The following is a 54,725-nucleotide window of genomic DNA, read 5'->3' as shown; positions in this document are numbered from 1 at the left end:
GAACTGCTCGTGTGGGGCGTCGTTCGATACAGCGTGCGGTGCCACGAGCATGCCTGACCGCGCCATCGCCCTGATCGACTGCAACTCGTTCTATGCCAGCTGTGAGCGTGTCTTCAGGCCAGACCTGGCCCGCACCCCCATCGTGGTCCTGTCGAACAACGACGGCTGCGTCATCGCCCGGAGCGCCGACGCCAAGCCCCACGTCGCCATGGGCGAGCCCTATTTCAAGATCCGCCACAAGCTGCAGAAGCTCGGCATCCTCGCCTTTAGCTCCAACTACGCCCTCTATGGCGACATGAGCGCCCGTGTCATGACCCTCCTCGAGGAGATGGCGCCGGCGGTCGAGGTCTACAGCATCGACGAATGCTTTGCCGACCTCACCGGCATCCCCGGTGACCTGGTGCGCGTCGGCCGCGAGATGCGCGCCCGGGTACTGCGCTGCACCGGCATCCCTGTCGGCGTGGGCATCGGCACCTCCAAGACCCTCGCCAAGCTCGCCAACCACGGCGCCAAGAAGTGGCAGGCCCAAACCGGCGGCGTGCTTGACGTGCGCGACCCCGCCCGGCGCGATCGCCTGCTCAAAGCATGCAAGGTCAGTGACGTCTGGGGCATCGGCCGCAAGATGACCGAACACCTCAACGCCCAGGGCATCCAGACGGCCTGGGACCTCGCCCAGGCCGACGCCTGGACGCTGCGCAAACAGTTCAACGTCGTCATCGAGAAGACCGCGCGCGAGCTGCGCGGCATCGCCTGCCTTGAGCTCGAGGAGGCCGCACCGCCCAAACAGGAAATCTGCTGCTCACGCATGTTCGGCAAGCGCTTGCACGAGCTGCCGCCGATCCGCGAAGCCGTGGCCACCTACGCTGCCCGCGCCTGCGAAAAACTCCGTACCCAGGGCTCTTACTGCAAGCGCGTTCAGGTCAGCATCCGCACCGGCATGTTCAACCCCGACGAACCCAAGTTCGCCAAGGGTGTCAGCGTCGAACTGCCGTACCCCACCGACGACACCCGCTTGATCACCAAGGCCGCGACCGACGGCCTGGAACTAGTCTTCCGGGCCGGTTTCGCCTTCAGCAAGGCTGAGGTGCTCCTCCTCGATCTTCGCCAGCCCGGCGAATTCACCGGTGACCTGTTTGCCCCAGCCCAGCCCGAGCGCTCCAAGGCCATGGCCGTAATGGACCAGATCAATGCGAAATGGGGCAGGGGGACAGTCCGGCCGGGTGGGGTGCCTGTGGAGCCGGACTGGGGGATGCGGCGGGAGCTGATGAGTCAGAGCTACACGACGAACTTGGAGCAGCTGTGGAGAATTCTATAGGAATAATGAAATTATTCAGTTTCCTCTGAAAGCGATTCCCATATGGTATTAAGTAGTGCTTCATAAGAGGGGTCTTGGGGGACCAGCCTATATTTTAAGGCATCTCCCTTTTGTAGTTCATAGGTGTCCGCGCCGCCCAGCTTAAGACATTGAGTGGTGAACTCCACAGCACGCTCTGCATTGCCCAATAGGTGATAAGCGTAGCCGATATTTCCAAGTACGATTGGTCGGTAGTCGTTGTCAGCGATGGCTTGGGTAAGAGTTTCTATTGCAAGCTCTAAATAACTTATGCGCTTGGTCGCATCGTTCCAGTTCTTCTTGGAAAGAAGGATGTAGCAGTAGGCTCGCGTGTTTCGAATTCTTGAAAATTCTAACTGGTTATTTTTGAGTTCGGAGTCCTTGAACTCTTTTTCAACATGTTCGCAAATGGAAAGTGCTTCTTTGAATTCATGGTTATTGCTGAGAATAGATGCTTTTGCCCCAAAAATAGTTGGCACATGTTTTGCGATATTTACTTCGTTGCTAGACTCATATTTAGCAATGGTTTTATTTAATAGCTCAATAGCTTCGGGGACTTGGTTCTGCTCGGATAAGCGAACGGACTTGTTGATGGATGATATCAGAAGATATTCGCGAATATTGCTATTGGGCGAGTCCTTAAAGCGATCATGAATTTCATCGTAAATCGCAATTTCCGATTTGTGGCGCTTCAGATTGCCATAGCAAACAGCCAGCGCAAACATCATCTTGACTAGGTTTTCATCGTTAGGCGATGCTGAATAGCTTTCTAAGCTGACGGCTTTCCTGAGATTGGTAAGCGCAGAGTCGAAGCTGTTCTGTGACAGCAAGGAGAGGCCTCGAGCAAAGTGCTCGTCAGAGGTGAAGTTGGATTCTGGCTTAAATTCCAGTTCTTCACTGATCTTTCTGACTTTGTCGATATTTTTATTGCTGCTTGATCCAGTGTTGTTTGAGATGCCTTGAAACATTATCGTAGACGGCGAATCGGTAGAGCGCGCGGCTGTATTTGCATGTGTTGGAGGGCGCGTTGTGAGAAGAATTTCGTCTGCGGCCTTGAAGAATTCATCTTTGCGTTGGTGTATCTCTTGAATGGCTTCTTGAGAAGCAATTTTAAGATTTGCTACTTCGCTGCGTAAGTGACTTGCCTCTTCATGTAGCGACTGAATTCGTGTGGTTAAAGTCTCTCCGTGCTCATGAAACCAGCGCTCAGCAGCTTCTTTAGCCTCGCTGGTGGCTTTGTTTTTTACGCTTATATAAGTAACAAAGGCGACCAGTATAGTAAGTACCGTTATGCCAAGTCCAACAAGCGTCGAAAGGTTAGATATAGATCCCATGTAGTTGGCTTGCTGGGCGGTGTTCAGGCCAATGTCAGAAAGGCGCTTGTCCTGCATGGATAATTGATTAGAAGTTATCGCCTCGAATATAGTGTGCCTTTCAGACAAGGAGCTTATCTGGCTCTTAATTCGCTGGACATCGCTCTCTGCTTTGATCAGTCTGGTCTGTAGTTCCTTTTGCTGTTCGGCGATTTCCAGAGTGGGTTCGTTTGGAGCTGAAGAGATTGAAGAGGGTCTCGTCAGTTCAGTTGAGACACAGGAAAAAGCCAGAGCAAACAAAATGCCGCCAATTATTGCTCTATACATCGGACGACCCAGTTGAATGTAAAGTGTGGTGATTTTCATGGCAATGGCAGAAGATAGCAAGTGGCTGCTATCTTTCCGCTAGCCAATAAATATCGTTCTTTTTTCAACTCTGAGCGGTGATCCGCTCAGATTGTTGAATCGAAGGCTTCGGCATCTGCATCCGTAAGCTTTCGCGATATTGCTCGGCCGGCGCCTCGCGTGTCACCTCAACCGCAGCGTCGTAGTTTTCCCGAATGACCATCTCTATCTCTGTAATGTCCGCTCGGAAAAACTCCTTGCGTCCGTTGACCTTGTTCAAGCGTCCTGCAGCAAACCGTTCATGGAGCTTCGCTTCTAGGGCGGGGGCGTTTTCCGAGAAGACCATCGCATGCACGTCGAACCAGAACGGCACAGATGCGTCGCCTAATTCATCAACGCGGTCCATTGGCTCGAGTCGGCGCGTCATACCAATTTTGTAGACGCCTTCGCCGAAGGCGCCGACGTTGGAGATGACGTATACATAGCCGGCCTTGGCGTTCTGCTCGCGGTAGTCGATGAGCTTTTCTTCGCTCTCCAGGGCCGCATGGCCGGCCTCGACTTCGGCCAGTTTGGCCAGGAGAGGCGTGCGCTCTTCTTCGGAAGCTGCCAGTGCGAGGCGGGCCTGGAGGTCACGCAGAGCGGCTGCGAAGTGTTTGCGCTCCTTGGCAATCTTTTCCCGTGCGGCGCGAATTTCCTGCTCGAGCTTTTGCTGTTCGCGTAGTTCCTCGCGAGCACGCTTGGCTTCTTCCTTCTCTTCCTGCTTCTTGATCTGGAACTCGTGGGCCAGGTGGAGCTCATCGATCTTGAGGGCCAGGTATCGCCGGTCAATTTCGACATCCATCAGTTTGCCAAGTCGGTTGCACGCGTCGAAGGACTTGAGGATCCGCTTTTCGCCCAGCTCGACGTTGTCGAACTTGACGTTATCCACGCAGAAATCCGCCTCGTTGTTGAATGATCGGATGACCAGCTTGATCATGTCATTCACCAGCTTTCGTCCTTGCTGGACGCTGCCGTTGACAGTCCAGCTCATGTTTCCAGAGGCGGCGTCTCCTGATTTGATCAGCGATTTTTGGCGTTCTCGAGTGCTCTCAAGCCGCGACTTGTACTCTTGGCTGGAGTTGAGTTTGAACTTGGGGACGTAAAGGGCAAAGCTTTCCAGGAGGATCGTCTCTTCCCAGACAAGGATTTCTCCTTGCAGCACCTTGGAGCGCTGCGCGATGGCTGCTAGCTCCTGTCCCGCGGCGTAGACATCTTGCCGAATGGCCGCCAGCTTCAACTTCTCTTGCTCGATCAGGTGCTGTACTTCCAGGAGCTCCATGGCCCCGACCTTCCTGTTGAGCGCCTGCAGCTCGACGTAGCTCGCCTGAAGCTCCGTAAGCTTCCTGTCCAGATCATCCGCACGTTGTTTATGTGCCGGTCCGTTCCAATAGTCGCTGAAAGACATGGGTTCCCTCCGCATAGTAATCCCGAAGCTGCTCAGGCTGAGCGAGCTCCATTCTGGGGCATTTATAGCGCAATGCCAGCAGGAAAGGTGCGCGCTCAGATTTCTACGGCAAGAATCGGAAAAGACAACAGGGCAGTGGCCGGCTAGGACCTGGTAGTAGCGAATCAGGGAAGGGCGGACCGCCTGCCGGCAGCGACGGGTGTCGATCTCGTAAGGCCAGCCGCAGAAATCTCGGCTGATTGGCGCTGCCAGAAGAGGAAGGTGTTCGTATGACACGAACGGTTCTCCGTACGGTGGAAAAGTGAACGGCTCCCCGTTACCTTCCTTATCGCATCGTGACGCGCCACCGATGGCCAGGGAAGGATATGTCGTTTAATTCGCATAGGCGGAAGCTGCTGGATGAAACTCAACCGCTCTCGCACCGCGCTTCTCACGCGCGCTCATGTGCCCTTCTGGTGTCCCGAAAGCTGGGGATAAAGCGGGATGCGCTCATCGAACTGGTGCAAAGCAAAACCGGTGTAAATCTGCATGCGCCCCAATCAACCGGTGAGTTGCTGATTGCCCTGGATGAGCTAGAGACTATGCGCCTGGCTCGGTAGAGCTCAGAGGTATTCCTAGGGCTACAATCGGCCAGAAGCAGACATTGCCCTGAGCGGCACTCGGGGGTTCAAGATCCCATTCGCCTATCTTTTTCTGCCGTCTCAGAGCAAGAGCTTTACCTTCGTACCGGCCAAATCAGGGCGATTCCATTGACATCGCAATAAAGTCATAGACGTAAAGGATTAACCACACGCCGAGTTGAATGCCTTAGAATTTTTCCAGGGCATGACTTCCGATTTGATCATGCTCCTTACGTGCAGAAGGAGTTGCCTTGGAGCTGCGGTCAACCGGCAAGAGCCGAAAGAACCACGAGGTGCCACAGCAGGGCCAACGCTGGAACACCCCACCCATTGTTCGCCAGGTGGCGCTGGTTGTTGTGGTTATCTGGCTAGCGTTTGTAGCCATCACGGGCTGGTGGGTATCTCAGCGCCGTACAGCGGAGGATCTCGACAACTTAGCGGCTAGCGCGGCATACGAGGCCCAGATTACGGCGCGAGTTGTGGACCGCCTGTTCACCGAGATGACCAGCGTGGCGAATATGGTGGCCCGTCAAAACGAGGTGATCCAGCTCGCGAGGCGCTATCACTACGACCCGCCCGGCTTTGCGGCCCTTACACGGGAGGAGCGTGCTTCAACACTGACGAAGGACCCATTGGTTCGAAAGGTCGGGGACTTCATGGATCGACTGTCCCGCGATCTGCACTACGCCCGCATCTACATGAACAACCTGTCAGACGATACGGTCACCGCCAGCAACTGGGCCGAGTCATTCAGCATCGTTGGCCAGATCTATTCGGGGCGTGCCTATCTCATCGATGCATTGCGTAATGGCAGATCTGAGATGTTCGGCATCGCCCGGCTGAACAAGACCCCCTCCTACTTTGTAGCCAGCCGCATCGATGATGCCGAGGGTCTGCCGCTGGGCTCTGTAACGGTCAAATTCGATGCGCTGGATGTGGCGCTGTATCTCACGGGACGTCACATTGCGCTGGTCGTGAATCGTCAGGGGCGCGTAACGACAGCATCCAGCGAATCCTTCATGCTCCGTAACGTCGGAGCACTGCTCCCTCCCGCAGTGCGCAGACCTCAAGAAAACGACGAGGAATTGGGCGAGGCCTTGGATATTCGCGCAATTGGCACCACGGATAGGGATGGACTGTGGTCAATTGACGGTCACCCCTATCTGATCCGCCGCCACCCGTTAAGCAACGCGCAATATCAGTTGCTGACACTTGCAAGCCTCGACCACCAGGAACCGATGCGCGTACAAACCTATTGGATTAGTGCCGGTGTTGGACTGCTCGGATTGATCTTGATCCTGCTCTCCAGCCGCGTGGCCGGCCAGGTGCTGTCGCGCCGTCAGGAAGAACGCTACGCCGCAAACTATGACGCGCTGACGGGTTTGAAAAATCGCCGTGCGATCCTGGCCGACTTGGATAAATACTTCGCGTTGGCGAAACGCAGGCGGCAAGGGGTGCTGGTTGCTTTCATCGATCTCGATGGTTTCAAGATGATCAACGACACCTACGGACATGAGGTCGGGGACTTGTTCCTGAAAGATTGCAGTCGGCGTCTGCTGGGAGGTATGCGGGCAAGCGATGAGCTAGGGCGCTGGGGCGGTGATGAGTTTGTCGTTATCGGATTGACCGAGTCTACTCATCCGAGCGACATGGAAGCAGCTACTGCAGCGATGCGCCAACGGTTAGTGCCGCTCCTGGTTGGTAGCTACGTCTTTGACGAGTGCTGTTTTGAATATTCAGGTGCAAGCTTTGGTATCGCGAGCGTAGATCCCTCTGTGACGTCACTGCAGGCAGCGCTCAAAGTGGCGGATCAGCTGATGTATGCTGACAAGGCTGCGCGGCGCGGGCTGCGGAAGCTTGATAAGAGCCGCGCTTCAGGCCCCGACGACTGCGAGAAAACCGATACGTTGGCCTGATCTGATCGATCAGACCGAATGGCCTACGCCCTGAGTGCATTGCACAGGCCATTCGGTTGTCTACGTGGTTACCACATCACGCGAACCCCGACCTTGGCGCCCACCGAGTGGCTGTCGCCGAAATCCTGCAGGCTGGTGCGACCCAGCAGCTCGCCGAACAGCGTGGAGCGGCCGTCATCCCAGTTCAGCGACCCACCTAAGCCCAGGCCACCCCAGAGCGCTTGCTCTTCGCTCTTCACGTGCAGGTCATCCACGTCCGCCGAGGTGCCGTTGGCGAAGTCGTAGTAGAGGTTGGTGATGCCGTAGACGTGCGCCCGACTGGTTTTGCCGTTGCTGGCGATCCATTGGGTTTCGCGGTCCAGGGAAACGCCCAGGCGAGATACCACGCTGTCTCCGTTGTCGTCTGAGACCTTGGCGCCGTAGTCGTCGGCGAATGAGTCGAAGCGCACTTGCGACCAGCTCAGCTGGGCCTGTGGGGTAACGGACCAGAAATCGTTCAGTGCTACACGACGTCCGACCTCGATGCTGGCGGCTGCACCGTTGCCACGGTTGCCGCTCTCCAGCTTCTTGCCCAGCTGCGAGGAACGCAGGTCGCTGTCGTACCAGCTCAGATTCGCCTGGCCATCGACATAGGTGCCGTCGTTGCCGTACCAGGTGGCCGCACCACCGAAGCCGTAGCCGGTCACATCGATGGAGCCGTCACCATACAACGACGACACACTGGAGTTCGCGGTGCCGTAATGCACGGTCGGGCCGACGACCAGGGTGCCGGCGTCGCTTTCGTAGACCGGTGCATCGAACCCGGCCTCGAACTTCCACAGGTGTACGTCATAGTCGGCGTTACTGGTGCTGGAGGACGGATCGATCTGCGAATCCGAGCCCTCCGCTCTCACCCACGCGCCACGGCCGATTGCCGGGCGGCCGTCCTTCGCCTCGCTCTGCAACTCGGCGTCCGGCTGCCAGTAGCGATTACCGACGCGCTGTTGCAGCGTGCCCAGTTCGTTCACGCGCTGCAGCACACTGGCGTAGCTTTCATACAGAGGCACGGAAGGTGCCAGCAGCGGGCCCGACGGCGTCGTGACCGGCGGGGTTACAGGCGGCGTAACGGGTGGTGTAACCGGCGGATCTACTGGGGGCGTAACGACAGGGTTATCCAGCGAGGAGCGCAGGTACCAGTTGCCGTCGTTGGTAGCGCTCGTGCTGCCCTGGTACAGGCGATAGGCGTACGCACCCGCCACGACCGCCGGCTGCCCCTGATAGGTGTAATTGCCGACCAGTGAAAACACGCCGTTGGAGGCGCCCCCAACCTCGATGATCTGGATGCCTTCCACCGTCTGAGCGCCTGCGCCGCCTACGTTCGTCACCAGCACGGGTGTGGTGCCTGATGTTGAGCCGGTGATGACAAGGCGGTCGGTGGGCGAGTCATCGCCTGCCAGTTGGGTCCGAATCTCGATAGAACCACCCGCGGCGGCGTATTCACCGGCAATTGTCAGCGTGCCCAGGGTGCCGGGGTGGCCGGGAGCAATGATCCCGCTATTGGTCGTGGTGCCGACCTGCCCGATGCCGGTCAGGCGAGCCCCAGAGAGGACGCCCATGGTGCCCCCCAGGATGCCATCCACCTGCAACGTTCCGGCCTGCACCTGAGCGTCGCCCGTGAAGTTCGTGCTGTCGCCGGTCAGGGTCAGTGTGCCTGCTCCCAGCTTATTGAAAGTCGAATTGCCGCTGAATGCGGTAGCAATGCCAATGTCATGGGTGTTGCTATCAAACCAGGCGCCTTCACTGCCAACGGTCAGTGCCGAGATGTTTTTCAGGAAATCGGCTTCGTCCTTGTTCGCACGCAGAATGCCGCCGTCCAGATCAAGCGTCACAGTACCGGGCCCCGCTTCCACAGCCGCCGTTTCGATAACGCCCCGCCCGCTCGCATCTCCCTTTAAGTGGACGGTCCCAACCCCAGTTGCGGCGGTGCCGATTCGCACCTCGTCACCCGTCTGCACCAGCCCGCCTTTCTCGACGGTAACCGTTCCGGCGCCCTCCACTCCGACCTGAATGTCGTCGGTGGCGCTCAACCGCGACACGTCGCCAGTGGTGCTCGATACAGTGACGCTGCCATCGGCGCCTGGCAGGTATCCGACATAGACCGTGGCGGCGCCGCCACCGGTTTGCTCGGTTGCGACCGTGCCGCCGTCCAGCACTTCAAGGACGCCCGATCCCTCGAACCCCACGTAGATGTTGTTGAGGGGGGTCCAGCTCGAGCCAGCGCCAGTGACAGTGACCTGACCCAGCCCGCCCGGCGCCGACCCAAGCAGAGCTTGCTCGCTGCGCACCTCGCCACCAGCACTGATGGTGAGGGTGCCGGATCCATACACGCCGATCTGGAAGGTAGGCAATGGACCCGGACCGGCGCTGGCATCCCAGAGCGAGTTTGGCCCTGAAACACTGACGGTCCCGTCCACACCAACGTCAAACCCCAGGTAAACCGTACCGACGCTGCGTACCGTGCCACCGTCAGTGATAGTGAGCTCACCCGTGCCGCCATAGCCGATGTAGGTCTCGCCATTGTTGGTCCAGCGCGAAGCAGCGCCGCTGCCGTCAGTGCCCTGGACGGTGACGCTTCCCTGGGCAAGGTTGCCCACAAAAGCCGAGTCGTTTTCCACGCTCGCGCCGGCATCGATCAGCAGACTGCCGTCGGATAAGTCCCCCACAATCAGATCGCTGCCGACGACCCAGCTAGTAGCCAGCGGGGGCGGCAACGGACTGACATCGCCTGTGGCGCTTACCGATTGGCCCAGGGCCGGCCGAGCACTGCCCAGGCACCAGATCGAGGCGGCGATTGCAAATGACAGGGTGAGAGGGTGGTAACGAGCGCACGCAGTGTTATTGCACTTCAAGGCACAGAATCCTTGTGTTGTTTGTAGTTGTTGTCCTGACTTCTGCAGCGGGCTCCACGATCAGCTGCAGAATCCAGATTAGACAATATCGCTTAGTTGCTTTTTCTCTGCATACCCATTCAGGCCATGCGTAGTCCGGGCGTACAGGAGAGTGGCAGCGAGGCAGGGCAGCTCCCCGACGGCCGTCACAACAGTCATGCTGCCAATATTGGGTATCGGCAGGATTCTTCTTTAGCCCAACATTGTTCGCAGAACGTGGATAAAGCATCCATGATCAGCGGGCTGATCAATGAACCGGGCTTTCCTATCCTGAGTGCTCCCCCACACAGTCAGGAACACCTCAATGGCCGATAACAGCATTCAAGACAAGGTGGTCATCATCGCCGGTGGCGCCAAGAACCTCGGCGGGCTGATTGCCCGCGACCTCGCTGGTCATGGGGCGCGTGCGGTGGCCATTCACTACAACAGCGATGACAGCAAGGCCGCTGCCGACGAGACCCTGCAAGCGATTCGTGCGAGCGGTGCGCAGGCTGTGGCGTTTCAGGCAGATCTCAGCGGGGCGGCGGCTGTCGAGAAGTTGTTCAACGACGTAGTGGCCGCCGTCGGCAGACCTGACATCGCCATCAATACGGTTGGGAAGGTTCTGAAAAAGCCTTTCACGGAAATCACGGAGGCTGAGTACGACGAGATGGCCGCAGTCAATTCCAAGTCAGCGTTCTTCTTCCTTCGCGAGGCCGGCCGTCACCTCAACGACAACGGCAAAATCTGCACCTTGGTGACTTCTCTGCTTGGAGCCTTCACTCCGTTCTACGCCGCATATGCAGGGACTAAAGCACCCGTGGAGCACTTCACTCGCGCCGCAGCGAAGGAATTCGGCGCCCGCGGCATTTCGGTCACCGCTGTCGGCCCGGGGCCGATGGATACACCGTTTTTCTATCCCGCCGAAGGGGCTGATGCCGTGGCCTATCATCAGAGCGCCGCAGCCCTGTCTCCCTTCTCCAAGACCGGCCTGACAGACATCCAGGATGTGGTGCCGTTTATTCGCCACCTGGTCAGTGACGGTTGGTGGATCACCGGACAAACCCTGCTGATAAACGGCGGTTACACCACAAAGTGACGTTTCCGGGGCACCCTCGGGTGCCCCGTCCTGAATCGCCAACGCAAGACAAGGTTGCCCACCGCCCTCATGGAGAGGACATGAGCTTCTGGAGTCACAGTCAACGCTACCGACTACCTCACTCTCCCTGCCTGGCAAGCGGCCCCGGATTTTCTGGAGGAGAAGCCTTTGACCCTTGCGTTCGACCTGAACTTTCTCTCACACCAGGGATTACACCCCGCGCCTGGGGCCAAACTCTCAAACTCCATCGAATCCATTCTGGCCGAGCCACACCACAGGCCACTAACTGGATGATGGGGGTTCACTGGTTGCTCCTCCTGCACTCCTATACTCGGCCGTAGCACCACCGAAGATGAATGCGCATTCCTCGACATGGTTTCTCAGAATGCGCGGCAAGGAACAAAGCATGGACAGGCTTGAGCAATACCGTATTTTCGTGCGTGTCGCCGAGATGGAAAGCTTTATCAAGGCAGCGAACGCCTTGGCGTTGCCGCGTGCATCGGTCTCTGCGGCGGTACAGCGGCTGGAGAATAATCTGGGAACCCGTCTCCTGAACCGTACCACCCGTAGCGTACAACTCACCGCCGATGGCGCCCAACTGTTCGAGCGCGCCCAGGCACTACTGGCCAGCGCTGATTCCATTGACTTTCTGTTCAGGGAGCAGAAGCAACAAGTTAGCGGCCGCCTGCACGTCGACCTGCCCAGTCGTATCGTTCGGCGCCTGGTTGCTCCAGCGTTACCACAACTGCTCGAGCTGTATCCCAATCTTCAACTTCTGCTCGGCTCCAGCGACCGAGCTATCGATCTAGTGCGCGAAGGTGTCGATTGCGTGCTGAGAATCGGCCCGCTGGTCGACAGCAACCTGGTCGCGCGTCCGCTGGGCAACATCGAGCTGATCAACTGTGCCAGCCCTGTCTACCTGAACCGCCAAGGTACGCCTCAACAGCTCGAGGACCTCGTCCAAGGGCACTGGATGATCGGCTACGGCTCACCGCTCAAGGGGCAAGAACAACCCTGGGAGTTCGTTGATAACGGCGGTCAAATACAAAGCCTGATGCTGCCTAGCCGGGTAATCGTCAACAATGCGGAGAGCTATATCGCCTGCTGTCAGGCTGGGCTGGGGCTAATCCAGATCCCGCGCTTCGACGTCCAGGACTTGCTCCGGGCAGGAGAGCTGTGCGAGGTACTGCCAAACCTGCGCGCCGCACCACTCCCAGCGAACCTCCTCTACCCGCACCGACTGCAGCGTTCCGGTGTACTGTCGTTGTTCGCCAACTGGCTAGAGGCTCTGTTTGCCCCTTGCCTGGTGAAGTAAAGGTGGCAGATGCACTTTTGGGTCGGCGTGTTGTAGTCACAGACTGAGCGCTTCTGAGAAGGTGAAGAGGACAAATTTTTGGATCGTTTCCGCTTTGTATTACAGGTCTGAGGTCTCATTGATCTGGGCAGTGGCACTCCTATTCAGAGTCTCCTCAAACAGTCTGATCATTCCCAGTCCGACCTCTGACTCACAAGCGTCCGCTATGGGGCCAGGCTGTGTGAAAACGCTTTCGAGAATGAACGCTGCTCAGAAAACGAGCAAATTTCGCGCTTCCTCGCGAATTCCTGCCGGGCCAACTGAGAAAATTTCCGCAGATTTCACGTAGCGACGTGCACCTCAAAATTAAGCGTACGTTTTCACACAGCCTGAGTCGAAAGCAGCCCCAGGCGAGGCTGCTCGTCTTGATCAGGAGCTGGCCTGGACCACTCGCTTAGCGATTGCCTGGAGGATGCCGCCGATGGTTTCGGGTGGGATGCGGGTGATCTTGCTATCTATATAGGAAGCCAGTTCGTCGACGTGGACGTAGATGCCTTTGCGCTCCAGTTCGTTCAGCACCATGCGACCATCCGGTTGGAAGCTCAGGATGAAGCGGGCGGTTGCAAGCTGTTCCTTTATATAGATGTTGCGGTCGAAGGCATCGAGCTCGGCCGGCTTGGGTTGCCAGTGGGCGGCCAGGACCTGGTAGCACTCGCGCTTGTAGCGGATGAGGGCAGGGCGGATCTCCTGCCGGCAGCGGCGGGTATCGATGCCGAAGAGCCAGCCGTTCAGGTATTCGATCGGTAGGCAGACGAGTTCGCGGTTCTTCTCGTCCTGGGCAACCGTTCGTATGACACGAACGCAGGTCGATAACACGTCGTCGCGTTTGATCCTTTCGAACTGACCATGCCAGGTCAGACCTATTCCCTCGCACACAGGCCGCATTGCGACGAGATGCTGGCCGTCATCAGTAGTGATGGAAATAAGGGGTTGACCGTGGAAGTTGATGGTGAAGAGCTGGTTGCTCATCGGAAACGCTCCTTTGCGAGTGTTTTGAACACCAGCCGGAGCGTTTCTACGCGCGCCGGCATGGCGACCGGGGAGGGTAGAAACCCGTGCAAAGTCGGGCGGGCAGATTTCCCCTTTCGGGTCTTGTATAGCTGCCCCCTCCCGGCCATAGGTCATGACACGGGCGCAAAAAAACCGCAGAGCTTTCGGGTGCGGTCTGCCGCTTTGCATCGGAGGTTTCTACGCCTCCACCCCTAGGGGTAAGCGAACGGTATCCCGCGGTCCCAGGGGCCGTAAACCCCTCAAAATCGTTTCCGTTTCACAATTCTACCCCTTATGGCTCTAGGCCTGTAGGGCGTCGTCAAACTTGCGTTTCGGAAACGATTGTGGCCTAATGCATTGATTCAGTTGGTTTTTGTGGTCGGATTGCAAATCCGTGAACGCCGGTTCGATTCCGACCTCAGCCTCCAATAGAAAAGCCCTGTAAATCGAAGATTTACAGGGCTTTTTCTTTAATAGCCCGCTGCAGGGATTGCGAGTTTCAGCAACTTGCGCAGGGGGAGTGGGGCTGTATATAGTCCAGCCCTTTCCGGGCTTGCACCTGGAAACACTGCAACGCGCGCTGCCGCCCGGATGGCGAAATCGGTAGACGCAGGAGACTTAAAATCTCTCGCCCTTTGGGCGTGCCGGTTCGAGTCCGGCTCCGGGCACCATCTTCGTCTTTCCCGATTCGTTGCAGATCGCATTTCCGAATCGAGGCGAGCACGTCAAAAAGTAGAAACCCGGCCAAGGCCGGGTTTTTTTATTTCTCGCCTATTCAGGCTCCGATATTGGCTATCGAGCGCAACTTCGCGCCAGCCTTTACGATGCGGCGCTGACGCAGCGGCCCGGCGCTCTCGTAGAAGTTCTGCAGCGGGACCTCTTCCTTGAAGTGGTCGGCATCGCGCTCCTGTAGCGGACCGTACTCAGTCGCGAGATCGCGGCGAATGCGGCTAACCAGGCTGGTCAGCAGCTCTTCATTGCGTTGCTCTTCCTGACGCACCACACGACAGGCGATGTGTTCGCCCGCATCTTTGCTCAGTGTCATGATCAGATTGCCGTCCGGTCGAGCCGTGAAGCTCACTTCGAAATCGGAGAAGACCTGGCAAAGGTATTGGGTGGCAGGCAGACGGTCGATTGGCATGGTGTCGTCCTCGGCAATGAATGGGAGATCCTTCTTCTTTCATTGCAGGGTGCATACCAATCTGGATTAAATAAAAAATAATTTAAAATCAAATACTTAGATTTTCATCCCGCCTCGCTTCTCGTGCATCTTGCATAGCGGGGTGCTAATGCCGTGGCATTTTGCACGGCTGGTGGTTTCAATGCGGGATTGGGTGGTGCCGCGAGGAATCGGCTTTCGCTTTGTGCTTGGGCTTCTGCAAGCGAGCCCGACGCATCGGTACGCGAAGGATGGCCCACAGCGTAACCACTGCCAGCAGGACCCAGCCGAAAATCATGAGCGTGACGAACGTGCCTGGATTCATATCGATATCCTCACCCCTCCCTAAGGGTAGTCCACCGTCATCGGTGCGCTGTCCTTTCGGTTGATCGGCATTTCTTCCTGGAGGTTCCATTCAATGGCTTGTCGAATCGACGGCTATCTGTTATCTGTATGGATATACAGTATTCGGAGAAGGTTCATGCAGCAAGCCATTCTGGAAGTCCGAGATGTCGTGCAGCCTGGCGGAGTCACCCGCGCTGCGTCTTTCCATACCTACATAGTCCGTGCATGTGGCGAAGGCATGACGCAGGCGGGTATTCACGACTGCGATCTGTTGTTGGTCGACCGCTCCGAGCTGGCGGCTCCCGGTCAGATTGTGGTGGCCGCACTGAACGGTGAGGCGCTTATCCGTCGCCTGGCTATTGTGGACGGTTCGTTCGCTCTGCAGGCAGCTAGCGATCTATATCCGACGCTGAAAGTCGAGGAGGGCGATGAGCTCTCAATATGGGGAGTGGTGCGCCAGCGGCTTTCCGGAAGCGACGTTGCGCAGGGCGCTAGAGCGTAGAGTTGGGCGAGTTGGAGCAGGATGCTGACCATTTGCCAGTAACTTCGAGAACTAAATCGGGGCAGTGATGGTCAGATGCGGGTGCCACTAGTTTCGCAAGTCTCCACAAGAGTCGTGCAGCTTGCAATCCGGGGCATTGTAAGGCGGGCGCAGCCTGATTAGACTGCGCGCAACTCGCACCCCTGTCCCTCTCGAAGGACTCCCATGATCAAGAAATGTCTGTTCCCGGCCGCCGGCTACGGTACCCGCTTCCTCCCGGCCACCAAGGCCATGCCCAAGGAAATGCTGCCGGTGGTGAACAAGCCGCTGATCCAGTACGCCGTTGAAGAGGCACTGGAAGCCGGTCTCGGTGAAATCGGTATCGTCACTGGCCGCGGCAAGCGCTCCCTCGAAGACCACTTCGACATCAGCTACGAGCTGGAGCACCAGATTCGCAACACCGACAAGGAAAAGTACCTGGTCGGTATTCGTCGCCTGATCGACGAATGCACCTTCTCCTACACCCGTCAGGTCGAGATGAAAGGCCTGGGTCACGCTATCCTGACCGGCCGCCCGCTGATCGGTGACGAACCCTTCGCCGTTGTGCTGGCGGACGACCTGTGCCTGAACCTAGAAGGCGACAGCGTCCTCAAGCAGATGGTCAAGCTGTACAACCAGTTCCGCTGCTCCATCGTGGCGATCCAGGAAGTGCCGCCGGAAGAGACCAACAAGTACGGCGTGATCGCCGGCGAGATGATCCGCGACGATATCTATCGCGTGAACACCATGGTCGAGAAGCCGAAACCCGAAGACGCCCCGTCGAACCTGGCGATCATCGGTCGCTATATCCTGACTCCGGATATCTTCGACCTGATCGAGCAGACCGAGCCGGGCAAGGGCGGTGAAATTCAGATCACTGACGCCCTGATGAAGCAGGCCCAGGACGGCTGTGTGCTGGCCTACAAGTTCAAGGGCAAGCGTTTCGATTGCGGTAGCGCTGAGGGTTACATCGAGGCGACCAACTTCTGCTATGAACACCTCTACAAGACTGGCAAGGCCTGGTAATTTCAGACCTTACCTCTCTTCGATAAAGCCACCTGCGGGTGGCTTTTTCTTTTTCCGGCCTACATCGAGCTCGGAATCGGTATCGCTTCCGAGCCTGGCCCGAGCGGCTGGCCGTAGCTGAACTCGACGTAGTTGCCGGCTGGGTCGCTTAGGCCGCAGTAATAGCCTACGGGGTAGGGCTCTTCCCTTGGTGCCCAGACCAGGCAGCCGGCAATGTCGGCATCCTTGGCGATGCGGTCGACCTCATCTCGGGTGTCTACGGCGAAGCCGAAGTGGCTGTAATCATCGCTTGCCAGATGGCGTTGCTGCCCGCCGGGCATGACGACGAAAATGAAGCTGTGCTCCTTGCCCGGTTCCGCCATCCAGACGATGCGCGAGCCCTTGCCGTCGCGCTCGTGGATCACGCGCATGCCGCAGAATCGCTCGTAGAACGCAACGCAGGCTTCCAGGTCGGGCACGTGCAGGGCCAGGTGGGTCAGGGTCGGGCGCATGGCGATACCTCCTTCGGGACCGGCAGTTGGCAGGATAGGTTAGGCGCCATGAGGTATGCTGCCCGACATATCCAAGCGGAGAACCATGATGTCTTTCGATTTTGACCTGTTCGTCATCGGTGCGGGTTCCGGCGGTGTGCGCGCCGCGCGCTTCGCTGCAGGCTATGGCGCCAAGGTGGCTGTGGCGGAAAGCCGCTACCTGGGCGGTACCTGCGTCAATGTCGGTTGCGTACCGAAGAAACTGCTGGTGTACGGGGCGCACTTCCATGAGGACTTCGAGCAGGCAGCCGGATTCGGCTGGACCTTGGGCGAAGCGAGCTTCGACTGGAAGACCCTGATTGCCAACAAAAATCGCGAAATCCATCGGCTCAATGGCATCTACCGCAACCTGCTGGTGAACAGTGGCGTGTCCCTGTTGGAAGGCCATGCAACGCTGCGGGACGCGCACACCGTGGAAGTCGACGGGCAACGCTTCAGCGCCAAGCACATCCTCATTGCTACCGGCGGCTGGCCGCAGGTTCCGGACATTCCCGGCAAGGAACACGCTATCACCTCAAACGAAGCCTTCTTCCTAGAGTCGCTGCCGAGACGGGTGGTGGTGGTCGGCGGAGGTTACATTGCGGTGGAGTTTGCCGGCATCTTCCATGGTCTGGGCGCACAAACCTCGCTGCTGTACCGCAATGAGCTGTTCCTGCGTGGCTTTGACCGCAGCGTGCGTGAGCACCTGCGCGATGAGCTGACCAGGAAGGGGCTGGACCTGCAATTCAATAGCGATATAGCGCGCATCGACAAGCAGGCAGACGGCACCCTGGCCGCTACCCTCAAGGATGGTCGTGTGCTGGAGGCGGATTGTGTGTTCTACGCCACTGGCCGCCGACCGCACCTGGACAACCTGGGCCTGGAGAGCGTCTCCGTGGAGTTGGACGACCGCGGCTACGTGAAAGTGGATGAGGCTTATGGCACGAGCGAGCCGTCGATCCACGCCATCGGCGATGTGATCGGCCGCGTGCAACTGACCCCTGTGGCGCTGGCCGAGGGCATGGCGCTGGCGCGCAAGCTGTTCCGTCCGGAGGAGTATCGTCCGGTGGACTACAAACTGATCCCCACCGCGGTATTCAGCCTGCCGAACATTGGTACCGTTGGCCTCACTGAAGACGAAGCGCGCAGCGCCGGGCACAAGGTGAAAGTCTTCGAGAGCCGCTTCCGGCCGATGAAGCTGACGCTCACTGAAAGCCAGGAGCGGACTCTGATGAAGTTGATCGTCGATGCCGATAGCGACAAGGTGCTGGGATGCCATATGGTGGGCCCGGATGCCGGGGAGATGCTCCAGGGCATCGCCGTTGCGCTGAAGGCCGGGGCGACCAAGCGGGTGTTCGATGAAACCATCGGCATCCACCCGACGGCTGCCGAGGAATTCGTCACCATGCGCACGCCAGTCGGCGCCTGACGGCGAGGCAGCAATAAAAAAGCCGGTGCAGATGCACCGGCTTTTTTATGGGCGTCAGGTCGTCAGCTACTGCGTTCCAGCGAGGCGTGGCTGTCTTCCTGGCGCTGCGCGTAGCGCTGGGCGAGCACGGCGCAGACCATCAGCTGGATCTGGTGGAACAGCATCAGCGGCAGCAGGATCACACCGACCGTGCTGCTGGCGAACAGCACCGAGGCCATGGGCACGCCGGTGGCCAGGCTCTTCTTCGAGCCGCAGAAGACGATGGTGATGCGGTCTTCCAGGGAGAAGCCCAGGTAGCGGCCGAGAAGGTTGGTGGCGATCAGCGCCAGGGCCAGCAGTACGCAGCAGGCAACGACCAGGCCGGCCAGGGCGGGCAGCGGGATCTGGTGCCAGAGGCCCTGGATTACAGCGGCGCTGAAGGCGGTGTAGACCACCAGCAGGATCGAGCCCTGGTCGACGTATTTCAGCACCGGCTTGTTGCGCTCCACCCAGGCGCCGATCCAAGTGCGCAGCAGTTGGCCCGCTACGAAGGGCACCAGCAGTTGCAGGGTGATCTTGCCGATGGCGTCGAGGGTCGATATGCCGGTGTCGCCGTGGGCGCCGATCAACAGTTGCACCAGCAGTGGCGTCAGGAACACACCCATCAGGCTGGAGGCTGAGGCGCTGCAGATCGCGGCGGGCACGTTGCCGCGCGCCAGCGAGGTGAAGGCAATCGACGACTGCACGGTGGCGGGCAGGGCACAGAGGTAGAGCATGCCCAGGTACAGGTCGGAGGTCACCAGCGGCGACAGCGCCGGTTTGAGCGCCATGCCGAGGATCGGGAAGAGAATAAAGGTGCAGGCGAACACCAGTAGGTGCAGGCGCCAGTGGGTGGCGCCAGCGATGATCGCCTGGCGCGACAGCTTCGCACCGTGTAGGAAGAACAGCAGCGCGATGCCCAGGTTGGTGATCCAGCCGAAGATCACGGCAGCGGTGCCTTCGCAGGGCAGCAGGCTGGCAACGGTCACGGTGGCGATCAGCGCCAGGGTGAAGTTGTCGGGGAGCAGGCGTGGGCGAGCCATGGGCACATCTCTCATCGTTGTTGTGTGTGAAAGACCGCTAGGGTCAGGTTCGCACTCTAAGCCCGGGAGGATGTGCCGGCTAGCGCCAGAAAGTCAGCTTATGTCGCTGAAGGGACAGTTTCTGCGCCTTGCACGTGCAGATCGACGGAGCACACGCTGACCATGCCGCGCATGCGCTGCGCGATTACTTCGGCGCGGTAGCGTGGCAGGGTGTTCACCCGCAGGGCTATGTCCATCCAGTCCTCCCGGCGCGAGGACTCGACCTCGGCCGGGATGTGGCCCTGGAGCGCGAACTGGTTCAGCAGACGGCAGAGGATGTCAGCATCGATCTCAGAACGGATCAGGTAGCGCACGTCGGCGGCCGCTTCGGTGGGAACCGGGCGGTCCTGTTGATCCAGGGATAATTCGACGAGATGGAGTGCGGGGAGCGTCATGACGGCTGGCCGATGCAGGGGGAGTGAGGGATATTCTGCGGCCCGTGCCGAGGATTTATTTGCCTTTTTTTGTCTATTTGTCGGAAACCTGTGCATTAATGATTCTTTGAATTTATCTGCGCAGAATCATCTATGCCCATTTCACTGGATGCTCATGACCGCAAGATCCTCGCCCTGCTGCAGGAGGAGGCCACTCTTTCCACGGCGGAGATCGCCGAACGTATCGGCCTGTCCCAGTCACCGTGCTGGCGGCGGATTCAGCGGTTGAAGGAGGAAGGGGTGATCCGCAAGCAGGTGACCCTGCTGGATCGCAAGAAGATCGGCCTGAATACCCAGATATTCGCCCAGGTGAAGCTCAACGCCCACGGGCGCAATCACCTGACGGATTTCGCACAGGCCATGGAAGCGTTTCCCGAGGTGCTGGAGTGCCATGTCCTGATGGGCGCCGTGGACTTCATGCTGCGCATCGTCACGGAAGATGTGGAGGCGTATGAGCGCTTCTTCTTCGAACGGCTGTCCCAGGTGCCGGGGGTCCAGGAGATCAACTCCATTGTGGCGCTCTCGGAGATCAAGTCCACCACCACGTTGCCGCTGCCGCGCGGCTGAAGGGCGCCGGGGAGGCCAGCGCCCGGGGCGGTCAGACGCCGCCCAGGTAGTCCATCTTGCCGACTTCCACGCCATTGTGGCGGAGGATGTCGTAGGCCGTGGTGATGTGGAAATAGAAGTTCGGGTTGACGAAGCCCAGTAGGAAGTCCGAGCCCTTGAAGCTGACTTCGCGGGTGCGCAGCTTCAGTTCGATGGTGCGGTTTTCGGCGCCTTCGAATTGCTCGGGCTTGAGGGTCTTGAGGAACTCGATGGTCTTGGCGATGCGCGTCTGCAGTTGGTCGAAGGTGGTTTCGTCATCGGCGTAGCTCGGCACATCTACGCCGGCCAGACGCGCGCCAGCGCCCTTGGCGGAGTCGGAGGCGATCTGCACCTGGCGAGCCAGGGCGAACATGTCCGGAGCGAGGCGGGCGTTGATCAGGACGGAAGGGTCGATGGACTTGGCTTGAGCGTGCTCGGCAGCCTTGGTGAGGATCACCGAGAGGTTGCCGAGCATGCGGATGAAGACGGGAACGGAAGCCTGGTAGATCGAGAGGGACATGCTGCGTACTCCAGACAGATAAAGGTGGGGCTCGTCACGCGGGACGGCTGTCGGAGTCTACTGCTGGCGTTTGCGGCTGTCGCCAGGCTTCAGCGCCTGGCCACTTTCGGCGTCGGGCAGCGGTCGGTTTCGATCGGGCCGACATAGGGGTTGCCCCAGCCCATCACGCAGCCAACCATCTGGTTTCGCTGCCGCTCCCAGGCTTCCACCGGGTACTGCTTGCTCCAGGCGGTGAACAGCTGGCGGTCCTGGTTGGACAGCCTCAGGCCGTAGCGGTCGCTCATGTAGAAGTAGGTGCGGGCGATCATGCCGCGAATCTGCGCGCGGGGCATGGCCTTGCGTGCCTTGAAGTCTACTACCATCGGGCAGGCGCCGTACTGCGAGGGCTTCTGCTGCAGCCAGCCGAAGCTGAAGTTGTTCCGATCACCGTTGACCTCTCCGATGCTCGGCACCAGGTTGTGCAGGTCGGCCTCGGCCTTCTGGTACACCCGGTCATTGCGCGAGCAGTTCTTGCGCCCGCCGCTCTGCCAGCACTGGCGCTGATGGCCGATCACCCAGGCGGGGACGATGTGTTCCCACTCGATGCGCGAAGCCCGGTTTGCATTCTTGCGGGGGGTGTAGCCGCAGCTCTTCAGGTCGACCTTGGTGCCGTTGTAGCGGCAGCCGCAATAGAACTCTACTGATTGGCGGGCGTAGAGCTTGCGTCCGACCTTCTTGGCTTCTTCGAAGGTGCGCGGGGCGGCAGCGGTGGCGATAGTGGGGATGGTGAGGATCAGCAGCAGGGTCAGGCAGCGTCCGAACATGAGGCGTTCCTTACGAAAGTCGCTGCATCTTACTGATTGAGAAAGAAATGCCAATCGTGGCAATGGAATGGCAAGGGGTGGCTTGCCCAGACGTAGGCGTTGGTTGGGCCACCGCGCCATGTGCCCGTTGGGAACGCTTCGCAACAGGTCTTCGTCATCTAATAAAAAACTTTAGGATGTCTATTTATCAGATTGTTTTTAAAGGGAAAAATATTCTATAAAAAGCTTTAAGAGTCGGCGCTATCAGCTTGATTCAGGTGAGCAATGAAGCAGTCTCGAGGGGCTTGCCGCCGAGCACCACCCTGATGAGGCTGTTTCGTACTTATGACGTGATAATAATGTTGTAACTAGCTGATCTATAAGAATTTAGATTGAGTTGATGCATGGCTCTGCAGCGAGCGGCAAGGCTTGGTAAGCTGGAGCCTTTCCATCATCGGGATATCGCCATGATCGGTCTCAGAATCCTCGGGGCCATCGCCTGTTGTGCCCTGGCGCTGCCCGTCTACGCGCAGCAGTTTTCCACGCAGCAAAGGCAGTCCCAGCAGAACTACCAGGGCCAGCCGCAATGGCAGCAGTCGCCGCCAGTGATCCAGCGCATCTACATCAGCCCGGGTGCGAGCGGAAGCGTGGAGAGCTCTTCCAGCTGGCAGCGCAATGACGGTTATGGTGGTGTTCGGGTACCTCGCAGCTACGGCGAGACACGCTCGGGCACTGTGATCATCGACCAGGGCAGCGGCGGCATCCGGCAGAGCATCGAATACCCCAACGGCTCGGTCTATCCGCGCGGTAATGGCTATTACCAGCAGCAGTAGGCCGGATCAGTCGATCAGGTCGTCGCGGGTCAGGCGGGATTTGCGCAGGCCGCCGTGGCTGTAGAACAGCCCGGTATCGCCGCGCCAGTGGAAGAGTGTGGCGAGAAACGCGGAACTGACCCGGCCCACATCCCAGCTACGGAGTTTGCGGTAGGCCCAGAGCCAGCTGTCATCGGAAGAAGGGGCGCTCATGGAATCGTCCTTGATTCGGCAAGCGGAAAAAGTGCATGGGACATTAGTGCGCCGGATGGGCCTTCGCAAGTCGCTGCTCCCGCAATTGCGACCTGCGAAAAAGCCCGCCCGCTCAGGCGGTGCTGACCGCCTTCGATTCCTCGACGTACTCCTTCAGCCAGCGCAGGACTTCCACGGCATCCCAGCGGCTGGGATCGAACATGGCGTAGGCCTGGCCCTGGTAACCCACTACATCCAGCGGCCGGTGGTAGCCGGCGCGCTGCATCAGGGCCTCGATTTCCGCAAAGCACACGTTGAAGTGGGTGCGGCTGAAGGGCGTCTTGCCCTCTGTGACCAATCCCTCCAGCAGCAGTTCCGACACGGCCTCGCTGACTTCATCGATGGCCATGTGGTTCACGGTGTATTTCAGCTGATGGATGCTCACCATCGCTTGCTCCTCAATGGGGTTCTGGCCCATGCCCTGTGATTCGAGGTGATCGACGTAGCCAATGGACTGTGGCCTTTCGTCGAGGTTTAAAAAATTTTCGCAAAATACTGTATGCATGAACAGTGTTTTCTCCTAGTATCACTCTCGCGGTCTGACAGAAACCCTGAAGTGCCCGTCGCCACTGGCCCGGCGCGCACTTATCGGAGAACAGGAGCAATGGCGATGCTGCAGAAACTGATGTTTTGCGCAGGTGTGGCGATGCTGGCGGGCTGTGCCCAGCCCCAGGCGGACGTCCCGCGTGCCAATGGTGCCTACCTCATCATTGAGGGAAAGGAAGCCTGGGCCGTGCTGGTGGCCGACGGCAAGCGCATCGAGGAGCGAGGTACGGTGCGCGACGCCATCCGTCTACCGAAGGAGCGCTCGGCGATTGCTGCCAGCTACGTGATTGACACGCCCAACTGCGGTCGCCTGCAATGGCTGACCGAAGGCGAGGGTGACTCCACCGTGCGCCTGTCCGCGCGGGGCGCAGCGGACGATCTGTCGAGCTGCCAGATCAGCGATGGGCTCAGCCGCGTCTGGACCGCGCTGGACTATTCGAGCTGAGTTACAGTCTCCGGACAATGTGATCTCCCACAAAATGTTTCGGCCGGTCCTCTCTTCACGTTTTTTTCACACCCGGGGGCAGAGGATGAAAACAGCTAAGGGATTAGCTCCCCATCGAAAAGCCCGCTTGATTGCGGGCTTTTTATTGCCTGTCGACCAAGGTTGGCTCGCCCGCCTGACGCTGCGCAGCTAAGGTGAAACTCCAAGGAAAAGGCGGAGATAGAGATGCAGCGCGTTCTTGCAGAGCGACTTTGGATTGCCCTGGGCGGTCAGGCCGAACGCCTGAGTCACCTGGCCTTTCGCAGCGAAGGCTCCCTGCCTTCGGCTTTCTTCGTCACCGAATTGGCCGCCGCCAGCATCGCCAGCGCGGGGCTCGCGCTGGGCGAGTGGCTGGAGCCGGACTCCGGTGCCGCCACGTCCCTGGTCGTGGACCGCCGGCTGGCTTCCTTCTGGTTCTCCACTTCCTTGCGCGCCCAGGGCTGGACTCCTCCCGACCTGTGGGACGCCATCGCCGGCAACTACCGCACCCGCGACGGTTGGGTACGCCTGCACACCAATGCCCCGCATCACCGCGCCGCTGCCCTTCGGGTGCTCGGTACCGAGAATGATCGTGATCGGGTCGCAGACGCCGTGGCGAATTGGGATGCGGGCGAACTGGAGCTGGCGATCGTGAAGGAAGGCGGTTGTGCGGCCGAGATGCGCTCCTGGGACGCCTGGAAACAGCACCCGCAAGGCCTCGCCGTTGCCCGCGAGCCGCTGGTATTGCGCGATCTCCAGCTGGTGTCCGCGCCTTCTCTGGATATCGAGATCGACCGCGAGCGCCCATTGGCCGGATTGCGCGTGCTGGACCTGACCCGCGTGCTCGCCGGGCCGATTGCCACACGCTTTCTTGCCGGCTTTGGCGCCGAGGTCCTGCGCATCGATCCGCCGGATTGGGATGAGCCTGGCGTGGTGCCGGAAGTCACCCTGGGCAAGCACTGCGCGCGCCTGGACCTGCGCCAACCAGCGGATCGCGAGCGCTTTCAGGTGCTGCTCGCCAGCGCTGACGTAGTGGTACACGGCTATCGGGCCGATGCCCTGGATCGCCTTGGGTTCGGTGCCGATGTACGGCGGACCATTGCGCCGGGGCTGGTGGATGTCAGTCTGAACGCTTATGGCTGGTCAGGCCCCTGGAGCGAAAGGCGTGGTTTCGACAGCCTGGTGCAGATGAGCAGCGGCATCGCCGAGGCGGGGCGTGTCTGGCGGGGCGAAGACAAGCCCGTACCCTTGCCGGTGCAGGCGCTCGATCACGCCACCGGCTACCTGATCGCGGCCGCCGCCTTGCGCGGCTTGGCCGAGCGCCGGCGCAGTGGCCGTGGCAGCCGTTGGCGGTTATCGCTGGCGCGCACGGCGCAATGCCTACTGGAGGCTGGAGTTTCGTCGGTGGGTTCGCTGGAGCTGGCGGCGGAGACAACCGCCGATCTGGCACCGGGCATCGAGACAACGCCCTGGGGCCACGCGCGGCGCCTGCGTCCGCCGCTGCAGGTCGCGGGCTCGCCGCTCTACTGGGAGTTGCCGGCCACCGAGCTGGGCTCGGCGCCGGCGGTCTGGCAGCCAGTCAGCCCCGAGTGACCTGGAACGCCTCGCCGGTGGCGAAGAAGGCGCCGCCGGTCTGGTAATGAATGGTGCGCAGCTCGTCGCTGGGGAAGTGCCAGCGGCCATTGGAGAAGGCGCGCTCATCCGCATAGGCGGCGACTACTTCGGCGATGAACAGGTCGTACTTCTCCTGGTTGTGTGGCTCGCTGATCACCTTGCACTCCAGGTAGGCGACGCAGCCATCGACGATCGGCGCCTCGACCTGCTTCCCACGGGAAGTGCGAATGTCCAGCTGCTCGAACTTGTTGCCCTCGCCACCGTTGCTCGAGCCAACCGCCAGGGTCAGCTCAGCCTGCTGGCGCGTTGGCAGCTGGATGACGAAGGCGGCCGAGCCTTCCACCAGATGGCGCGACCAGGTGTTGCGGTCGAGCACCAGCATCAGCTTGGGCGGATCGAAATCCAGCGGCATGACCCAAGCGGCGGCCATGACATTGGCGACACCTTCGTGCTCGCTGGTGACTATGGTGCTCGGGCCGTGGTTGAGCAGCAGGTAGGCCTTGTTCAGCGGCACGTCTTTCAGGTGGTTCATTCAGGTGTCCTCAAGTCCGGATCAGAGCAGCAGGCCGTCCACCGGCTTCAGCGGCTCAGGTAGGTCGGTTTCACCGAGGATTTCCAGCACGGCGATTTCCATGTTGCGGCTCATGGCGTCCAGCGGCAGGTCGTTGGGTTGGGTATCGAAAGGGTCGGCGATCTGGTCGCCCAGTGCATCCAGCCCGAAGAAGGTGTAGGCCAGCACGCACACCGCCAGCGGGGTGAACCAGCCGATACTGTCCACCAGGCAGAACGGGAGCAGGAAGCAATAGACGTGCACGATGCGGTGCAGCATCAGGATGTACGGGTAGGGGATCGGCGTGTTGCGGATGCGCTCGCAGCCGCCCAGCACGTACGACAGGCGAGTCATCTGCTGGTCGATGGCGGCCAGGGTGATGTCGCTGGCGCCGCTGGCACGGCCACGGTCGGCGAAGCGCTGGCCGAGGCTGGCGAGCAGGACGTTGGTCGGGCTGCGGCTGGTGGCCAGGGCGCTAGCTTCCTCGCCCATCAAGCGGCGCACATCGTCGCTTTGCGGGATGCCGCGCAGTTGGTCTCGAAGGGCGTAGGTGAAGGCGATCAGCTGATTACCTAACTGATGACGGCTTTCGCTGTCCAGGTCTGGCAGCAGCGTACGGGTCTGTCGCGCCAGGTTGCGGGTCACTATCAGTAGTTCGCCCCAGAGCGTGCGCGCTTCCCAGAAACGCTGGTAGGCGACGTTGTTGCGAAAGCCCAGGAAGATCGCCAGCGTCAGGCCCCAGAGGGTGAAGGGCGTGGAGGTGATGATCACCTTGTAGTGGTAGAGCGTGCCGTGGGTGGCCACCACCAGCGAGCTGAGCAGCACCGTGTAGAGCACCTTGCGCCAGATGGCCGGGATGATCGATCCCTTGAGGGAGAACAGCAGGACCCAGAGTGTCGGGCTTTGCGGGCGGAGGATCATCGGGCGGCATCCGGTGGGGCGGAGCGCGCATGATAGCCGAGATAGGTGGGTTGCTGGGGCAGGTGTAGGAGCGGACTCCGTCCGCGATAGGTTCGCATCGCGCCGGAGACCATCGCGGACGGAGTCCGCTCCTACGCAGGGTTTCAGCTCTGTTCGTAGAGTTTCACGATTGCCGAGAAGTCCAGCTGGCCGTTGCCCTGGTTGCTGAAGGTCTGGAACAGCTGCTGGGCCAGCGCGCCGAGCAGCACGGGCTGGCGCACCTGGCGCGCGGCCTCGCTGGCCAGGCCGAGGTCCTTGAGCATCAGATCGGTGCCGAAACCGCCGCTGTAGCCACGAGTTGCCGGGGCGCCGGTGAGCGGGTTGTTCACTTCCGAGCTCCAGCAGCGGCCGCTGGAAGTGTTGATGATGCCGGCCAGAACCTGCGCGTCCATCCCCAGTTTCACGCCCAGGGACATGGCTTCCGCCACGCCGATCATCGAGATGCCCAGCAGCAGGTTGTTCGCTACCTTGGCCACCTGTCCGTTGCCGGCGCCACCGCAATGCACGATGTTCTTGCCCATGGCCGCCAGCACCGTGCGGGCGCGCTCGAAATCGGCCTGCTCGCCGCCGACCATGAAGGTCAGGGTGCCCGCGGCGGCGCCAGCGGTGCCGCCGGAAACTGGCGCATCGAGCATCGGGTTGCCATGGGCGAGGGCGGCAGTGCTGACCTCGCGGGCGTTCAGCGGGTCGATGGTGGACGAGTCGATCAGCAGCACGCCGGGTTGCACGTTGGCCAGCAGGCCGTCGTCACCGAGGAAGACCTGCTTCACGTGGGCGGCGGCGGGCAGCATGGTGATGATCACCTCGACATCGTCGCGCGCCACTTCGGCGGGGGATGCCAGGGCGCGGGCGCCGAGGTCGACGGCCGCTTCCACGGCCTTGGCGGAGAGATCGAAGACGCTCAGGTCGAAGCCGGCCTTGAGCAGGTTGGCGGCCATGGGGCCGCCCATGTTGCCGAGTCCGATGAAGCCGATGCGCATGGATTGATCCTCTTCTTCTTGTTCGGGGCGCCCGGTCGGGCAGGCGCGAAAGGAGGTGCCCGCCCGCGTGGTGCCGGGCCCGGACCAGCATCCTTGCTGAAGTCCGGGGCGGCTCGGGGCGAGCGGGCGGGCAGGCTGACTTATTTGAGATTGATGGTGGTGTTCACCGCGCCGCCGACCTCGTTCTCATCGAACCAGCGTTCGGTGACGGTCTTGGTCTGGGTGTAGAACTGCACCACCTGCTTGCCGTACGGGCCCAGGTCGCCGAGCTTGGAGCCGCGCGAGCCGGTGAAGGAGAACAGCGGTACCGGCACCGGGATCGGCACGTTGATGCCCACCTGGCCGACGTCGATCTCTTCCTTGAAGTGCCGCGCGGCGGCGCCGGAGCGGGTGAACAGTGCGGTGCCGTTGCCGTTGGGGTTGGCGTTGATCAGCTCGATGGCCTCGTCGAAGGTCTTCACCGACACCACGCAGAGCACCGGGCCGAAGATCTCCTCGCGGTAGATGGTCATCTGCGGGGTGACGCCGGAGAACACGGTCGGGCCGACGAAATTGCCCTTGGCGTAACCGGCCACCTGCGGGTTGCGGCCGTCCAATTCCAGTTTGGCGCCTTCCTGGGTGCCGCGTTCGATCAGGCCGCTGACGCGATCCAGCGCTGCGCAGGAAACCAGCGGGCCGACGTCGGTGTTGGCCTCGGTGCCGCCGCTGACCTTGAGCGTTTGTGCCTTTGCCACCAGGTCGGGAATCCACTCATGGGCTTCGCCCACCAGGATCGCGACCGAAAGCGCCATGCAGCGTTGCCCGGCAGCACCGAAGGCTGCGCCGGCAATCGCGTTGAGGGTCTGCTCCTTGTTGGCGTCGGGCAGCACGATGGCGTGGTTCTTCGCGCCCATCATGCATTGCACGCGTTTGCCGGCCAGGGACGCACGGTTGTAGACGTGGGTGCCGACGCGGGTGGAGCCGACGAAGGAGACAGCCTTGATGTCCGGGTGATCGCAGATGGCGTTCACCACGTCCGGGCCACCATGGATGACGTTGAGCACACCCGGCGGCACACCGGCCTCATGGGCCAGTTCGACCAGGCGCATGGTCACCATTGGGTCCTGCTCGGAGGGCTTGAGGACGAACGTGTTGCCGGTGGCGATGGCCATCGGGAACATCCATAGCGGGATCATCGCCGGGAAGTTGAAGGGGGTGATGCCGGCGCACACGCCGATGGGCTGCAGGATGGTGAAGGTATCCACGCCGCCGGCCACGTTGTTGGCCAGCTCGCCCAGCTGCAGGTTGCCGATGGCCGAGGCGTGCTCGACCACCTCAAGACCGCGGAACACATCGCCTTCGGCATCGGGCAGGGTCTTGCCCTGTTCGGCGGTGAGGATCGCCGCCAGTTCCTTCATGTTCTCGCGGATCAGCTGCTGGTACTTGAGGAAGATGCGCGCGCGGGCGCCGATGGGGGTCTTCTTCCAGGTCTTGAACGCGGCCTTGGCGCTGGCGACGGCGCGGTCGACTTCCTCGGGCGTGGCGAAGGGCACGCGGGCGAGGACTTCCTGGGTGGCGGGGTTGATCACGTCGCGCCATTCGGAGGTGGTCGACTCGACGGGCTTGCCGTCGAGGAAGAGTTTGACGGTCGGGACGGCAGTTGCAGTCATCGGGGTTCTCCCAGCCTGAAGGCTTTCTTGTTGTCTGGAACGATCCTAGCAGTGCATTTTTGATGTGCTCAATGGGGTGATCTGCAAGTATGCTCTGCGTTTTTGCAGACATGCTCCGCGCCGAGGCAGTTATGGACTGGGACAACCTGCGGTTTTTCCTCGAGCTTTCCCGTGCTGGCAAGCTGACCGTCGCCGCGCGACGCCTGGGCGTCGACCACACTACCGTCGCCCGCCGCCTGCAGGCGCTGGAGAAGAGCATCGGCGCCCAACTGCTGGTGCGCGAGCCCGCCGGTTACCGACTGACCGAGGCCGGCCACGGCTTGTTGCCCCAGGCCGAGGCCATGGAAAGTGCCTGCAAGGTCATCGAGAAACGCCTGGCCGGCGCCGAGGACAACCTCTCCGGCAAGGTGCGCATCGGCGCCACCGAAGGTTACGGCTCGACGCTGTTGACCTCGCAACTGGTGGAGTTGAACCGCCGCCACCCGCACCTGGGAGTGGACCTGCTGGCGGTGCCGCGCGCACTGCAACTGTCGCGCCACGAGGCAGACATCGTCATCACCCTGGAGCGCCCCGGCCGCGGGCCGTACATCATTACCCGGCTGACCGATTACGTGCTGCGCCTCTACGCGTCGAAGGACTACCTCGCCGAGCGTGGGCCGATCCGCAATCGGGACGACCTGCGTGAGCACGCCCTGGTGGGTTATGTCGACGACCTGCTCTACAGCAAGGAGTTGCAGTACCTCGACGAGATCGGTCGGCCGCTGCATATGGCGCTGCGCTGCACCAGTATTCTCGCCCAGCAGCGCGCGGTGGCGGAGGGCGCCGGGCTGGCGATCCTGCCGGCGTTCGCGGCAGCCGAAGACCCGTCGCTACAGCCGGTTCTGGCGGGAGAAATCGAATTCGTGCGGACCTTCTGGATGCTGATGCCGACCGAGCTCAAGGACATCGCGCGGATGCGCACGACCTGGGATTTCCTGCGTGAGAAAGCGGAGGGAAGCCAGGATGTGCTGATGGGGCGAACCAACCTGTAGGAGCGAGCTTGCTCGCGAACAAATTCACCGGCAGCTCAGGCGTCAAGCGGGTTCGCGAGCAAGCTCGCTCCTACAAGGTAATACCAGCGCCGGAGTTTGCCCTCTCCACCGGAATGAAAAAGGGCGGCCAATCGGCCGCCGTTTCTGTCTTGCTCCAGCCCGACTTACGCCAGACCGACGTAGAGGTTCTGAACGTCGTCGTTGCCGTCAAGGGCATCGAGGAAGGCTTCGACTTCCTCCAGCTCCGCGTCGGACAGGCTCACCGGGTTCTTCGCCTTGTAGCCGAGCTTGGCCGAGGCGACGGTGAAGCCGTGCTCGGGCAGGGCGCGGCAGACGGCGTCCAGGTCGGTGGAGTCGGTGAGGAACAGGGTGTCGCCTTCTTCCTCGCCCGGCTCGAAGTCCTGGGCGCCGGCTTCGATGGCGGCCAGCTCCGGGTCGGCGTCAGCGCTGGCCGGGGTGGCCTCGACCAGACCCAGGTAATCGAAGTCCCAGGATACCGAGCCGGAAGCGCCCAGCTGGCCCTTGCGGAACAGCACGCGGATTTCCGCGATGGTGCGGTTTACGTTGTCGGTCAGGCACTCGACGATCACCGGCACGCGGTGCGGGGCGAAGCCTTCGTAGACCACGCGCTCGAAGGTGGCGGCGCCGTCCAGGAGGCCGGCGCCTTTCTTGATGGCGCGCTCCAGGGTGTCGCGCGGCATCGAGGCCTTCTTGGCCTGCTCGACGACCAGGCGCAGTTTCGGGTTCATGTCCGGGTCGGCGCCGTTGCGCGCGGCGATCATGATTTCCTTCGACAGTTTGCCGAAGATGCGGCCCTTGGCGTTGGCGGCGACTTCTTTATGTTTGGCTTTCCACTGGGCGCCCATAGTGATCTCTTGCTGGCGGTTGCTGATGGGCGGCAAGTCTAAGGCCTCGCGCGGCCGCTGGCGATATCCGCTGGATCAGCGCGGGACCGCGAACACCGCACTGGCCTGCGCCACCACCTTGTCGCCCACCGACAGCAGCGCATTGGCGAAGGCCATCTGCCGGCCGCGCCGGCTGTGCAGCAGGCGGATGCTCAGCCAGTCGCCGACCTGGGCACCGGAGACGTAGTCCAGGGTCAGGCTGGCGGTCACCAGCGGCTGCGGTGGCTGGCTGGAGAAGGCCATGGCGTAACCCATGCCGATGTCCGCCAGGATCGCGAGGATGCCGCCATGCACGCCGCCGCGGCTGTTGGTGTGGCGTTCGTCCAGCAGCAGGCCCAGCTCCAGTGAGTCACCTTCGCCGCGCACCAGAAATGGGCCAAGCAGATCGAGCAACGGGTTGCGCCGCTGCAGCGGCTGGAAGCCTTCGGGGTAGTCCAGATCGGCGAGTGCGTTCATTGCCAGTCTCCGGTGTGCTGCTGCAGTACGGCGCGAACGGTTTCGATGACCCGATGCGGGACGCGGTAATCGGGGTGGGCGCGGAACACCGCCGCGGCATCGGCCAGGCGGGTGAGGGCGAGCAGCTCGCTCTCGGCCTCGCGGGTGTCGCTAGCGCCAGGCGGCAGCGCGAGGGCCTGGCGCTCGCAGGAACAGGCGGCGTGCGCGTTGACCAGCCCGCAGTGCTGCTGCATGAACTCATCCAGCCGCTGGCGTGCCCGTGACAGGCGCTTGCGGTAGGCCGCCGGCTCGATCTCCAACACTGCGGCTGCCGTCTCCGAATCCAGTCCGAAGGCGATGTTGAGCACGTAGGCCAGACGCTGCTCGCGCTCCAGGCACATCAGCATGCCTTGGGTGCAGGCCAGGGCGATGCGCTCGGCGGCCAGCTTGTCGGCCGGTTCCAGTGGGCGTTCATTGGCTTCTGCCAGGCGCAGGCCGAGGTCGAGTTTGTCCGCCAGGGCTTCCAGCGACACGGTAGGTGTCTCGCGGACCTTGGTGCGCGCAGTCAGCAATGCGTTGCTGGCGATGCGGAAGGTCCAGGTGGAGAACTGGCTATCGCCGCGGAAGCTGGCGAGGTGCGTGGTGATGCGCAGGAGGATTTCCTGGCTGGCGTCCTGGGCGTCTTCCCGGCGGCCGAGCATGCGCAGGGCGAGGTTGTAGACCGGTGCTTGCAGGGCCAGCAGCAACGCGTCGAGGGCGGCGGGGTCGCCTTGCTGGGCGCGTTGCAGTTGCTGCAGGTCGATGGCGGGAAATTTCACGGCGTGCTCCTGACGTGCCGGACGAAATGTCGGCTGTTCTTCCTTGGACTCGGCCCCGCTGAATTTTGTGACCGTCAGACCCTCCAGGCCGCAAAAACATGCCTGGAAATTCTGGTAGGCGCGAGCTCGCTCGCGAACGGACTTGCAGGCAGCCAGGGCGCCTGGGCGGTTCGCGAGCAAGGACTGGGCGTCCCCCTCGGTCCTACAGAAGGGCGGTGGACTTCAACCCTGGGCGGATAAGAAGGTGTAAAGCCGCTCATCCAGCGAGTGCGCAACGTTGAAGCGCATCCACGGCACGCTGCGACCGTCGGGCATGAATAGTTGGCCGGGGAACAGCAGGATCTTCGCCTCCTTGGCGCGGCCGGCGAGCAGGGTAGCATCGTCCACCGCGCGGTGCCGGGCCCAGAGGAACAAGCCGGCGCGGGGTTCGTGGAAGATTTCCAGGCCGGCAGCTTCCAGGCGCCGCGCCACGCTGTCGTGGGCTTCGCCGAGCTGGTCGCGCAACTGGCGCACGTGCTTGCGGTGGCGGCCCTGCAGGAGGATGTCCAGGGCCAGGGTTTCGGTCAGTTCCGAGCTAGTCAGGCCGCTGACCATCTTCAGCGGCACCAGTTCCTCGATCAGCTCGGGATGCGCGGCGATGAAGCCGGTGCGCAGCGCCGGGGCGATGACCTTGGACAGGCTGCTGATATAGATCACCCGCGCCAGCTGGTCGAGGTTGGCCAGCAACAGTTGGCCGGCGGGGTCGAGGTCGGCATAGATGTCGTTCTCGACGATGAGAAAATCGTACTTCTCGGCCAGTTGCAGCAAGCGGTGCGCAGCGGCCAGTGACAGGCTGCCACCGGTGGGACTCTGCAGGCGCGCCTGGGTGAAGTAGACCTTGGGGCGGTGCTCGCGGGCCAGTTGCTCAAGTCGATCGAGATCCAGCCCGTCGGCGCTCCGAGGCACGCCCATCAGCTGCGCGCCCTGCAGGCGCAGGTTGAGGAATAGGTTGTGGTAGCCGGGCTCGTCGACCAGCACCGGATCGCCACGCTGCACCAGGTAGCGCACGGTCAGGTCCAGCGCCTGGCTGGCGCAGGCGGTCAGCAGGATCTGCTCGGGGCTGGCGGCCACGCCCGCATCGCCCAGGCGGTCGGCCAGCTTGCCGCGCAGCTTGGGGTTGCCCTTGCTGTGACCGTAGTTGCCGAACTGCGTCGGCTCTTCCCGCGCCAGGCTGCGCAGCCCCCGCAGCAGGCCTTCGCCATCGAGCCAGTGCTCGGGCAGCAGGCCGACGCCGGGGCGCAGCTCCATGCCCAGCGGCTGGAAGACCTTGTGCAGCAGCAGGTGTGCATCGAAGTCGAATTCGGTGGGTGCTTCATCGTCGGTGCTGTCGTCGACCGCCGGACCGCGGACGTAGAAGCCGGCGTTGGGCACGGCGTTCAGGCAGCCACGCGCCACCAGCCGGTCGTAGGCCTCGACCACGGTGAAGTGGCTGACGCCATTGGCCTGGGCGAACTTGCGGATCGAGGGCAGCTTGGCGCCGGGACGCAGGCGCTGCTCGTCGATGGCCTGGGCGATGCCTTCGACGATCTGGGTGACCAGGGGAATGTCCGAGGTGGGGTCGAGCAACAGCATCCGGAGGTCCGATTCTTGGGTGGGTGGGCGATGGGCAATCTGTACAGGTCCGCGGACCATAACAGCACTGCAATTTCTGCGTTGTCCCTGTGCATGGTGCGGGCGGGGCGTGGCCAGCACACTCGGTCACGTGAAGCGGCAAACCGCCGCAGCGCCTGAATAAGAACCCCCCAACAAGAACAGGGACAGCCCGTCATGCGTGACACAGCTTACAACATCGATCCGTCGAGCATTTCCGCCGAAGAGTGGCAGGCGCGCTGCGACCTCGCCGCGCTGTACCGGCTGATCGCGCACTTCCGCTGGACCGACCACATCGACACCCATATCTCCGCGCGGGTGCCGGGCGAGCCGGGCCACTACCTGATCAACCGCTATGGCGTAATGTTCCATGAAATGCGCGCCTCCGACCTGGTGAAGGTCAACCATGCGGGCGACGTCATCGACCCGCGCTTCGGCCCGAAAAGCGTCAACCGCGCCGGCTTCAATATCCACTCCGCAGTGCACGCCGCCCGCGAGGACGTGGCCTGCGTGATCCACACCCACACCGCCGCCGGCATCGCGGTATCCGCCCAGGAAGACGGCCTGCTGCCGATCAGCCAGCACGCGCTGAAGTTCTACAACCGCCTGGGCTACCACGACTACGAGGGCATCGCCCTCGACCCGGACGAGCGCTCGCGGCTGGTCAACGACCTGGGCGGCCACATGGTGATGATCCTGCGCAACCACGGCCTGCTGGCTACCGGGCGCTGCATTGCCGAGGCCTTCAATCAGATCTACTTCCTCGAACGCGCCTGCCAGGCGCAGGTCCAGGCCCTGGCCGGTGGCCGCCAGCTGCGTTACCCCCCGCACGCCGTGTGCGAACGCGTTGCCGTGCAGGAAGAGGAGGCGCTGGTCGACGGCCTGCACCTGCTGGCCTGGGAATCGGCCCTGCGCCTGATCGAGGACGGTGAGGCCGCCTACCGCAGTTGATGGCAATAGGCGTGCCTGACCCTGTTACCGTGCCCCGGTCCGCAGAGACCGGGCGCCTGCGTGCTTGAACCATCTGCCAACAACAAAGCCAAGAGGTGGAAATGAAAAAACCGATTCTGGGAGCCCTGTTCATGGGCGTGGCGTCCGGCGCCATGGCTGCTGACCTGACCGTGATCTCCTTCGGTGGCATCAGCAAGGACGTACAGACCGAAGCCTTCTACAAACCCTTTGAAAAGAAGGAAGGCATGAAGGTGATCGCCGGCGAGTACAACGGCGAAATGGGCAAGATCAAGGCCATGGTCGATACCGGCGGCGTCAACTGGGACGTCGTCCAGGTGGAAGGCCCGGAGCTGCTGCGCGGCTGCGAGGAGGGCCTGTTCGAACAGCTCGACCCGGCGATCCTCGGCAAGGCCGAAGATTATGTGCCCGGCACCCTCTCCGACTGCGGCGCCGGCCTGCTGGTCTGGTCGATGGCCATGGTCTATGACGGTAAACGCCTCGCCAACGGCCCGACCGGCTGGACGGATTTCTGGGACACGAAGAAATTCCCCGGCAAGCGTTCCCTGCGCAAGGGCGCCAAGTACACGCTGGAAATCGCCCTGCTGGCCGACGGTGTGAAGAAGGAAGACCTGTACAAGGTGCTGTCCACCAAGGAAGGCGTGGACCGCGCCTTCAGGAAGCTCGATGAGATCAAACCGTCGATCCAGTGGTGGGAGTCCGGCGCGCAGCCGATGCAGTTCCTCGCCAGCGGTGACGTGGTCATGAGCACTGCCTACAACGGCCGCGCCTTCGCTGCGCAGGAAGAGGGCGTGCCGATGAAGGTGGTGTGGAATGGCAGCCTGTACGCCATTGACTCCTGGGCGATCCCCAAGGGCAGCCCGAACAAGAAGGCCGCCGAGGATTTCATCGCTTTCTCGCTGTCGCCCGAGCAGCAGAAGATCCACACGGTGAAGCTGGGCTATGGCTCGGTGAACCTGGGGACGAACAAGCTGATCGACCCGAAGCTGATCGAGCGCTTGAACACGGCGCCGGCGAACCTGGAACAAGCCGTGCCCGTGAATTTCGAGTTCTGGGTGGACCACGGCGAAGACCTGGAACAGCGCTTCAACGCCTGGGCGGCGAAGGGCTGATCGACGCTTCAGAGCGGGTGGCGACACCCGCTTGATCCAATCGCCGACTCGGCTCGTCCCTGCCAGGAATCGTGTTCCCGGCAGGGACGGGCCCTGTCTGCGTCAGGCATCCGACAGGGTAAAACCTCGGCGAGGAAGACTCCGGCGCGTATCGCAACAGTCGATACGGTAAGCTGCGCACCTTTGCCAGCGTTCCATCCGGAGAACGATCCATGGAAGACCTCAACACCCTCTATTACTTCACCCAGGTGGTGGAGCAGGGTGGCTTCGCCGCTGCCGGCCGCGCGCTGGACATCCCCAAGTCCAAGCTCAGCCGGCGCATCGCCCAGCTGGAGGAACGCCTCGGCGTTCGCCTGCTGCACCGCACCAGCCGGCACTGCTCGCTGACCGAGATCGGCCAGGAGTACTACCAGCGCTGCGTGGCCATGCGCGTCGAGGCGGAAGGGGCGTCCGAGGTCATCGAGCGCAACCGCGCCGAGCCGCGCGGACTGGTGCGGCTGGCCTGCCCGACGACGCTGCTCAACTCCTGGGTCGGGCCGATGCTCACCCGCTACATGCTCAAGTACCCGCTGGTCGAGCTGTTCATCGAGAGCACCAACCGCCGCGTCGACCTGCTTCACGAGGGTTTCGACATTGCTCTGCGGGTGCGCTTCCCGCCGCTGGAGAACACCGACATGGTGATGAAGGTGCTGGGCAACAGCACCCAGTGCCTGGTGGGGCGTCCGGACTTCCTCGAACGCATGAGCGGCGACAGCTCGCCCCTGGGCTTCGGCCAGTTGCCCAGCCTGCACTGGGGCAGCATGCAGCGCGAGTACCAGTGGGAGCTGTTCAACGAGGAGGGCGAGCGCCTGCTGATCTCGCACAAGCCGCGCATGGTCACCGACGACCTGCTGGCCCTGCGCAATGCCGTGATCGCTGGCGTTGGCATCGCCCACGTACCGCGCGTGGCGGTGCGCGAGGACCTGGCCGCCGGCCGGCTGGTCGAGCTGCTGCCGGGCTGGTCGCCCAAGTGCGGCATCGTCCACGCGATCTTCCCTTCGCGCCGTGGCCTGCTGCCCTCGGTGCGCACGCTGATCGACTTCCTCGCCGAGGAATTCAGCAACAGCGACATGGCCTGAGGCTCTGTGCCGGCTGGCAGCGTTGCGTTTCGCGCACCGCTGTTTTGCCGGCTCGACCGATTCTGCGCGGGGGGGCTGCCGGCATAGGCTGGCACCACTGTTTTTCCCACAAGGAATGGTCATGAACCCCGCTTCGAATTCCCTTCCGGCCGATCACGCGCAGCCGACCCTGTCCTCGGCAATGGTGGTGCTGCTCGCATTCTGCTGCGGCGCTGTCGTCGCCAATCTGTATTACGCGCAACCCATCGTCGAGCTGATTGCCCCGGCGATTGGTCTCTCCACCGAAAAAGCCAGCCTGATCGTCTCGCTGACCCAGTTCGGCTACGCCATTGGCCTGCTGTTCCTGGTGCCGCTGGCGGACCTGCTGGAAAACCGCAAGCTGGTGATCGGCTTCACCCTGGCCGTGGCGCTGTGCCTGGCCGGCGCGGGGCTGGCGAATTCGCCGTCGGTGCTGTTGGCCTGCGCACTGCTGATCGGCCTGACCTCGGTGGCGGTGCAGATCCTCGTGCCGCTGGCCGCCCACCTGGCGCCGGAAGAGGCCCGTGGCCGTGTGGTGGGCAATATCATGGGCGGCCTGTTGCTGGGCATCCTGCTGTCGCGGCCGGTGTCCAGCCTGGTGGCGGAAGTGTTCGGCTGGCGCGGGGTATTTCTTGCAGCTTCCGTGCTGATGCTGGTGATCGCGCTGGTGATGGCGGTGGCGCTGCCGCGCCGCGTACCGGCCCACAGCGCGACCTACCCGCAGTTGATCGGCTCGGTGTTCGCCCTGGCGCGGCGCTACGCGGTGCTGCGCGAACGCGCGCTGTATCAGGGCCTGCTGTTCGCCGCGTTCAGCGCCTTCTGGACCATCGCCCCCATCGAGCTGATCCGCCACCACGGCTTCAGTCAGACCCAGGTCGCGCTGTTCGCCCTGGTCGGTGCAGTCGGCGCCGTCGCTGCGCCTATTGCCGGTCGGCTGGCCGATGCCGGGCACACCTTCAAGGGCACCCTGGTGGCGCTGCTGCTGGCGCCGTTCGCCCTGTTGCTCGGTGCGCTGCCCGGTGCCGGGTTCTTCTGGCTGGTGGTGTGTGCGGTGCTGCTGGATTTCGCCGTGCAGCTGAACATGGTGCTCGGCCAGCGAGAGGTGTACGCCCTCGACCCGCACAGCCGTGCGCGCCTGAACGCGGTGTACATGACCAGCATCTTCGTCGGCGGTGCGCTCGGTTCGCTGGTCGCCAGCCCGCTCTACGAAGCCATCAGTTGGACGCCGTTCGCCATCGGCGCGGCGGTGATCCCGGCCATCGCCACCTTGCTCTTCCTGCTGCGCGGCGACAGCCACGCCTGAGAGCACAGGCGTGCAAGGCGGGCGTGGGGGTGATTGGGTACACTCCGGGATTTCCCGTTCCCGGAGTCTCGCCATGGACAAACTGCAGGCCCTGTCGATGTTCGTCGAGACCGTCCGCTGCGGCGGCTATTCGGCGGCGGCCCGCAAGCTCGGCGTGGCGACGTCCTCGGTGACCCGCCAGGTGGCGGCGCTGGAGGCGGAACTGGGCGCCACGCTGCTCAACCGCACCACCCGCCACAGCAGCCCGACGCTGGCCGGGCAGGCTTACTACGACAAGGCCGTGGAAATCCTCGAAGCACTGGTGCAGGCCGACGGTCTGGTCAGCGACCGGGGCCAGGAAGCGAAAGGGCGTCTGCGGGTCAGCGTGCCGGTGGAGTTCGGCCGCCGGGTCATCGCCCCGCACCTGGGGCGCCTGCTGGCGCAGTACCCGGAGCTGGAGGTTTGTCTCTCCCTGAGCGACCAGATTACCGACCTGCCGAAACAGCAGATCGACCTCTCCGTGCGCCTGGGTTCGAGCCTCACCAGCGACGACATCATCAGCCGTCCCATCGGCCAGTTCCAACGCTGGCTGGTGGCGAGTCCCGACTACCTGCAGCGCGCCGGCAAACCGGCTCATCCGCTGGAACTGATGGAGCACCAGTGCCTGCGCTTCGACTACGGCGGCGCGCACCTGACCTGGACCTGCAGCGACGGCCAGGACACCTGGCCGCTCAACGTGCAGGGCCGCTTGCAGAGCAACAACGCCGACGTGCTGCGCGAGACCGCGCTGGCCGGCGGCGGTATTGCGCTGCTGTCGGACTGGTTGGTGGCCGAGGACGTCCGCGCCGGGCGGCTGGTGCGCCTGCTCCCTGAGTACGACTCATACCCCGGGAACACATCCGGTGTCATCAACGTGCTCTATCCGCCGAGTCTGCGCGAATCCAGCCGCATCCGCGTGTTCGTCGCCTTCCTCGAGGAGTTGATGGCGGCTCAGTGACTGTCCGCGCTGGGCTGCGGGGGCGGGGCTATCTTGCGCATCAGTGGCACCAGCAGCAGCGTCACCGCGAAGCACGCGCCGACCAGCAGGAAGGCGTCGGCGAAGGTCAGTGTCTGCGCCTCGCGCCAGGTCAGGTCCCACAGGTGTTTGAGCGCCTGCTGCGAGGGTTCGCCATTCAACTCCATGGACGGCGCGAGCCAGTGGTTGAGCGCTTCGTTGCCGCTGTTCAGGTGCTCGGCCAGGCGCAGGAAGTGCAGGTTGGCGCGGTCGTTGAGCACCGTGGCGCAGGCGGCGATGCCGATGGCGCCGCCCAGGTTGCGCATCAGGTTGAACAGCCCGGAGGCGAGTTTCAGGCGTTCCGGCGGCAGCGAGCCCAGTGCCAGCGTCACGGTGGGCGCTACGCAGAACTGCTGCGCCATGCCGCGCAGGGCCTGCGGGAACATCAGCTGGGCCGCGCCCCAGTCGTGGGTCAGCGGGGCGAATTCATACATCGACAGGGTGAACATCACCATGCCCAGCAACAGTATCCAGCGCAGGTCGACGCGCCGGGCGAGGGCGGCGTAGAGCGGGATGCTCATGATCTGGAAGATGCCCGTGGAGAAGATCGCCAGGCCGATGTCCAGGGCGCCGTAGCCGCGCACCCGGCCGAGGAACAGCGGGGTCAGGTAGATGGTGGCGAAGATGCCGATGCCGGTGACGAAGCTGAACAGGCAGCCGAGGGCGAAGTTGCGTTCCTTCAGGGCGCGCAGGTCAACGATGGGGTGCGCGGCGGTCAGGCTGCGGTAGATGAAGGCGATGCCGCATAGTGCGGAAATCCACGCGGTGGCGACTATTGTGTCGTCGCTGAACCAGTTCCAGCGCGGGCCTTCCTCCAGGGTGTATTCCAGGCAGCCGAGGAACAGCGCCATCAGCACGATGGCGGGATAGTCGGCGCCCTTGAGCAGCGACAGGTCGGGCTTGTCGATGCGCACCATGATCGGCACCACGATGGCGACGAACAGCCCCGGCACCAGGTTGATGTAGAACAGCCAGGGCCAGGAGGAGATGTCGGTGATCCAGCCGCCGACCACCGGCCCGAGGGTCGGCGCGAGGGAAGCGATGGCGCCGATGGTGGCCGCGACTATCACCCGCTGCTTGCCGTCGAAATAGAGGAAGCCGGTGGTGAACACCATGGGGATCATCGAGCCACCGAGGAAGCCCTGCAACGCACGGAAGGCGATCATGCTCTGGATGTTCCAGGCCATGGCGCAGAGCAGGCTGGTGAGAGTGAAGCCCAGCGCCGAGGCTGCGAACAACCAGCGCGTGGAGAGCACCTTGGACAGCCAGCCGGAGAGCGGGATGACGATGATCTCGGCGATCAGGTAGCTGGTCTGCACCCAGGCCAGCTCATCGGCGCCGGCCGATAGCCCGCCGCCGATGTCGCGCAGCGAGGCGGAGACGATCTGGATGTCCAGCAGGGCGATGAACATGCCCAGGCACATGCAGGCGAAGGAGATGACCTTGCGGCCGGTGGACAGGCTTTCCACCGGCACCACTTCGCTGTTCCAGTGCCTCTGAATCCAGCGCGTGCTGGCGGAAAGGTTCACGGCCGAGTGCCCTGGGCGAGGCGCTGGTCGGCGTCGCCATGCTCGTGGGCACGGGTGTCCACTTCCACCAGTACGGAAAGTCCGGGGCGCAGGTCGCCGAGGTGGCCGTCGGCATCGTCCAGGTGCACGCGCACCGGCACGCGCTGGACGATCTTGGTGAAGTTGCCGGTGGCGTTCTCCGGCGGGAGGATGCTGAACTGCGCGCCGGTGGCCGGGGCGAGGCTGTCCAGGTGACCGTGGAAGACCTTGCCGGGCAGGATGTCGGCCTCGATGGTGACCGCCTGGCCGGGATGCATGCGCGCCAGCTGGTCTTCCTTGAAGTTGGCGTCGACCCACAGGCCCTGTGCGGGCACCACGGCGAGCAATTGGGTACCGGCGGCGACGTAGCTGCCGACCCGCGCGCGGCGGTTGCCGATGTAGCCGTCCACCGGGGCGCGCAGTTCGGTGTAACTGAGGTCCAGGCGCGCCAGGTCGCGGGCGGCGACGGCCTGCTCCAGCGCGGCCTGGGCCTGCTGGCGCTGGCTGTGGATCACGTCGAGCTGGCGGCGCGCGGCGAGCAGGCTGGCGCGGGCCTTGTCGCTGTTGGCGCGGGCGGATTTGAAGCTGGCGTCGGCGCGCTGTGCGGCCTCTACCGACACGGCGTTGGTGCGCACCAGGGTCGCGTAGCGGCGCTGATCGTCGCGGGTGCGCACTTCCTCGGCGGCGGCTGCGTCGATCTCCGCCTGGCTCTGGCGGATCAGCGCATCCTGCAGCGAGGCCTGAGCGTCGACATTCCCCAGCGCCGCTTCCTCGGCATGTACGGCGCCTTCGGCTTTCGCCAGCGCTGCGCGGTAGTCGCGGTCGTCAATGCGAGCGAGCAGGTCGCCGGCATGCACCTTCTGGTTGTCGCTGACCTTCAACTCGGCGATGTAGCCGGCCACGCGCGGGCTGATGACGGTGACGTCGCCGCCGACGTAGGCATCGTCGGTCTTTTCCAGAAAGCGCCCGTCGAGCCACCAATGCCCGGCGTAGGCAGCCGCGCCAAGGATGGCCGCCATGGCGATAGCTATTTTCAGCGCCTTGCGGGATGTCGGTTTGGCCGTGTCGACGGCTGGCGTGGCGGGGAGGGTGACGGGCTGGTTCATGGTGGCCTCGCTCAGGCGTGATCGGCTTGGGGAATGTTCTGGGGATCGGCTTGCGGGAAGACGGGGACGAGTCGGTCGCCCTCGCGGCGGTGAATCTGGTGGTGCGGGCCGATGGGCTCGCCGCTGTCGGCATCCACCAGGGCGATACGCACCTGTCGGCCGCTGCGGGTGTCCACCAGTTCTGCCGCGGTGGCCATGCCGGCGTGACGCTTGCCCCATTCCAGCAGGGTCAGCAGCACCGGGCGCAGGTCGCGGCCGCGCTCGGTGAGCAGGTAGTCGAAGCGCGGCGGGTGATCGTTGTATTGCCGACGCTGCAGCAGGCCGCTGTCCACCAGGGCGCGCAGGCGGCGGGTGAGTACGTTGCTGGCAATGCCCAATCGTGCGAGGAACTGGTCGAAGCGGGTGGAGCCGTAGAAGGCTTCGCGCAGGATGAGCACGTTCCAGCTGTCGCCGATCAGGTCCAGCGCCTGGGCGACTGGGCAGGGCAGGTGGTCAAAGCTGGTTCTGCGCATGGTTGGACCTCTTTACATTAATGACGTCATCTAATCGAGCCGCCTTGTTACGGGGCCTGGCGAGGCGACAGGCAAGGTCTGGTCGGAAAGAATTATGGTTGTAATCTAAATGGGTCACTTGCTTTGCGCAAGTGACTCTTTGCGGGAGGGAAGGAGCAGGGGATGAACGGCGTACCGGGTGAACTTGGGGCCGGCGAACTGTTTGCCCGATCCTGCGGAACTTGTCCGCTGAAGTTCAGGGAAAGTTACCAGGGCGTACTGTTCGTATATCTCGCGAAGTGGCCAGGATAATTATCCGGTAAATGGTCTGGAACGGCTGTTCCATCACTTTCCTCCGGGCAAAAAAAGGCCGCCTGGGGAGGCGGCCAAACCAAAGGATGATGAAGTGGAGCAATCCTCCGGGCGCTCTGGAGCGGGCATCCGGGACTCATGTTCTTCATCGGGGCGCAAGCTTAACGGCCAGAGGAGTAAATGCTGAATCATTCGTCTCGATATCAACTATCGATAAGGCTGGTTGGAGAGCGCGGCACTGGATTGTTATCTCTTCGCTCGCTCTGCCTATGGCGGGGGAAACATAAGAAAGTTGTTCAGCATTCAATCGATATACCTGCCAAGACAAGACCAACAAAGGGGTAGCAGATGTCCGCGTTCCGTCTTTCCGTGCTCGGTGCCTGTGTCAGTGCATCGCTCGCCGGCATTCCGTTCCAACTGGCGCAAGCCGCCGCCGTGTCCGACCAATCCGAAGCCACCGGCTTCATCGAAGGCAGCACCGCCTCGCTGCTGATGCGCAACTACTACTACAACAGTGACCGCAAGTCCGGAGACCGGGACCGCAAGGACTGGACCCAGGGCTTCTCGCTGAACTACAGCTCCGGCTTCACCCAGGGCACCGTCGGCTTCGGCGTCGAGGCCTTCGGCAACTGGGGCATCCGCCTGGATGGCGGCGCCGGTACCTCCGGCACCGGCAACCTGCCGGTGCGTGACGACGGCTCGCCGGAAAGCGAGTACGGCCGCGCCGGCGGCGCCGTGAAGCTGCGCGTGTCGAAGACCGAGCTGCGCTGGGGCGACCTGCAGCCCGCCGCGCCGGTGTTCGCCGCTGGCGGCACCCGACTGTTCCCGCAGACCGCCACCGGCTTCAACGTGCTGAGCAGCGAAATCGAAGGGCTGGACCTGGACGGCGGCCACTTCACCGGCGGCAACGGCCCGGTGACTACCAACGGCGACCATGGCATCTGGGCCTCCTATGCCAACGTCGAGGCCAGCAGCATCGACTATGTGGGCGGCAAGTACGCGGTCAACGACGCGCTGAACTTCTCTCTCTATGCCTCCAAGCTCGAAGACGTGTGGCGCCAGTACTACGGCAACGCCAACTACACGCTGCCGCTGGCGGACGACCAGTCGCTGAACTTCGACTTCAACCTCTACCGCACCAACGACGACGGCAGCGCCAAGGCCGGCGAGATCAGCAACACCACCTGGTCCGCCGCCGCCGCGTACACCTTCCTTACCGCGCACACCCTGACGCTGGCCTACCAGAAGGTCCACGGCGACACGCCGTTCGACTACGTGGCCTTCGGCGTCAACGGCCCAGGCGATACAGGAGATTCGATCTTCCTCGCCAACTCCATCCAGTACTCGGACTTCAACGGTCCGGAGGAGAAGTCCTGGCAGCTGCGCTATGACCTGGCGATGGCCACCTACGGCATCCCCGGCCTGAGCTTCATGGCCCGCTATGTCAACGGTCATGGCATCGACGGCACGAAAATGGCCGCCGACAGCCAGTACCGCGGCTATGGCTATGGCGAGGACGGCAAGCACCACGAGACCAACCTGGAGGCCAAATATGTGGTGCAGTCCGGGCCGGCGAAGGATCTTTCCTTCCGCTTGCGCGAGGCGATCCACCGGGGCAATGCCGACCAGGCCGAAGGCGACGTCAATGAGTTCCGCCTGATCGTCGACTACCCGCTGTCGATCCTCTAACGCCAAGGCTGGTGGGGCCGCTGCCAGTCCGTACGGCGGATAACCTGTTCCAGGTCATGCGCCCTACGGATTGCGGCCCCGCGTTGTCGCGAATGCTGGAGTGAGTGGACGGGGCGTTACAATCGGTGCTCCTTGTCCGTTTCGCGAGAAGAGTCGATGTCCGAAGAAGAGCGCAGCACACAACTGATCGATGGACCGGTGGGCAAGCTGCAGTTGCTGATCGATCGGCCGGGTGTGCCGCTGCGGGGCATGGCGCTAATCAGCCACCCGCAGCCGCTGCTTGGCGGCAGCCCGAAACACCGCGTACCGCTGACTCTATCGCGCAAGCTCTGTGGCGCCGGTTGGCTGACCGTGCGGCCGAGTTTCCGTGGCGTGGATGGTAGTGAAGGCGAGTACGCCGAAGGCCTCGGCGAGGCGCAGGACATGCTCGCGGTGATTGCGTACCTGCGGCGCGAGTATCCCGGCCTGCCGCTGGCGCTGGTGGGCTTTTCCTTCGGCGCCTATGTGTTCGCCCGCGTGGCCGGCGAATTGTCTCCGCCTGCGCAGGCCATCGCGCTGATGGGCCTGCCGGTGGGCACGGTGCCGGGTGGCCGCGACTACGAGGCGCAGGAGTTGCCGGTTGACTGCCTACTGCTGCACGGCGAGGCGGACGAGATGGCGCCGCTGGCCAACCTGCTGGACTGGGCGCGCCCGGCGCAGCGTGAGGTGGTGCTCTACACTGGCGCCGACCACTTCTTCAAGGGTTGCCTGGAGCGCGCGGTGGAGCGCGTACTCGAGCACCTGTCCCACGCGATCAACTGAGCGCCCTGAGATAGGCCCAGGGGTAAATGCCGCGATCGTGGCCATCGTCGAACACCAGCTGTACGCCATAGCCCTGCAGGTTAACTTCCTGCACGACGACGCCGGCCGAGACGAGGTCAATGCGCCCCTGCAGCCGCGCCACCCGGCACTGCGAGCAGGGGCAGGCGCCGCGCAGGCGGGCGAAGGCGATGCACTGTTCGACGCCGTCGTCCCAGCGGATACGCAGCTCGCCATCGACGCTGGAACGGTGCAGCGCGACCGGGGTGTTCATGCCGATTGCCCGAGTTGTGCCAGCGCGATGCGCACGGCCTTGCGGACTTCCGGGTCGCCGTCATGCTCGGCGTTGCGCAGGGCGTCGATGGCATCGCCGCTGCCCAGCTCGCCCAGGGCCAGCGCCGCCTCCTTGCGCAGGTTGCTGATGCCATGGCCGAGCACGACCTTCAGGCCGTCCAGCGCCGGCAGGTAGCGCAGCTTGCCCAGCGAGCGTGCTGCGCGCAGGCGCACCTGCCAGAAGTCGTCTTCCAGTGCCTGCACCAGTGCATCACCGGCTCCCGGCAGGGCCAGCTTGCCGAGGGTGCCGGCGGCTTCCTCGCGCACCTGCCAGGCTGGGTCGAGCAGCGCCGCCTGCAAGGCTGGCAGCACGCTGGCGTCGATGGCCAGGCCGAGGGCGCCGGCCGCCGCGCGGCGGACTTCGGCGTCCGGGTCGTCGCGGGTCAGGCGTGCCAGGTGCGGCAGGGCGTCGGTGCGCTTGAGCCAGCCGAGGATGCCCACGGCTTCGCGGCGCACGCCGGCGTCGCTGTCGTCCAGCGCCGTCAGGGCCGGTTCGGCGGCGTCTTCCAGGCGCAGTTCGCGCAGGGCGCGCAGGGCGCTGCGGCGGACGAAAATGTCGGCATGGCTCGCCCATGGCAACAGGCGCACGCCAGCTTCGGCGGTCTTCAGTTCGCTCAGGCTCTGTGCGGCGGCTTCGCGCACGTCTTCCTCCGTGTCGGCGAGGGCCTGGCAGAGCGCGTCCACCACCTCGGGCTCTTCCCAGGCTTCCAGCAGGCGCGCAGCCTCGGCGCGGACGCTGGCGGCATCGTCATGGTTCAGCGCGTGGGCGAGCCAGGGCAGGCCGTCGGGCTCTTCCAGGTCGGCCAGCTCGATCAGGGCGATGCGGCGCACGCCGGCGTCGGCGTCCTGCAGGCGTGGTTGCAGGTCGAGGATGTTGGGGTTGTCGGTGCTCACAGTGAAGGTAGTCATATGGCGAATCGTGGTATCCGTTGTTGGGTGGGCAGGCCCAGGGGTGTCAGGCGTGGCAGCTGGCGGCCATCTTCGTGGCGCAGCAGTTCCAGGCAGTGGCGCTTGAGCCGGGAGAACTCAGGCGTGGTGAGCAGGTCGGCGTGGCGGGGGCGCGGGAAGTCGAGGCGGATGTCTTCGAGGATGCGCCCGGGGCGCGGGCTCATCACCAGGATGCGGTCGGCGAGGAACAGCGCCTCGTCGATGTCGTGGGTGATGAACAGCACACTGGTGCGCAGGCGCGTCCAGATATCCAGCAGCAGCTCCTGCATCATCATCCGCGTCTGCGCGTCGAGGGCGCCGAAGGGTTCGTCCATCAGCAGCAGACGCGGCTGGTTGATCAGCACGCGAGCGATCTCCACACGCTGCTGCATGCCGCCGGAGAGCTGCGACGGCCAGCGATGGGCGAAGCCGTTCAGGCCGACCAGCTGGAGCATTTCGTCCGCCTGGCGATGGCGCTCGGCGGGGGGCACGCCGCGCATCTTCAGGCCGAAGGCGATGTTGTCGCGTACCCGCCGCCAGGGCAGCAGGGTGTGGTGCTGGAACACCATGCCGCGCTCGGGCGAGGGGCCAGCGACGGCTTGGCCGTCCACTTCCAGCAGGCCGGCGCTGGGTGTCAGGTGCCCGGCCAGGGCGCCGAGCAGAGTGGACTTGCCGCAGCCGGAGGGGCCGAGCACGCAGACGAACTCGCCGGGCTCGATGGAAAAACTCAGCGACTGCACGGCCTCGAAGGCATCGCGGCCGCGGCCCAGGTGGATCGACAGACCGTCGACGCGCACCCGCCCGGGCGCGCTGGCGGGCAGGGTCATGGCTTGCCTCCGGCTTGGCGCTGCCAGGGCGTGACCAGGGTGCCGAGCTGACGTACCAGCAGGCTGCTGGCCATGCCGAGCATGCCGATCAGCAGCATGCCGACGACGATGTCGGGGTAGTTCTGCAAGGTGTAGGACTCCCACGTGTAGTAGCCGATGCCCCATTGCCCGGAGATCATCTCGGCGGTCACCAGGCAGAACCACGAGGTGCCCATGCCGATGGCGAGGCCGGTGACGATGCTCGGCGCTGCACCCGGCAGCACCACTTCGCGCAGCAGTGCCAGGCGGCTCGCGCCGAGGCTGCGGGCGGAGGCGAGCAGGCGTGGGTCCACTGCTTCGACGCCGTGGATGGTGTTGAGCAGGATGGGGAACAGCGCGCCGGTGAAGGTGATGAAGATCATCGACAGCTCGGAACTGGGGAACATCAGGATCGCCAGCGGAATCCACGCCACCGCCGGGATCGGCCGCAGCACTTCCAACGGCGGCAACAGGCTGTCCCGCGCCCAGCGACCACGGCCGATGACCAGTCCGAGGAGAATGCCGGCGAAGGCCGCCAGCAGGTAGCCGGCGAGCACCCGCAGCAGGCTGCTGCCCAAGTGGCGACCAAGCTTGCTCGATTGCGCGAGGTTCCAGGCGGCGTCGAGCACGTCACGCGGACCGGGCACGTTGGCGAAGGTGACCACGCCGAGGTTGACATGGCGGGCGCTGAGCACCTGCCAGAGCGCGAGGCAGACCAGCAGCGAGGCCAGGCGCAGGCTCCAGCGAGTGAGGGTGGTGGTGTTCATCGGGTCGTCTCCGCCAGCCCCGGCGTGCAGGCGCCGGGGCTGGTCCTCGATTCAGCGGCTGGCCACGGCCTGCTGGCTGGCGGCGGCGAAGTCGGCGACTTCTCCGCCATGCTGGCGGGCGAAGGCAGCGGCCTGTTCACGCAGCAGGAAGGCGTCCAGCGCGCCATCCTTGCCGCGCACGAACCACGCCTGCCCGGCGAGCAGCTTGATGCCGCTGTCGCTGGCCTGGGCGTACACCGCGCGGATGTCCTTGCCCTGTTGCTTGAGTTCGGCCAGCTGGCCCAGCGCCTCCTTGGCGGTCGCGTAGCTGCGCACCTTCGGCTCGCCACGCACCCAGATCTGCGCGACCTTGCGGGTATCGGTGATCGGCTTGTTGGTCAGCGCGTCATTGCCCAGCAGCGGCTGCTGCGCGTAGTTCTTCAGCGCTTGGTCGTAGTCGGCGCCGGCGGCCTTGAAGGCCTCGCGAATGTAACGGTCGTCGACGAACTGCTCGACATTCAGCCCGCGGTCGGCCTTCTTCAGCAGCTTCAGGGTGTCGATGGCGGTGGCCACGGCCTGGCGGTATTCCGGTTTCCAGGTCAGGTCGCGGGTCTGCAGACCCAGCGGGCCGTGGAACAGGTAGTTCACCTCGGCGGGAATGCCAGCGACCTTCTCGATCAGCTCGCTGTATTTCTCAGGCTCCTTGGCGAGCATTTGGTTGGCCTCGAAGGTCGCGCGCAGGTAGGCCTCGACGATTTCCGGGTACTTCTGCGCGTAGTCGGCTTCCACCAGCGCACCGTGGAAGGTCGGCGCCTTGGCCTGGGAACCGTCGTAGATCTTGCGGGCGATGCCACGGCTTTCGAACAGCTCGGCGAAGGGTACGAAGTCGGCGTGGGCGGCGATCTTGTTGGCCTGCAGCGCGGAGCCGGCGACTTCCGGCGGCTGCGCGATGATGGTGACGTCCTTCTCCGGGTCCAAGCCTTGCGCGGCGATGGCGCGCAGCAGCAGGCCGTGGGCGGTGGAGGCGAAGGGCACGGAGATGGTCTGGCCCTTGAGTTCGGCCAGCGACTGCACCTTGGACGCGGCGGGGACGACGATGCCGTTGCCGCTGCCTTCGATGCTGCCCGAGAGCACGCTGATGAACAGGCTGCGCTTGCCGGCGGCCTCGTGGGCGACGCCGTTGAGCGAGCCGGGGAAGTCGGCCATGGCGCCGAAGTCGAGCTTGCCGGCAAGCATCTCGTTGGTCAGCGGCGCGCCGCTGGTGAAGTTCTTCCACTGCACGTCGTACTGCGCGTCCTTGTACTGGCCGTCGTGGGGCAGGTACTTGTCGAGCAGGCCGAGTTCGCGGATCAGCAGGCCGCCGGCGGCGCAGTTGATGGTGGTGTCCTGCGTGCCGATGGCGACGCGGATCGTTTCCGAATGGGCGGAAAGACTGGCAATGGCGAGCGCGAGGCCGGCCAGGGTGGTGCGCAAGGTCATGGGTGTTCCCCTCGAATCATCAGTATTGGAATCGTCTCCGCCGCAGGCCTTGCGGTGGGAAACGAGGGGCGGTGCATCAGGCGTCCGGCGGTGGGTCCGGATGGCGTTTCTTATTGGGTGCTTCGTAGGAGCGAGCTTGCTCGCGAACAGCTCTCTGCCGGCCCTGATTCGCGAGCAAGCTCGCTCCTACAAGAGCAGCGGCGCTACGGGTTCAACGCAGCAGGTACGGAATCTCGACCCGCACGGCGCCGGTCGGGCAGTCCTTCTCGCAGGGCATGCAGTACCAGCATTCGTCGAAGGCCATGTAGGCCTTCTGGGTGGCGGGGTTGATCGCTAGCAGGTCCATCGGGCAGACCTCGACACAGACGGTGCAGCCCTTGTCGGCGATGCACTTGTCTTCGTCCACGGTCACCGGGGCGCTGGAGCGGAAGAAGATTTCCTGGGGTTGGTAGGCCATTGCACGCGGTCCTCATGGTGTTGCTTGCCGGCCGTCTTGGCGGTCGGCTGATTCTGTTCGGTGTTTCCGGGGTGGTACTGGTGCTCGGGGTCTTTCCTCACCCTAACCCTCTCCCAGAGGGAGAGGGGACTGTCCTGAGCGGTGAAGAAATCGGCGCTCGCCGGCTGACGACATTGTCGCCCTTCGCGCCGAACGACCCCCTCTCCCTCTGGGAGAGGGCTGGGGTGAGGGGCTCCTCGGCGAACGACCCACTATGCCGCCTCGCTCTTCACCCGCAGCTTCTCGTAAGCCTGCTGCTCATCCTCATCCAGGGCGATCACATAAGGCTCGATGGGCTTCTTGAAGCTGGTCATCGCGCCGTCGTCGCCCTTCTTCAGGTGCGCATGGCAGAACCATTCGGCATCGTTGCGCAGCGGGTAGTCGACGCGGTGGTGGTACAGGCCCCAGCGGCTCTCGGTGCGGAACAGCGAGGCGCGGGCGGCCATCTCGGCGCAGTCGCGGATCACGCTGACTTCCATGGCGCGCATCAGCTCGTGGGGATTATTGGCTTTCATCTGGTCGAGGTCGCGGGCGATCTCGGCGAAGCGCTGCAGGCCGATCTCCATCTTCTTGGTCACCTTGGGCGGCTGCAGGTAGTCGTTGACCATCCGCCGCAGCTTGTACTCGACCTGCGCCGGCGGCAGGCCATGCTCGCGCTTGAGCGGGGCAAAGACGCGTTCGCGCTCGCGCTCGACCTGGACTGCATCAACTTCGCTGAACTCGCGCCCGACGACGTACTGCGCGGCGTTGGTGCCGGCGAACCAGCCGTAGGTGAAGGCCCCGAGCATGTAGTTGTGCGGCGCGGCGGCCATGTCGCCGGCCGAGTACAGGCCCCGGACGCTGGTCTCGGCCTTCTCGTTGACCCACACGCCGGAGGCCGAATGCCCGGAGCAGAAGCCGATCTCGGAGATGTGCATCTCCACCATCTGCTGGCGGTAGTCGGTGCCGCGCCCGGTGTGGAATTGGCCGCGGCTGGGGCGTTCGTTGCTGTGGAGGATTTCCTCGATGGTCTGGATGGTTTCCTCGGCCAAATGGTCGAGCTTGAGGAACACCGGCCCGTTGCCGCCTTCGAGTTCCTGATGGAACTCCCACATCATCTGGCCGCTCCAGTAGTCGCACTCGATGAAGCGCTCGCCCTTGTTGTTGGCGGTGTAGCCGCCCAGCGGACCGGTGACGTAGGCGCAGGCCGGCCCGTTGTAGTCCTTGATCAGCGGGTTGATCTGGAAGCACTCCAGGTTAGAGAGCTCCGCCCCCGCGTGGTAGGCCATGGCATAGCCGTCGCCGGCATTGGTGGGGTTCTCGTAGGTACCCATCAGGTAGCCGGACGAGGGCAGGCCCAGGCGGCCGGCGGCGCCACAGGCGAGCACCACGGCCTTAGCGCGGATCACCTGGAACTGCGCGGTGCGGCAGTCGAAACCGAGCAGGCCGTTGACCGCGCCCTCGGCATCGGTCAGCAGGCGGGTGACCACCAGGCGGTTGGTGATCTCGATGCGCGCACGCTTGAGCTGGCGGTACAGCACCTTCTTGATGTCGTGGCCCTCGGGCATGGGCAACACGTACGCGCCCATGTGGTGGACCTTCTTCACGGCGTAGTCGCCGACCTCGTCCTTCTCGAACTTCACGCCCCAGCGGTCCAGCTGCTGCAGGGTCTCGAAGCTGTGGGTGGCGTAGGCGTATACGGCGGTCTGGTTGACGATCCCGTCGTTGGCGACGGTGATTTCCTTGGTGTACTGCTCGGGCGTCGCGTGGCCGGGAATGATCGCGTTGTTCAGTCCGTCCATGCCCATGCTGATGGCGCCGCTGCGCTTGACGTTGGCCTTGTCCACCAGCAGCACGCGCAGCTCGCGGTTGGCTTCCTTGGCCTTGATCGCGGCCATCGGGCCGGCGGTGCCACCGCCGATCACCACGATGTCGTAGGCGAGTTCCTTGTCCTCGGGAACCTGGGAGAGGTCGAACTGGCTCATTGGTGCTGTCCCTTGTGGCGGTCGATGCGCAGGCGGTACTGGAAGGCATCGCCACGGTAGTAGAGGTGTTCGTAGTCCAGCGGGGCGCCGTCGGCGGTGTGGGTCAGGCGCTCGATGCGCATCACCGGCGAGCCTTCTTCCACCTCCAGCGCGCTGGCCAGCTCGGCGTCGGCGAGGATGGCATCGATAGCCAGGTCCGCGTGGCCCAGGGGCAGGGCACAGTCGTTCTCGAGGATCAGGAAGATGTCGCGGCTGACCAGGTCGGCTTTCTCCAGACGCTTGCCGACGTGCTCGGGCAGCCAGGTGATCTCCAGCGACACCAGCTCGCGGTTGACCAGGCGGGCACGCTTGATCTGCACCACGTTCTCGCCCTCGGCCACCTGCAGGCGGGCGGCGACCTGGGCGTCGGCCTGCACGGTCTTGAAGCTGCGCAGACGGTTGATCACTTCGTAGCCACGCTGGCTCATGGATTCACCCAGGCCCTGCAGGGTGCTGACGTTCTGGAACGCCTTGGGCTTGGCGACGAAGGTGCCCTTGCCGTGGATCTTGAAGATCAGCCCTTCCTTCTGCAGGTCGCCCAGCGCCTGGCGCACGGTGATCCGGCTGACCTCGAAGGCCTTGCCCAGCTCAGCCTCGGAGGGCATGCGGCTGAGCGGCGGATAGGTACCGTCGAGGATGCGCGTGCGCAGGACTTCCTTGAGCTGGCTGTAGAGAGGAACGGGGGAGAGGGGGAGTAGTTCGGCCATAGTTCATAACTTGTTATGACGAGTTGGCGAAACTATAAAGGGAATAATTGATTCAGGACAAGAAACGATTTCGCATAAGCATAGAAAGCGCGGGGAAGCTTTTTGTAGGAGCGAGCTTGCTCGCGAACGGATTACCTGCTGCTCCAGTTCCGTAGGACGAATAACGCGTCAGCGTTATCCGCCGTGCGTGGGCCGGCGGATAAGCTGTGCCAGGTTATGCGCCCTACGGGTGCATCAGAATGGCCGGCTACCCGACAGGCTGATGCGCTTCAGGCGGCGCTTCTCGCTCGCCGGGAAGGCATTGCGGCCATGCAGCACGGCCTGGTTGTCCCACCAGACGATGTCGCCGACCGACCATTTGTGGCTGTAGATCAGCTCGGGCTGCTGCAGGTGTTCACGCAATTTCTCCACCAGCGCGGCGCCCTGTTGCGGATCGGCGCCGGGGATTTCCACCTCGGTGTGCACCGAGAGGAACAGCACGCGCTTGCCGTTCTCCGGGTGGGTGCGCACCAGCGGGTGCTCGGTGCCCTGGATGGGCTCGATGTCCGGAGTGCGGTAGCGCACGAAGGTGCCGTTGTAGCCGCCGCTCTTCAGGCGAATGAACGGGTTGTAATTGATCAGGCGCAGCGGATCGATCTCGGCGCGGGTCGCCTCATCCAGTGTCTCGTAGGCGCGGGCGAGGTTGGTGAACTGGGTTTCGCCGCCGGTCTTGGGGACCTCCAGCGCATAGAGGAAGGAGCCGGAAGAGGGTACCGGGGTCCACTGGTGGTCAACATGGGCCGGCAGGGCGAAGTTGCCCAGTTCGCCGTCCTCGGTGTTGGCTACCTTGACGATGTCCGGGGCTTTGCCGTCGGCGCCCGAGGACAGCACCGGGATGTCCGCCGGCGGCTGGAACACTGCGCCGAACAGGGTGGCGAAGCGCAGGTACTGCTGATCGTCGAGCTGCTGGTCCTTGAAGATCAGGATGTGGTGCTCGCGGTGGGCCTGCTTGATCGCCAGGATCTGTTCCGGCGTCAACGGCTCGCGGGCGTCCAGGCCGCGGACTTCGGCGCCCAGCGGGGCGTCGAGGGGGACGATGGCGAAGGGTTCGGGGGTGGATTGCTGGAGGGCGGATTGGGTCATCTTGCAGTGCTCCGTTCAGGCATGGGCGGCCCTCTCCCTAACCCTCTCCCTGAAGGGAGAGGGAACTGGATCGGTGCCAGGCGAAACCACGAGCCAGTCCTGCGCCGAAGTAGCAGGACTGCACGGGAGATACGCGTCAATCGGATACTCCCTCTCCCTTCAGGGAGAGGGCTGGGGAGAGGGTTCGTCGGCAGAAGA

Annotated in this window: 52 protein-coding genes and 1 tRNA gene (1 of these 53 only partly in view); 21 read left to right on the top strand and 32 right to left on the bottom strand. The window is 63.0% G+C overall.

Annotated elements, in window-relative coordinates:
- Both ACIPK7_RS06165 and umuC read left to right on the top strand, forming a co-directional pair.
- On the top strand, positions 1 to 57 hold the end of the coding sequence (locus tag ACIPK7_RS06165; protein ID WP_401086400.1) for a LexA family protein. 375 nt of this gene lie to the left of the window's left edge; only the last 57 of its 432 coding nucleotides appear in the window; the start codon falls outside the window, past its left edge; the stop codon is at positions 55 to 57.
- Positions 50 to 1,315, top strand: coding sequence for a translesion error-prone DNA polymerase V subunit UmuC (gene umuC / locus ACIPK7_RS06160; RefSeq protein WP_401086397.1), 1,266 nt, complete (start codon positions 50 to 52; stop codon positions 1,313 to 1,315). The genes ACIPK7_RS06165 and umuC overlap by 8 nt, the downstream gene beginning before the upstream one ends.
- An 11-nt stretch (positions 1,316 to 1,326) precedes the next feature.
- On the opposite strand, the gene ACIPK7_RS06155 is transcribed toward umuC, so the two are convergent.
- Both ACIPK7_RS06155 and ACIPK7_RS06150 read right to left on the bottom strand, forming a co-directional pair.
- Positions 1,327 to 3,012, bottom strand: a complete 1,686-nt coding sequence (locus ACIPK7_RS06155) for a hypothetical protein (protein ID WP_401086394.1) — start codon at positions 3,010 to 3,012, stop codon at positions 1,327 to 1,329.
- A gap of 64 nt (positions 3,013 to 3,076) precedes the next feature.
- Positions 3,077 to 4,435: a DUF4041 domain-containing protein gene (locus ACIPK7_RS06150; RefSeq protein WP_401086391.1), complete on the bottom strand. Its 1,359-nt coding sequence runs from the start codon at positions 4,433 to 4,435 to the stop codon at positions 3,077 to 3,079.
- 871 nt (positions 4,436 to 5,306) lie between these two features.
- Here ACIPK7_RS06150 and ACIPK7_RS06145 point away from each other — a divergent pair.
- Entirely contained in the window at positions 5,307 to 6,971 is a 1,665-nt protein-coding gene (locus ACIPK7_RS06145) for a diguanylate cyclase (protein WP_401086389.1), read from the top strand.
- 68 nt (positions 6,972 to 7,039) lie between these two features.
- Here ACIPK7_RS06145 and ACIPK7_RS06140 read toward each other — a convergent pair whose 3' ends face one another.
- Positions 7,040 to 9,859: an autotransporter outer membrane beta-barrel domain-containing protein gene (locus tag ACIPK7_RS06140; RefSeq protein ID WP_401086386.1), complete on the bottom strand. Its 2,820-nt coding sequence runs from the start codon at positions 9,857 to 9,859 to the stop codon at positions 7,040 to 7,042.
- A 343-nt stretch (positions 9,860 to 10,202) separates the two neighbouring features.
- Between ACIPK7_RS06140 and ACIPK7_RS06135 the strand changes: the two genes are divergently transcribed.
- Positions 10,203 to 10,976 carry an SDR family oxidoreductase gene (locus tag ACIPK7_RS06135; protein ID WP_401086383.1) on the top strand — a complete coding sequence of 258 codons (774 nt, stop codon included), beginning with the start codon at positions 10,203 to 10,205 and terminating at the stop codon, positions 10,974 to 10,976.
- Between the two features lie 406 nt (positions 10,977 to 11,382).
- Positions 11,383 to 12,291, top strand: coding sequence for a LysR family transcriptional regulator (locus ACIPK7_RS06130; protein WP_401086380.1), 909 nt, complete (start codon positions 11,383 to 11,385; stop codon positions 12,289 to 12,291).
- Positions 12,292 to 12,699: 408 nt separating this feature from the next.
- Here ACIPK7_RS06130 and ACIPK7_RS06125 read toward each other — a convergent pair whose 3' ends face one another.
- Positions 12,700 to 13,299, bottom strand: a complete 600-nt coding sequence (locus ACIPK7_RS06125) for a phage antirepressor N-terminal domain-containing protein (protein ID WP_401086377.1) — start codon at positions 13,297 to 13,299, stop codon at positions 12,700 to 12,702.
- Between the two features lie 606 nt (positions 13,300 to 13,905).
- Between ACIPK7_RS06125 and ACIPK7_RS06120 the strand changes: the two genes are divergently transcribed.
- A tRNA-Leu gene (locus ACIPK7_RS06120) sits at positions 13,906 to 13,991 on the top strand.
- Between the two features lie 104 nt (positions 13,992 to 14,095).
- On the opposite strand, the gene ACIPK7_RS06115 is transcribed toward ACIPK7_RS06120, so the two are convergent.
- A complete protein-coding gene (locus ACIPK7_RS06115; protein WP_192431174.1) occupies positions 14,096 to 14,461 on the bottom strand; it encodes a DUF3509 domain-containing protein in 366 nt (121 codons plus the stop codon).
- Positions 14,462 to 14,960: 499 nt separating this feature from the next.
- Between ACIPK7_RS06115 and ACIPK7_RS06110 the strand changes: the two genes are divergently transcribed.
- Positions 14,961 to 15,326 (top strand): LexA family transcriptional regulator, encoded by a 366-nt coding sequence (locus ACIPK7_RS06110; RefSeq protein ID WP_192431175.1) that lies wholly within the window; start codon positions 14,961 to 14,963, stop codon positions 15,324 to 15,326.
- Between the two features lie 204 nt (positions 15,327 to 15,530).
- Entirely contained in the window at positions 15,531 to 16,370 is an 840-nt protein-coding gene (gene galU / locus ACIPK7_RS06105) for a UTP--glucose-1-phosphate uridylyltransferase GalU (RefSeq protein WP_024767166.1), read from the top strand.
- Positions 16,371 to 16,429: 59 nt separating this feature from the next.
- On the opposite strand, the gene ACIPK7_RS06100 is transcribed toward galU, so the two are convergent.
- Positions 16,430 to 16,861, bottom strand: a complete 432-nt coding sequence (locus ACIPK7_RS06100) for a VOC family protein (protein ID WP_401086373.1) — start codon at positions 16,859 to 16,861, stop codon at positions 16,430 to 16,432.
- Positions 16,862 to 16,949: 88 nt separating this feature from the next.
- Between ACIPK7_RS06100 and gorA the strand changes: the two genes are divergently transcribed.
- Complete coding sequence (gorA, locus tag ACIPK7_RS06095) at positions 16,950 to 18,308, top strand: glutathione-disulfide reductase (protein ID WP_401086371.1); 1,359 nt, start codon at positions 16,950 to 16,952, stop codon at positions 18,306 to 18,308.
- Positions 18,309 to 18,370: 62 nt separating this feature from the next.
- On the opposite strand, the gene ACIPK7_RS06090 is transcribed toward gorA, so the two are convergent.
- Entirely contained in the window at positions 18,371 to 19,369 is a 999-nt protein-coding gene (locus ACIPK7_RS06090) for a bile acid:sodium symporter family protein (protein WP_401086368.1), read from the bottom strand.
- A 98-nt stretch (positions 19,370 to 19,467) separates the two neighbouring features.
- Positions 19,468 to 19,803: a hypothetical protein gene (locus tag ACIPK7_RS06085; protein ID WP_401086365.1), complete on the bottom strand. Its 336-nt coding sequence runs from the start codon at positions 19,801 to 19,803 to the stop codon at positions 19,468 to 19,470.
- Positions 19,804 to 19,935: 132 nt separating this feature from the next.
- Here ACIPK7_RS06085 and ACIPK7_RS06080 point away from each other — a divergent pair, with 132 nt between their 5' ends.
- Positions 19,936 to 20,409: an Lrp/AsnC family transcriptional regulator gene (locus ACIPK7_RS06080; RefSeq protein ID WP_138215542.1), complete on the top strand. Its 474-nt coding sequence runs from the start codon at positions 19,936 to 19,938 to the stop codon at positions 20,407 to 20,409.
- Positions 20,410 to 20,440: 31 nt separating this feature from the next.
- Here the strand turns inward: ACIPK7_RS06080 and ACIPK7_RS06075 are convergent, their stop codons facing one another.
- Positions 20,441 to 20,947, bottom strand: coding sequence for a DUF1993 family protein (locus ACIPK7_RS06075; protein ID WP_401086361.1), 507 nt, complete (start codon positions 20,945 to 20,947; stop codon positions 20,441 to 20,443).
- Between the two features lie 89 nt (positions 20,948 to 21,036).
- Complete coding sequence (locus ACIPK7_RS06070; protein ID WP_192431181.1) at positions 21,037 to 21,750, bottom strand: endonuclease; 714 nt, start codon at positions 21,748 to 21,750, stop codon at positions 21,037 to 21,039.
- Positions 21,751 to 22,196: 446 nt separating this feature from the next.
- Here ACIPK7_RS06070 and ACIPK7_RS06065 point away from each other — a divergent pair, with 446 nt between their 5' ends.
- Complete coding sequence (locus ACIPK7_RS06065) at positions 22,197 to 22,562, top strand: hypothetical protein (RefSeq protein ID WP_401086358.1); 366 nt, start codon at positions 22,197 to 22,199, stop codon at positions 22,560 to 22,562.
- A 6-nt stretch (positions 22,563 to 22,568) separates the two neighbouring features.
- Here the strand turns inward: ACIPK7_RS06065 and ACIPK7_RS06060 are convergent, their stop codons facing one another.
- On the bottom strand, positions 22,569 to 22,754 hold the full coding sequence (locus ACIPK7_RS06060) for a hypothetical protein (RefSeq protein WP_192431183.1): 186 nt from the start codon (positions 22,752 to 22,754) through the stop codon (positions 22,569 to 22,571).
- Positions 22,755 to 22,866: 112 nt separating this feature from the next.
- Positions 22,867 to 23,181, bottom strand: a complete 315-nt coding sequence (locus tag ACIPK7_RS06055; RefSeq protein ID WP_081520448.1) for a transcriptional regulator — start codon at positions 23,179 to 23,181, stop codon at positions 22,867 to 22,869.
- Between the two features lie 222 nt (positions 23,182 to 23,403).
- Here ACIPK7_RS06055 and ACIPK7_RS06050 point away from each other — a divergent pair, with 222 nt between their 5' ends.
- Both ACIPK7_RS06050 and ACIPK7_RS06045 read left to right on the top strand, forming a co-directional pair.
- Positions 23,404 to 23,784 carry a hypothetical protein gene (locus ACIPK7_RS06050; protein ID WP_401086355.1) on the top strand — a complete coding sequence of 127 codons (381 nt, stop codon included), beginning with the start codon at positions 23,404 to 23,406 and terminating at the stop codon, positions 23,782 to 23,784.
- Positions 23,785 to 24,009: 225 nt separating this feature from the next.
- Positions 24,010 to 25,395: a CoA transferase gene (locus ACIPK7_RS06045; RefSeq protein WP_401086353.1), complete on the top strand. Its 1,386-nt coding sequence runs from the start codon at positions 24,010 to 24,012 to the stop codon at positions 25,393 to 25,395.
- Here the strand turns inward: ACIPK7_RS06045 and ACIPK7_RS06040 are convergent.
- The 4 genes from ACIPK7_RS06040 to ACIPK7_RS06025 all read right to left on the bottom strand — a co-directional run bounded on the left by ACIPK7_RS06040 (position 25,382) and on the right by ACIPK7_RS06025 (position 29,555).
- Positions 25,382 to 25,948: a flavin reductase family protein gene (locus ACIPK7_RS06040; RefSeq protein WP_401086350.1), complete on the bottom strand. Its 567-nt coding sequence runs from the start codon at positions 25,946 to 25,948 to the stop codon at positions 25,382 to 25,384. The two genes, ACIPK7_RS06045 and ACIPK7_RS06040, sit on opposite strands and share 14 nt — an antisense overlap.
- A 21-nt stretch (positions 25,949 to 25,969) precedes the next feature.
- Positions 25,970 to 26,887: a bestrophin family protein gene (locus ACIPK7_RS06035; RefSeq protein ID WP_401086347.1), complete on the bottom strand. Its 918-nt coding sequence runs from the start codon at positions 26,885 to 26,887 to the stop codon at positions 25,970 to 25,972.
- 143 nt (positions 26,888 to 27,030) lie between these two features.
- The gene (gene mmsB / locus ACIPK7_RS06030; protein ID WP_192431189.1) at positions 27,031 to 27,906 is read right to left on the bottom strand and encodes a 3-hydroxyisobutyrate dehydrogenase; all 876 of its coding nucleotides are present in this window, start codon (positions 27,904 to 27,906) and stop codon (positions 27,031 to 27,033) included.
- A 140-nt stretch (positions 27,907 to 28,046) separates the two neighbouring features.
- Complete coding sequence (locus ACIPK7_RS06025; protein ID WP_192431190.1) at positions 28,047 to 29,555, bottom strand: CoA-acylating methylmalonate-semialdehyde dehydrogenase; 1,509 nt, start codon at positions 29,553 to 29,555, stop codon at positions 28,047 to 28,049.
- Between the two features lie 131 nt (positions 29,556 to 29,686).
- Here ACIPK7_RS06025 and ACIPK7_RS06020 point away from each other — a divergent pair, with 131 nt between their 5' ends.
- On the top strand, positions 29,687 to 30,586 hold the full coding sequence (locus tag ACIPK7_RS06020; RefSeq protein ID WP_192431191.1) for a LysR family transcriptional regulator: 900 nt from the start codon (positions 29,687 to 29,689) through the stop codon (positions 30,584 to 30,586).
- A 164-nt stretch (positions 30,587 to 30,750) separates the two neighbouring features.
- Here the strand turns inward: ACIPK7_RS06020 and ACIPK7_RS06015 are convergent, their stop codons facing one another.
- The 4 genes from ACIPK7_RS06015 to ACIPK7_RS06000 all read right to left on the bottom strand — a co-directional run bounded on the left by ACIPK7_RS06015 (position 30,751) and on the right by ACIPK7_RS06000 (position 34,355).
- Complete coding sequence (locus ACIPK7_RS06015) at positions 30,751 to 31,452, bottom strand: YebC/PmpR family DNA-binding transcriptional regulator (protein WP_081520439.1); 702 nt, start codon at positions 31,450 to 31,452, stop codon at positions 30,751 to 30,753.
- A 75-nt stretch (positions 31,453 to 31,527) separates the two neighbouring features.
- Positions 31,528 to 31,947 carry a PaaI family thioesterase gene (locus tag ACIPK7_RS06010; protein ID WP_401086342.1) on the bottom strand — a complete coding sequence of 140 codons (420 nt, stop codon included), beginning with the start codon at positions 31,945 to 31,947 and terminating at the stop codon, positions 31,528 to 31,530.
- Positions 31,944 to 32,744 carry an RNA polymerase sigma factor gene (locus ACIPK7_RS06005; protein ID WP_401086339.1) on the bottom strand — a complete coding sequence of 267 codons (801 nt, stop codon included), beginning with the start codon at positions 32,742 to 32,744 and terminating at the stop codon, positions 31,944 to 31,946. The genes ACIPK7_RS06010 and ACIPK7_RS06005 overlap by 4 nt, the downstream gene beginning before the upstream one ends.
- Positions 32,745 to 32,966: 222 nt before the next feature.
- Positions 32,967 to 34,355: a PLP-dependent aminotransferase family protein gene (locus ACIPK7_RS06000; protein WP_401086337.1), complete on the bottom strand. Its 1,389-nt coding sequence runs from the start codon at positions 34,353 to 34,355 to the stop codon at positions 32,967 to 32,969.
- Between the two features lie 195 nt (positions 34,356 to 34,550).
- Between ACIPK7_RS06000 and ACIPK7_RS05995 the strand changes: the two genes are divergently transcribed.
- The 5 genes from ACIPK7_RS05995 (at position 34,551) to ACIPK7_RS05975 (ending at position 39,869) form a co-directional block, all read left to right on the top strand.
- Positions 34,551 to 35,324: a class II aldolase/adducin family protein gene (locus ACIPK7_RS05995; RefSeq protein ID WP_401086334.1), complete on the top strand. Its 774-nt coding sequence runs from the start codon at positions 34,551 to 34,553 to the stop codon at positions 35,322 to 35,324.
- A gap of 101 nt (positions 35,325 to 35,425) precedes the next feature.
- Positions 35,426 to 36,454 (top strand): ABC transporter substrate-binding protein, encoded by a 1,029-nt coding sequence (locus ACIPK7_RS05990; RefSeq protein WP_401086331.1) that lies wholly within the window; start codon positions 35,426 to 35,428, stop codon positions 36,452 to 36,454.
- Positions 36,455 to 36,666: 212 nt separating this feature from the next.
- Positions 36,667 to 37,572, top strand: coding sequence for a LysR substrate-binding domain-containing protein (locus ACIPK7_RS05985; protein WP_192431198.1), 906 nt, complete (start codon positions 36,667 to 36,669; stop codon positions 37,570 to 37,572).
- A 121-nt stretch (positions 37,573 to 37,693) separates the two neighbouring features.
- Positions 37,694 to 38,893, top strand: a complete 1,200-nt coding sequence (locus tag ACIPK7_RS05980) for an MFS transporter (protein ID WP_401086328.1) — start codon at positions 37,694 to 37,696, stop codon at positions 38,891 to 38,893.
- Between the two features lie 73 nt (positions 38,894 to 38,966).
- Positions 38,967 to 39,869, top strand: coding sequence for a LysR family transcriptional regulator (locus ACIPK7_RS05975; protein ID WP_401086325.1), 903 nt, complete (start codon positions 38,967 to 38,969; stop codon positions 39,867 to 39,869).
- Here ACIPK7_RS05975 and ACIPK7_RS05970 read toward each other — a convergent pair.
- From ACIPK7_RS05970 to ACIPK7_RS05960, 3 genes are all read right to left on the bottom strand, one after another.
- Positions 39,863 to 41,350: a DHA2 family efflux MFS transporter permease subunit gene (locus ACIPK7_RS05970; RefSeq protein ID WP_401086895.1), complete on the bottom strand. Its 1,488-nt coding sequence runs from the start codon at positions 41,348 to 41,350 to the stop codon at positions 39,863 to 39,865. The genes ACIPK7_RS05975 and ACIPK7_RS05970 overlap by 7 nt on opposite strands.
- Positions 41,351 to 41,451: 101 nt before the next feature.
- A complete protein-coding gene (locus ACIPK7_RS05965) occupies positions 41,452 to 42,579 on the bottom strand; it encodes an HlyD family secretion protein (protein WP_401086322.1) in 1,128 nt (375 codons plus the stop codon).
- Between the two features lie 11 nt (positions 42,580 to 42,590).
- Positions 42,591 to 43,091 carry a helix-turn-helix domain-containing protein gene (locus ACIPK7_RS05960; protein ID WP_192431202.1) on the bottom strand — a complete coding sequence of 167 codons (501 nt, stop codon included), beginning with the start codon at positions 43,089 to 43,091 and terminating at the stop codon, positions 42,591 to 42,593.
- 639 nt (positions 43,092 to 43,730) lie between these two features.
- On the opposite strand from ACIPK7_RS05960, the gene ACIPK7_RS05955 reads away from it, so the two are divergent.
- Together ACIPK7_RS05955 and ACIPK7_RS05950 are read left to right on the top strand one after the other, a co-directional pair.
- Positions 43,731 to 45,071 (top strand): OprD family porin, encoded by a 1,341-nt coding sequence (locus tag ACIPK7_RS05955; protein ID WP_401086319.1) that lies wholly within the window; start codon positions 43,731 to 43,733, stop codon positions 45,069 to 45,071.
- 156 nt (positions 45,072 to 45,227) lie between these two features.
- Entirely contained in the window at positions 45,228 to 45,872 is a 645-nt protein-coding gene (locus tag ACIPK7_RS05950) for an alpha/beta hydrolase (RefSeq protein WP_401086316.1), read from the top strand.
- Here ACIPK7_RS05950 and ACIPK7_RS05945 read toward each other — a convergent pair.
- The 9 genes from ACIPK7_RS05945 to ACIPK7_RS05905 form a co-directional block, all read right to left on the bottom strand.
- On the bottom strand, positions 45,865 to 46,143 hold the full coding sequence (locus ACIPK7_RS05945; protein ID WP_401086314.1) for a DUF971 domain-containing protein: 279 nt from the start codon (positions 46,141 to 46,143) through the stop codon (positions 45,865 to 45,867). The genes ACIPK7_RS05950 and ACIPK7_RS05945 overlap by 8 nt on opposite strands.
- Positions 46,140 to 47,111: a HEAT repeat domain-containing protein gene (locus ACIPK7_RS05940; protein ID WP_401086311.1), complete on the bottom strand. Its 972-nt coding sequence runs from the start codon at positions 47,109 to 47,111 to the stop codon at positions 46,140 to 46,142. The genes ACIPK7_RS05945 and ACIPK7_RS05940 overlap by 4 nt, the downstream gene beginning before the upstream one ends.
- Complete coding sequence (locus tag ACIPK7_RS05935; RefSeq protein ID WP_401086308.1) at positions 47,108 to 47,956, bottom strand: ABC transporter ATP-binding protein; 849 nt, start codon at positions 47,954 to 47,956, stop codon at positions 47,108 to 47,110. Before ACIPK7_RS05935 ends, ACIPK7_RS05940 begins: the two co-directional genes overlap by 4 nt.
- The gene (locus ACIPK7_RS05930; protein WP_401086306.1) at positions 47,953 to 48,741 is read right to left on the bottom strand and encodes an ABC transporter permease; all 789 of its coding nucleotides are present in this window, start codon (positions 48,739 to 48,741) and stop codon (positions 47,953 to 47,955) included. Before ACIPK7_RS05930 ends, ACIPK7_RS05935 begins: the two co-directional genes overlap by 4 nt.
- Before the next feature lie 51 nt (positions 48,742 to 48,792).
- Positions 48,793 to 50,199: an ABC transporter substrate-binding protein gene (locus tag ACIPK7_RS05925; protein WP_401086303.1), complete on the bottom strand. Its 1,407-nt coding sequence runs from the start codon at positions 50,197 to 50,199 to the stop codon at positions 48,793 to 48,795.
- Between the two features lie 211 nt (positions 50,200 to 50,410).
- Entirely contained in the window at positions 50,411 to 50,656 is a 246-nt protein-coding gene (locus ACIPK7_RS05920) for a ferredoxin family protein (protein WP_024767017.1), read from the bottom strand.
- Positions 50,657 to 50,907: 251 nt separating this feature from the next.
- Positions 50,908 to 52,659 carry a fumarate reductase/succinate dehydrogenase flavoprotein subunit gene (locus ACIPK7_RS05915; protein ID WP_401086300.1) on the bottom strand — a complete coding sequence of 584 codons (1,752 nt, stop codon included), beginning with the start codon at positions 52,657 to 52,659 and terminating at the stop codon, positions 50,908 to 50,910.
- On the bottom strand, positions 52,656 to 53,405 hold the full coding sequence (locus tag ACIPK7_RS05910) for a GntR family transcriptional regulator (protein WP_401086297.1): 750 nt from the start codon (positions 53,403 to 53,405) through the stop codon (positions 52,656 to 52,658). Before ACIPK7_RS05910 ends, ACIPK7_RS05915 begins: the two co-directional genes overlap by 4 nt.
- A gap of 234 nt (positions 53,406 to 53,639) precedes the next feature.
- Entirely contained in the window at positions 53,640 to 54,527 is an 888-nt protein-coding gene (locus tag ACIPK7_RS05905; protein ID WP_401086294.1) for a TauD/TfdA dioxygenase family protein, read from the bottom strand.
- Between the last annotated feature and the right edge of the window lie 198 nt (positions 54,528 to 54,725).

It is taken from the genome of Pseudomonas sp. NPDC086581 (assembly GCF_044746165.1).
Taxonomy (GTDB): domain Bacteria; phylum Pseudomonadota; class Gammaproteobacteria; order Pseudomonadales; family Pseudomonadaceae; genus Pseudomonas.
This window is presented reverse-complemented; position numbering and strand designations above follow the sequence as displayed.

Bases quoted from the DNA above. Each gene is read 5' to 3' on its own strand.
- umuC (WP_401086397.1), top strand. From the start codon at position 50: ATGCCTGACCGCGCCATCGCCCTGATCGACTGCAACTCGTTCTATGCC.
- ACIPK7_RS06155 (WP_401086394.1), bottom strand. From the start codon at position 3,012: ATGAAAATCACCACACTTTACATTCAACTGGGTCGTCCGATGTATAGA.
- ACIPK7_RS06150 (WP_401086391.1), bottom strand. From the start codon at position 4,435: ATGTCTTTCAGCGACTATTGGAACGGACCGGCACATAAACAACGTGCG.
- ACIPK7_RS06135 (WP_401086383.1), top strand. From the start codon at position 10,203: ATGGCCGATAACAGCATTCAAGACAAGGTGGTCATCATCGCCGGTGGC.
- ACIPK7_RS06130 (WP_401086380.1), top strand. From the start codon at position 11,383: ATGGACAGGCTTGAGCAATACCGTATTTTCGTGCGTGTCGCCGAGATG.
- ACIPK7_RS06125 (WP_401086377.1), bottom strand. From the start codon at position 13,299: ATGAGCAACCAGCTCTTCACCATCAACTTCCACGGTCAACCCCTTATT.
- ACIPK7_RS06115 (WP_192431174.1), bottom strand. From the start codon at position 14,461: ATGCCAATCGACCGTCTGCCTGCCACCCAATACCTTTGCCAGGTCTTC.
- ACIPK7_RS06110 (WP_192431175.1), top strand. From the start codon at position 14,961: ATGCAGCAAGCCATTCTGGAAGTCCGAGATGTCGTGCAGCCTGGCGGA.
- galU (WP_024767166.1), top strand. From the start codon at position 15,531: ATGATCAAGAAATGTCTGTTCCCGGCCGCCGGCTACGGTACCCGCTTC.
- ACIPK7_RS06100 (WP_401086373.1), bottom strand. From the start codon at position 16,861: ATGCGCCCGACCCTGACCCACCTGGCCCTGCACGTGCCCGACCTGGAA.
- gorA (WP_401086371.1), top strand. From the start codon at position 16,950: ATGTCTTTCGATTTTGACCTGTTCGTCATCGGTGCGGGTTCCGGCGGT.
- ACIPK7_RS06090 (WP_401086368.1), bottom strand. From the start codon at position 19,369: ATGGCTCGCCCACGCCTGCTCCCCGACAACTTCACCCTGGCGCTGATC.
- ACIPK7_RS06085 (WP_401086365.1), bottom strand. From the start codon at position 19,803: ATGACGCTCCCCGCACTCCATCTCGTCGAATTATCCCTGGATCAACAG.
- ACIPK7_RS06080 (WP_138215542.1), top strand. From the start codon at position 19,936: ATGCCCATTTCACTGGATGCTCATGACCGCAAGATCCTCGCCCTGCTG.
- ACIPK7_RS06075 (WP_401086361.1), bottom strand. From the start codon at position 20,947: ATGTCCCTCTCGATCTACCAGGCTTCCGTTCCCGTCTTCATCCGCATG.
- ACIPK7_RS06070 (WP_192431181.1), bottom strand. From the start codon at position 21,750: ATGTTCGGACGCTGCCTGACCCTGCTGCTGATCCTCACCATCCCCACT.
- ACIPK7_RS06065 (WP_401086358.1), top strand. From the start codon at position 22,197: ATGATCGGTCTCAGAATCCTCGGGGCCATCGCCTGTTGTGCCCTGGCG.
- ACIPK7_RS06060 (WP_192431183.1), bottom strand. From the start codon at position 22,754: ATGAGCGCCCCTTCTTCCGATGACAGCTGGCTCTGGGCCTACCGCAAA.
- ACIPK7_RS06055 (WP_081520448.1), bottom strand. From the start codon at position 23,181: ATGGTGAGCATCCATCAGCTGAAATACACCGTGAACCACATGGCCATC.
- ACIPK7_RS06050 (WP_401086355.1), top strand. From the start codon at position 23,404: ATGCTGCAGAAACTGATGTTTTGCGCAGGTGTGGCGATGCTGGCGGGC.
- ACIPK7_RS06045 (WP_401086353.1), top strand. From the start codon at position 24,010: ATGCAGCGCGTTCTTGCAGAGCGACTTTGGATTGCCCTGGGCGGTCAG.
- ACIPK7_RS06040 (WP_401086350.1), bottom strand. From the start codon at position 25,948: ATGAACCACCTGAAAGACGTGCCGCTGAACAAGGCCTACCTGCTGCTC.
- ACIPK7_RS06035 (WP_401086347.1), bottom strand. From the start codon at position 26,887: ATGATCCTCCGCCCGCAAAGCCCGACACTCTGGGTCCTGCTGTTCTCC.
- mmsB (WP_192431189.1), bottom strand. From the start codon at position 27,906: ATGCGCATCGGCTTCATCGGACTCGGCAACATGGGCGGCCCCATGGCC.
- ACIPK7_RS06025 (WP_192431190.1), bottom strand. From the start codon at position 29,555: ATGACTGCAACTGCCGTCCCGACCGTCAAACTCTTCCTCGACGGCAAG.
- ACIPK7_RS06020 (WP_192431191.1), top strand. From the start codon at position 29,687: ATGGACTGGGACAACCTGCGGTTTTTCCTCGAGCTTTCCCGTGCTGGC.
- ACIPK7_RS06015 (WP_081520439.1), bottom strand. From the start codon at position 31,452: ATGGGCGCCCAGTGGAAAGCCAAACATAAAGAAGTCGCCGCCAACGCC.
- ACIPK7_RS06010 (WP_401086342.1), bottom strand. From the start codon at position 31,947: ATGAACGCACTCGCCGATCTGGACTACCCCGAAGGCTTCCAGCCGCTG.
- ACIPK7_RS06000 (WP_401086337.1), bottom strand. From the start codon at position 34,355: ATGCTGTTGCTCGACCCCACCTCGGACATTCCCCTGGTCACCCAGATC.
- ACIPK7_RS05995 (WP_401086334.1), top strand. From the start codon at position 34,551: ATGCGTGACACAGCTTACAACATCGATCCGTCGAGCATTTCCGCCGAA.
- ACIPK7_RS05990 (WP_401086331.1), top strand. From the start codon at position 35,426: ATGAAAAAACCGATTCTGGGAGCCCTGTTCATGGGCGTGGCGTCCGGC.
- ACIPK7_RS05985 (WP_192431198.1), top strand. From the start codon at position 36,667: ATGGAAGACCTCAACACCCTCTATTACTTCACCCAGGTGGTGGAGCAG.
- ACIPK7_RS05980 (WP_401086328.1), top strand. From the start codon at position 37,694: ATGAACCCCGCTTCGAATTCCCTTCCGGCCGATCACGCGCAGCCGACC.
- ACIPK7_RS05975 (WP_401086325.1), top strand. From the start codon at position 38,967: ATGGACAAACTGCAGGCCCTGTCGATGTTCGTCGAGACCGTCCGCTGC.
- ACIPK7_RS05970 (WP_401086895.1), bottom strand. From the start codon at position 41,350: ATGTGCCTGGGCATGTTCATCGCCCTGCTGGACATCCAGATCGTCTCC.
- ACIPK7_RS05965 (WP_401086322.1), bottom strand. From the start codon at position 42,579: ATGAACCAGCCCGTCACCCTCCCCGCCACGCCAGCCGTCGACACGGCC.
- ACIPK7_RS05960 (WP_192431202.1), bottom strand. From the start codon at position 43,091: ATGCGCAGAACCAGCTTTGACCACCTGCCCTGCCCAGTCGCCCAGGCG.
- ACIPK7_RS05955 (WP_401086319.1), top strand. From the start codon at position 43,731: ATGTCCGCGTTCCGTCTTTCCGTGCTCGGTGCCTGTGTCAGTGCATCG.
- ACIPK7_RS05950 (WP_401086316.1), top strand. From the start codon at position 45,228: ATGTCCGAAGAAGAGCGCAGCACACAACTGATCGATGGACCGGTGGGC.
- ACIPK7_RS05945 (WP_401086314.1), bottom strand. From the start codon at position 46,143: ATGAACACCCCGGTCGCGCTGCACCGTTCCAGCGTCGATGGCGAGCTG.
- ACIPK7_RS05940 (WP_401086311.1), bottom strand. From the start codon at position 47,111: ATGACTACCTTCACTGTGAGCACCGACAACCCCAACATCCTCGACCTG.
- ACIPK7_RS05935 (WP_401086308.1), bottom strand. From the start codon at position 47,956: ATGACCCTGCCCGCCAGCGCGCCCGGGCGGGTGCGCGTCGACGGTCTG.
- ACIPK7_RS05930 (WP_401086306.1), bottom strand. From the start codon at position 48,741: ATGAACACCACCACCCTCACTCGCTGGAGCCTGCGCCTGGCCTCGCTG.
- ACIPK7_RS05925 (WP_401086303.1), bottom strand. From the start codon at position 50,199: ATGACCTTGCGCACCACCCTGGCCGGCCTCGCGCTCGCCATTGCCAGT.
- ACIPK7_RS05920 (WP_024767017.1), bottom strand. From the start codon at position 50,656: ATGGCCTACCAACCCCAGGAAATCTTCTTCCGCTCCAGCGCCCCGGTG.
- ACIPK7_RS05915 (WP_401086300.1), bottom strand. From the start codon at position 52,659: ATGAGCCAGTTCGACCTCTCCCAGGTTCCCGAGGACAAGGAACTCGCC.
- ACIPK7_RS05910 (WP_401086297.1), bottom strand. From the start codon at position 53,405: ATGGCCGAACTACTCCCCCTCTCCCCCGTTCCTCTCTACAGCCAGCTC.
- ACIPK7_RS05905 (WP_401086294.1), bottom strand. From the start codon at position 54,527: ATGACCCAATCCGCCCTCCAGCAATCCACCCCCGAACCCTTCGCCATC.